The organism is Pseudomonas sp. EU05-FHT14B02, assembly GCF_058791055.1.
On record NZ_JBYTDD010000018.1, the window covers coordinates 56,583 to 110,719 of the forward strand.

At 60.4% G+C, this 54,137-nt stretch carries 61 protein-coding genes and 1 pseudogene (1 of these 62 only partly in view); 43 read left to right on the forward strand and 19 right to left on the reverse strand.

The window, feature by feature from the left end; genetic code table 11:
- Window positions 1–56: 56 nt before the first annotated feature.
- Window positions 57–1,103, reverse strand: coding sequence for a class I SAM-dependent methyltransferase (locus AC3WTM_RS17455; protein WP_102672665.1), 1,047 nt, complete (start codon window positions 1,101–1,103; stop codon window positions 57–59).
- Window positions 1,104–1,450: 347 nt separating this feature from the next.
- On the opposite strand from AC3WTM_RS17455, the gene AC3WTM_RS17460 reads away from it, so the two are divergent.
- The 6 genes from AC3WTM_RS17460 to ycaC all read left to right on the forward strand — a co-directional run bounded on the left by AC3WTM_RS17460 (window position 1,451) and on the right by ycaC (window position 6,923).
- On the forward strand, window positions 1,451–2,293 hold the full coding sequence (locus tag AC3WTM_RS17460; protein WP_102672645.1) for an HvfB family MNIO-type RiPP peptide maturase: 843 nt from the start codon (window positions 1,451–1,453) through the stop codon (window positions 2,291–2,293).
- Complete coding sequence (locus AC3WTM_RS17465; RefSeq protein WP_492587625.1) at window positions 2,286–3,041, forward strand: HvfC family RiPP maturation protein; 756 nt, start codon at window positions 2,286–2,288, stop codon at window positions 3,039–3,041. Before AC3WTM_RS17460 ends, AC3WTM_RS17465 begins: the two co-directional genes overlap by 8 nt.
- A 330-nt stretch (window positions 3,042–3,371) precedes the next feature.
- Window positions 3,372–3,788, forward strand: coding sequence for a DoxX family protein (locus AC3WTM_RS17470; RefSeq protein ID WP_102672894.1), 417 nt, complete (start codon window positions 3,372–3,374; stop codon window positions 3,786–3,788).
- Window positions 3,781–4,389 (forward strand): antibiotic biosynthesis monooxygenase, encoded by a 609-nt coding sequence (locus AC3WTM_RS17475; RefSeq protein ID WP_102672893.1) that lies wholly within the window; start codon window positions 3,781–3,783, stop codon window positions 4,387–4,389. Before AC3WTM_RS17470 ends, AC3WTM_RS17475 begins: the two co-directional genes overlap by 8 nt.
- The gene (locus tag AC3WTM_RS17480; RefSeq protein WP_102672892.1) at window positions 4,389–6,227 is read left to right on the forward strand and encodes an amidohydrolase; all 1,839 of its coding nucleotides are present in this window, start codon (window positions 4,389–4,391) and stop codon (window positions 6,225–6,227) included. Before AC3WTM_RS17475 ends, AC3WTM_RS17480 begins: the two co-directional genes overlap by 1 nt.
- A gap of 69 nt (window positions 6,228–6,296) precedes the next feature.
- Entirely contained in the window at window positions 6,297–6,923 is a 627-nt protein-coding gene (ycaC, locus tag AC3WTM_RS17485; RefSeq protein WP_102672891.1) for an isochorismate family cysteine hydrolase YcaC, read from the forward strand.
- A 67-nt stretch (window positions 6,924–6,990) separates the two neighbouring features.
- Here ycaC and AC3WTM_RS17490 read toward each other — a convergent pair whose 3' ends face one another.
- Complete coding sequence (locus AC3WTM_RS17490; RefSeq protein WP_102672890.1) at window positions 6,991–8,418, reverse strand: mechanosensitive ion channel family protein; 1,428 nt, start codon at window positions 8,416–8,418, stop codon at window positions 6,991–6,993.
- Between the two features lie 145 nt (window positions 8,419–8,563).
- Between AC3WTM_RS17490 and AC3WTM_RS17495 the strand changes: the two genes are divergently transcribed.
- Window positions 8,564–9,460 carry a LysR family transcriptional regulator gene (locus AC3WTM_RS17495; protein ID WP_102672889.1) on the forward strand — a complete coding sequence of 299 codons (897 nt, stop codon included), beginning with the start codon at window positions 8,564–8,566 and terminating at the stop codon, window positions 9,458–9,460.
- A 150-nt stretch (window positions 9,461–9,610) separates the two neighbouring features.
- Here the strand turns inward: AC3WTM_RS17495 and AC3WTM_RS17500 are convergent, their stop codons facing one another.
- From AC3WTM_RS17500 to gspG, 3 genes are all read right to left on the reverse strand, one after another.
- Entirely contained in the window at window positions 9,611–10,144 is a 534-nt protein-coding gene (locus AC3WTM_RS17500) for a hypothetical protein (protein ID WP_492587627.1), read from the reverse strand.
- Window positions 10,145–10,316: 172 nt separating this feature from the next.
- Window positions 10,317–11,504, reverse strand: coding sequence for a type II secretion system F family protein (locus tag AC3WTM_RS17505; RefSeq protein ID WP_102672817.1), 1,188 nt, complete (start codon window positions 11,502–11,504; stop codon window positions 10,317–10,319).
- Window positions 11,505–11,518: 14 nt separating this feature from the next.
- Window positions 11,519–11,953 carry a type II secretion system major pseudopilin GspG gene (gene gspG, locus AC3WTM_RS17510; RefSeq protein WP_102672816.1) on the reverse strand — a complete coding sequence of 145 codons (435 nt, stop codon included), beginning with the start codon at window positions 11,951–11,953 and terminating at the stop codon, window positions 11,519–11,521.
- A 207-nt stretch (window positions 11,954–12,160) separates the two neighbouring features.
- Here gspG and AC3WTM_RS17515 point away from each other — a divergent pair, with 207 nt between their 5' ends.
- Window positions 12,161–12,769, forward strand: coding sequence for a transglycosylase SLT domain-containing protein (locus AC3WTM_RS17515; RefSeq protein ID WP_102672815.1), 609 nt, complete (start codon window positions 12,161–12,163; stop codon window positions 12,767–12,769).
- Window positions 12,770–12,860: 91 nt separating this feature from the next.
- Here AC3WTM_RS17515 and AC3WTM_RS17520 read toward each other — a convergent pair whose 3' ends face one another.
- Entirely contained in the window at window positions 12,861–13,244 is a 384-nt protein-coding gene (locus tag AC3WTM_RS17520) for a hypothetical protein (protein ID WP_158247463.1), read from the reverse strand.
- Here AC3WTM_RS17520 and AC3WTM_RS17525 point away from each other — a divergent pair.
- The 14 genes from AC3WTM_RS17525 to AC3WTM_RS17590 all read left to right on the forward strand — a co-directional run bounded on the left by AC3WTM_RS17525 (window position 13,243) and on the right by AC3WTM_RS17590 (window position 25,317).
- Complete coding sequence (locus AC3WTM_RS17525) at window positions 13,243–13,899, forward strand: SCO family protein (RefSeq protein WP_102672814.1); 657 nt, start codon at window positions 13,243–13,245, stop codon at window positions 13,897–13,899. The genes AC3WTM_RS17520 and AC3WTM_RS17525 overlap by 2 nt on opposite strands.
- Entirely contained in the window at window positions 13,896–14,267 is a 372-nt protein-coding gene (locus AC3WTM_RS17530; RefSeq protein ID WP_371918619.1) for a thioredoxin domain-containing protein, read from the forward strand. The genes AC3WTM_RS17525 and AC3WTM_RS17530 overlap by 4 nt, the downstream gene beginning before the upstream one ends.
- Window positions 14,264–15,814, forward strand: coding sequence for a cytochrome c/ABC transporter substrate-binding protein (locus tag AC3WTM_RS17535; protein WP_102672813.1), 1,551 nt, complete (start codon window positions 14,264–14,266; stop codon window positions 15,812–15,814). Before AC3WTM_RS17530 ends, AC3WTM_RS17535 begins: the two co-directional genes overlap by 4 nt.
- A 362-nt stretch (window positions 15,815–16,176) precedes the next feature.
- Entirely contained in the window at window positions 16,177–16,710 is a 534-nt protein-coding gene (locus tag AC3WTM_RS17540; RefSeq protein WP_102672812.1) for a response regulator, read from the forward strand.
- An 83-nt stretch (window positions 16,711–16,793) separates the two neighbouring features.
- Entirely contained in the window at window positions 16,794–18,500 is a 1,707-nt protein-coding gene (locus AC3WTM_RS17545) for a GspE/PulE family protein (protein WP_102672811.1), read from the forward strand.
- Window positions 18,481–19,284 carry a hypothetical protein gene (locus tag AC3WTM_RS17550; RefSeq protein WP_102672810.1) on the forward strand — a complete coding sequence of 268 codons (804 nt, stop codon included), beginning with the start codon at window positions 18,481–18,483 and terminating at the stop codon, window positions 19,282–19,284. The genes AC3WTM_RS17545 and AC3WTM_RS17550 overlap by 20 nt, the downstream gene beginning before the upstream one ends.
- A gap of 1 nt (window position 19,285) precedes the next feature.
- Window positions 19,286–19,831 carry a PilN domain-containing protein gene (locus AC3WTM_RS17555; RefSeq protein WP_102672809.1) on the forward strand — a complete coding sequence of 182 codons (546 nt, stop codon included), beginning with the start codon at window positions 19,286–19,288 and terminating at the stop codon, window positions 19,829–19,831.
- Window positions 19,818–20,366, forward strand: coding sequence for a GspMb/PilO family protein (locus tag AC3WTM_RS17560; protein ID WP_102672808.1), 549 nt, complete (start codon window positions 19,818–19,820; stop codon window positions 20,364–20,366). Before AC3WTM_RS17555 ends, AC3WTM_RS17560 begins: the two co-directional genes overlap by 14 nt.
- Entirely contained in the window at window positions 20,366–20,884 is a 519-nt protein-coding gene (locus AC3WTM_RS17565) for a hypothetical protein (RefSeq protein WP_102672807.1), read from the forward strand. The genes AC3WTM_RS17560 and AC3WTM_RS17565 overlap by 1 nt, the downstream gene beginning before the upstream one ends.
- Window positions 20,881–22,707 carry a secretin GspD/PilQ domain-containing protein gene (locus AC3WTM_RS17570; protein ID WP_102672806.1) on the forward strand — a complete coding sequence of 609 codons (1,827 nt, stop codon included), beginning with the start codon at window positions 20,881–20,883 and terminating at the stop codon, window positions 22,705–22,707. The genes AC3WTM_RS17565 and AC3WTM_RS17570 overlap by 4 nt, the downstream gene beginning before the upstream one ends.
- A gap of 2 nt (window positions 22,708–22,709) precedes the next feature.
- Complete coding sequence (locus AC3WTM_RS17575; RefSeq protein ID WP_102672805.1) at window positions 22,710–23,183, forward strand: type II secretion system protein; 474 nt, start codon at window positions 22,710–22,712, stop codon at window positions 23,181–23,183.
- 4 nt (window positions 23,184–23,187) lie between these two features.
- Window positions 23,188–23,562 carry a type II secretion system protein gene (locus AC3WTM_RS17580; RefSeq protein WP_102672804.1) on the forward strand — a complete coding sequence of 125 codons (375 nt, stop codon included), beginning with the start codon at window positions 23,188–23,190 and terminating at the stop codon, window positions 23,560–23,562.
- Window positions 23,537–24,076: a type II secretory pathway, pseudopilin PulG gene (locus tag AC3WTM_RS17585; RefSeq protein WP_102672803.1), complete on the forward strand. Its 540-nt coding sequence runs from the start codon at window positions 23,537–23,539 to the stop codon at window positions 24,074–24,076. Before AC3WTM_RS17580 ends, AC3WTM_RS17585 begins: the two co-directional genes overlap by 26 nt.
- 917 nt (window positions 24,077–24,993) lie before the next feature.
- A complete protein-coding gene (locus tag AC3WTM_RS17590) occupies window positions 24,994–25,317 on the forward strand; it encodes a DUF6124 family protein (protein WP_102672802.1) in 324 nt (107 codons plus the stop codon).
- 65 nt (window positions 25,318–25,382) lie between these two features.
- On the opposite strand, the gene AC3WTM_RS17595 is transcribed toward AC3WTM_RS17590, so the two are convergent.
- Window positions 25,383–25,823, reverse strand: a complete 441-nt coding sequence (locus tag AC3WTM_RS17595) for an NUDIX hydrolase (protein ID WP_102672569.1) — start codon at window positions 25,821–25,823, stop codon at window positions 25,383–25,385.
- Window positions 25,824–25,911: 88 nt separating this feature from the next.
- The gene (gene ppnN / locus AC3WTM_RS17600) at window positions 25,912–27,285 is read right to left on the reverse strand and encodes a nucleotide 5'-monophosphate nucleosidase PpnN (RefSeq protein ID WP_102672568.1); all 1,374 of its coding nucleotides are present in this window, start codon (window positions 27,283–27,285) and stop codon (window positions 25,912–25,914) included.
- A 233-nt stretch (window positions 27,286–27,518) separates the two neighbouring features.
- Here ppnN and AC3WTM_RS17605 point away from each other — a divergent pair, with 233 nt between their 5' ends.
- Together AC3WTM_RS17605 and AC3WTM_RS17610 are read left to right on the forward strand one after the other, a co-directional pair.
- Window positions 27,519–28,046, forward strand: a complete 528-nt coding sequence (locus AC3WTM_RS17605; RefSeq protein WP_102672567.1) for a DUF3087 family protein — start codon at window positions 27,519–27,521, stop codon at window positions 28,044–28,046.
- A gap of 82 nt (window positions 28,047–28,128) precedes the next feature.
- On the forward strand, window positions 28,129–29,673 hold the full coding sequence (locus AC3WTM_RS17610; protein WP_102672566.1) for a sensor domain-containing diguanylate cyclase: 1,545 nt from the start codon (window positions 28,129–28,131) through the stop codon (window positions 29,671–29,673).
- Window positions 29,674–29,713: 40 nt separating this feature from the next.
- Here the strand turns inward: AC3WTM_RS17610 and AC3WTM_RS17615 are convergent.
- The 5 genes and pseudogenes from AC3WTM_RS17615 to AC3WTM_RS17635 form a co-directional block, all read right to left on the reverse strand.
- Window positions 29,714–30,363: pseudogene (locus AC3WTM_RS17615) on the reverse strand (LysR family transcriptional regulator).
- 109 nt (window positions 30,364–30,472) lie between these two features.
- Window positions 30,473–32,137: a condensation domain-containing protein gene (locus AC3WTM_RS17620; protein ID WP_102672565.1), complete on the reverse strand. Its 1,665-nt coding sequence runs from the start codon at window positions 32,135–32,137 to the stop codon at window positions 30,473–30,475.
- Window positions 32,138–32,328: 191 nt separating this feature from the next.
- Window positions 32,329–32,694: a DUF2784 domain-containing protein gene (locus AC3WTM_RS17625; protein ID WP_102672564.1), complete on the reverse strand. Its 366-nt coding sequence runs from the start codon at window positions 32,692–32,694 to the stop codon at window positions 32,329–32,331.
- A 60-nt stretch (window positions 32,695–32,754) separates the two neighbouring features.
- Window positions 32,755–33,630, reverse strand: coding sequence for a 4-hydroxy-tetrahydrodipicolinate synthase (gene dapA / locus AC3WTM_RS17630; RefSeq protein WP_102672563.1), 876 nt, complete (start codon window positions 33,628–33,630; stop codon window positions 32,755–32,757).
- Between the two features lie 285 nt (window positions 33,631–33,915).
- Window positions 33,916–34,851 (reverse strand): sensor domain-containing diguanylate cyclase, encoded by a 936-nt coding sequence (locus AC3WTM_RS17635; protein WP_090457832.1) that lies wholly within the window; start codon window positions 34,849–34,851, stop codon window positions 33,916–33,918.
- A gap of 166 nt (window positions 34,852–35,017) precedes the next feature.
- On the opposite strand from AC3WTM_RS17635, the gene AC3WTM_RS17640 reads away from it, so the two are divergent.
- The 3 genes from AC3WTM_RS17640 (at window position 35,018) to AC3WTM_RS17650 (ending at window position 36,238) form a co-directional block, all read left to right on the forward strand.
- Entirely contained in the window at window positions 35,018–35,716 is a 699-nt protein-coding gene (locus tag AC3WTM_RS17640; RefSeq protein WP_056723529.1) for an AzlC family ABC transporter permease, read from the forward strand.
- Window positions 35,716–36,027 (forward strand): AzlD domain-containing protein, encoded by a 312-nt coding sequence (locus AC3WTM_RS17645; RefSeq protein WP_167362889.1) that lies wholly within the window; start codon window positions 35,716–35,718, stop codon window positions 36,025–36,027. Before AC3WTM_RS17640 ends, AC3WTM_RS17645 begins: the two co-directional genes overlap by 1 nt.
- 64 nt (window positions 36,028–36,091) lie before the next feature.
- A complete protein-coding gene (locus AC3WTM_RS17650) occupies window positions 36,092–36,238 on the forward strand; it encodes a hypothetical protein (protein WP_167362858.1) in 147 nt (48 codons plus the stop codon).
- 159 nt (window positions 36,239–36,397) lie between these two features.
- Here the strand turns inward: AC3WTM_RS17650 and AC3WTM_RS17655 are convergent, their stop codons facing one another.
- Window positions 36,398–37,078 carry an SOS response-associated peptidase family protein gene (locus tag AC3WTM_RS17655; protein WP_090454732.1) on the reverse strand — a complete coding sequence of 227 codons (681 nt, stop codon included), beginning with the start codon at window positions 37,076–37,078 and terminating at the stop codon, window positions 36,398–36,400.
- Between the two features lie 207 nt (window positions 37,079–37,285).
- Between AC3WTM_RS17655 and AC3WTM_RS17660 the strand changes: the two genes are divergently transcribed.
- Window positions 37,286–38,185: a polysaccharide deacetylase family protein gene (locus AC3WTM_RS17660; protein ID WP_102672562.1), complete on the forward strand. Its 900-nt coding sequence runs from the start codon at window positions 37,286–37,288 to the stop codon at window positions 38,183–38,185.
- 84 nt (window positions 38,186–38,269) lie between these two features.
- Here the strand turns inward: AC3WTM_RS17660 and AC3WTM_RS17665 are convergent, their stop codons facing one another.
- Window positions 38,270–39,154: a LysR family transcriptional regulator gene (locus AC3WTM_RS17665; protein ID WP_102672561.1), complete on the reverse strand. Its 885-nt coding sequence runs from the start codon at window positions 39,152–39,154 to the stop codon at window positions 38,270–38,272.
- Between the two features lie 124 nt (window positions 39,155–39,278).
- Between AC3WTM_RS17665 and AC3WTM_RS17670 the strand changes: the two genes are divergently transcribed.
- The 9 genes from AC3WTM_RS17670 to AC3WTM_RS17710 all read left to right on the forward strand — a co-directional run bounded on the left by AC3WTM_RS17670 (window position 39,279) and on the right by AC3WTM_RS17710 (window position 47,687).
- Window positions 39,279–40,418, forward strand: a complete 1,140-nt coding sequence (locus tag AC3WTM_RS17670) for a muconate cycloisomerase family protein (protein WP_173677976.1) — start codon at window positions 39,279–39,281, stop codon at window positions 40,416–40,418.
- 10 nt (window positions 40,419–40,428) lie between these two features.
- Window positions 40,429–40,719 carry a muconolactone Delta-isomerase gene (catC, locus tag AC3WTM_RS17675; RefSeq protein ID WP_008053771.1) on the forward strand — a complete coding sequence of 97 codons (291 nt, stop codon included), beginning with the start codon at window positions 40,429–40,431 and terminating at the stop codon, window positions 40,717–40,719.
- A gap of 53 nt (window positions 40,720–40,772) precedes the next feature.
- Window positions 40,773–41,702, forward strand: a complete 930-nt coding sequence (catA, locus tag AC3WTM_RS17680; RefSeq protein ID WP_102672559.1) for a catechol 1,2-dioxygenase — start codon at window positions 40,773–40,775, stop codon at window positions 41,700–41,702.
- Between the two features lie 211 nt (window positions 41,703–41,913).
- On the forward strand, window positions 41,914–42,873 hold the full coding sequence (locus AC3WTM_RS17685; RefSeq protein WP_057715470.1) for an AraC family transcriptional regulator: 960 nt from the start codon (window positions 41,914–41,916) through the stop codon (window positions 42,871–42,873).
- Between the two features lie 268 nt (window positions 42,874–43,141).
- Window positions 43,142–44,506 (forward strand): benzoate 1,2-dioxygenase large subunit, encoded by a 1,365-nt coding sequence (gene benA, locus AC3WTM_RS17690; protein ID WP_057715469.1) that lies wholly within the window; start codon window positions 43,142–43,144, stop codon window positions 44,504–44,506.
- On the forward strand, window positions 44,503–44,991 hold the full coding sequence (gene benB, locus AC3WTM_RS17695) for a benzoate 1,2-dioxygenase small subunit (RefSeq protein ID WP_102672557.1): 489 nt from the start codon (window positions 44,503–44,505) through the stop codon (window positions 44,989–44,991). The genes benA and benB overlap by 4 nt, the downstream gene beginning before the upstream one ends.
- Before the next feature lie 10 nt (window positions 44,992–45,001).
- Complete coding sequence (gene benC, locus AC3WTM_RS17700; protein WP_102672556.1) at window positions 45,002–46,015, forward strand: benzoate 1,2-dioxygenase electron transfer component BenC; 1,014 nt, start codon at window positions 45,002–45,004, stop codon at window positions 46,013–46,015.
- 157 nt (window positions 46,016–46,172) lie between these two features.
- Window positions 46,173–46,946 (forward strand): 1,6-dihydroxycyclohexa-2,4-diene-1-carboxylate dehydrogenase, encoded by a 774-nt coding sequence (locus AC3WTM_RS17705; RefSeq protein WP_090454739.1) that lies wholly within the window; start codon window positions 46,173–46,175, stop codon window positions 46,944–46,946.
- Between the two features lie 42 nt (window positions 46,947–46,988).
- Window positions 46,989–47,687: an alpha/beta hydrolase gene (locus tag AC3WTM_RS17710; RefSeq protein ID WP_102672555.1), complete on the forward strand. Its 699-nt coding sequence runs from the start codon at window positions 46,989–46,991 to the stop codon at window positions 47,685–47,687.
- Window positions 47,688–47,690: 3 nt separating this feature from the next.
- Here AC3WTM_RS17710 and AC3WTM_RS17715 read toward each other — a convergent pair whose 3' ends face one another.
- Window positions 47,691–48,053, reverse strand: coding sequence for an NUDIX hydrolase (locus AC3WTM_RS17715; RefSeq protein ID WP_102672554.1), 363 nt, complete (start codon window positions 48,051–48,053; stop codon window positions 47,691–47,693).
- A gap of 217 nt (window positions 48,054–48,270) precedes the next feature.
- Here AC3WTM_RS17715 and AC3WTM_RS17720 point away from each other — a divergent pair, with 217 nt between their 5' ends.
- Entirely contained in the window at window positions 48,271–48,459 is a 189-nt protein-coding gene (locus tag AC3WTM_RS17720; protein ID WP_102672553.1) for a DUF2188 domain-containing protein, read from the forward strand.
- 125 nt (window positions 48,460–48,584) lie between these two features.
- Here AC3WTM_RS17720 and osmE read toward each other — a convergent pair whose 3' ends face one another.
- A complete protein-coding gene (gene osmE, locus AC3WTM_RS17725; protein ID WP_102672552.1) occupies window positions 48,585–48,935 on the reverse strand; it encodes an osmotically-inducible lipoprotein OsmE in 351 nt (116 codons plus the stop codon).
- A 13-nt stretch (window positions 48,936–48,948) separates the two neighbouring features.
- Window positions 48,949–49,188, reverse strand: a complete 240-nt coding sequence (locus tag AC3WTM_RS17730) for a hypothetical protein (RefSeq protein ID WP_008053783.1) — start codon at window positions 49,186–49,188, stop codon at window positions 48,949–48,951.
- 380 nt (window positions 49,189–49,568) lie between these two features.
- Between AC3WTM_RS17730 and AC3WTM_RS17735 the strand changes: the two genes are divergently transcribed.
- On the forward strand, window positions 49,569–49,904 hold the full coding sequence (locus AC3WTM_RS17735) for a hypothetical protein (RefSeq protein WP_102672551.1): 336 nt from the start codon (window positions 49,569–49,571) through the stop codon (window positions 49,902–49,904).
- A 94-nt stretch (window positions 49,905–49,998) separates the two neighbouring features.
- Here the strand turns inward: AC3WTM_RS17735 and AC3WTM_RS17740 are convergent, their stop codons facing one another.
- Window positions 49,999–50,559, reverse strand: coding sequence for an RrF2 family transcriptional regulator (locus AC3WTM_RS17740; RefSeq protein ID WP_102672550.1), 561 nt, complete (start codon window positions 50,557–50,559; stop codon window positions 49,999–50,001).
- Between the two features lie 313 nt (window positions 50,560–50,872).
- Between AC3WTM_RS17740 and AC3WTM_RS17745 the strand changes: the two genes are divergently transcribed.
- The 4 genes from AC3WTM_RS17745 to AC3WTM_RS17760 form a co-directional block, all read left to right on the forward strand.
- On the forward strand, window positions 50,873–52,075 hold the full coding sequence (locus AC3WTM_RS17745) for an NAD(P)/FAD-dependent oxidoreductase (RefSeq protein ID WP_102672549.1): 1,203 nt from the start codon (window positions 50,873–50,875) through the stop codon (window positions 52,073–52,075).
- Between the two features lie 138 nt (window positions 52,076–52,213).
- Window positions 52,214–53,503, forward strand: coding sequence for an NAD(P)/FAD-dependent oxidoreductase (locus AC3WTM_RS17750; RefSeq protein ID WP_102672548.1), 1,290 nt, complete (start codon window positions 52,214–52,216; stop codon window positions 53,501–53,503).
- A gap of 25 nt (window positions 53,504–53,528) precedes the next feature.
- Window positions 53,529–54,083, forward strand: a complete 555-nt coding sequence (locus AC3WTM_RS17755) for a helix-turn-helix domain-containing protein (RefSeq protein WP_008000492.1) — start codon at window positions 53,529–53,531, stop codon at window positions 54,081–54,083.
- 20 nt (window positions 54,084–54,103) lie between these two features.
- Window positions 54,104–54,137, forward strand: the 5' portion of a protein-coding gene (locus AC3WTM_RS17760) for a glutamine synthetase family protein (protein WP_090454751.1). Its footprint extends 1,313 nt past the window's final position; 34 of the gene's 1,347 nt are visible here — the first part of the coding sequence; the start codon lies at window positions 54,104–54,106; the stop codon falls past the right edge of the window.

Below are 54,137 nucleotides of genomic sequence, written 5' to 3' on the forward strand. Positions count from 1 at the left end.
CGTTTATCGCGAGCAATCGAGCGTCGACCGGCTGCTCCTACAGACGGCGGCAGGGATTATTTGCGCGCCTCCAGGATCAGGTTGAACGGTGTTTCCGTGGCCCGGCGGAAACGGGTGAAACCGGCCTCGCTGAACACCTTGCGCAAACGCGCTTCACCGGCCTGGGCGCCGAGTCCGAGACCGACTTCCTGGGACAGCGAATTGGGCGTGCAGATGAAGGTCGACGCCGCGTAGAACAGGCGTCCGATCGGGTTGACGTTGTCGTCGAGCAAGTCGTTGGCGTAGGGCTCGACCAGCAGCACCGTACCGTCGTCCTTCAACGACTCATAGGCATGCTTGGCCGCGCCGACCGGGTCGCCCATGTCATGCAGGCAATCGAAGTAGCAGATCAGGTCGTAGTCGCTGCCGGGGTAGCTTTTGGCCGTGCCCTGAAAGAACCTGGCCCGGCTGGATACACCCCCTTCTTCGGCCCGTTGGGTGGCAACGGTAATGGATGGCGCGTGGTAGTCGAAACCGACGAAGCGCGAATCCGGAAACGCCTGGGCCATGATCACCGTCGAGGCGCCATGGCCGCAGCCGATGTCCGCCACTTTGGCCCCGGCTTCCAGTTTGGCCACCACGCCATCGAGGGCCGGCAACCATTCGGCGACCAGATGGGCTTTGTAGCCGGGGCGGAAGAAGCGTTCGGTCCCGCTGAACATGCACGGATGGTGATCGCCCCAGGGCAGGGCGCCGTTGCCGCGCATGGCGTTGAGCAGTTTGTCCTTGTCATGGAAAAACGACGCAACCACGCTGATCCCGCCCGCCACATAAACCGGTGAGTCTTCTTTTGCCAAAGCCATGGCTTGCTCTTCGGGCAGGCGGAACTGGCCGTCCTGGTGTTCCATGTAACCTGAGGCGGCGTGGGCACTAAGCCATTCACGCAGCAGGCGGGTGTTGCAGCCGGTTTTCTCGGCAAGGGTTTCGGGGGTTATGGGCTGACTGTCGGCCATCGCCCGGTATAGGCCGAGTTCTTCGCCGAGGATGACGTTGGCGAGCATCGCCGCGCCGCCCATGTCATTAACCAGTTTGCCCATGAAATCGTTGAGTCTGGCCTCGTCCATCATGTGTGCTCCTTCAGCGGGATCACGTTCCAGAGGCATTGACTGGCGAGGGGGCGCCGCTGGGCGGTGGTCGTGGGAATGTGCAGGGCACCAAGCGGACCCTGTGTGCAGTAAGTTTAGTTCGGGCCTTGTACCGCGCGGTCTGGCGCGACGAAAACAACGTTTTTTCTGCCGGTACACGACCCTGTGGGAGCGGGCTTGTATCCCACTGTATCCAGACCCCTTTTCGACACAGTGACCTCTAGTTCCGGCCCCAGCCGAACACAGTCCCGATACACCCTTTCGATTAACTCTGTCTCATGGCGGGCACCGGCTCGCGTCCTTGAACATCTTGTGAGATCGACACCATGCAGACCTCCATTCCCCCCGTAGCCAAGGCCAGCGCAGGGCTTGGCCTGCGTCGCGGTTTACTCAAAGACCTCCAGGCCGCACCAGCAGGCGATTTCGACTTTCTGGAAATCGCACCGGAAAACTGGATCGGCATCGGCGGTGCCCACGGCGCGGCATTGCGCGCCCTGGCGGAACGCTATCCATTGTCCTGTCACGGCTTGTCCCTGTCCCTGGGCGGGCCGTCGGCGCTGGACGTTAGTTTTTTGCAGGAAATCCGAGGTTTTCTCGATCACTACAACGTGCCGCTCTACAGCGAGCATTTGAGCTATTGCAGCGATGACGGTCACCTGTACGACCTGTTGCCGTTGCCTTTTACCGAAGAGGCGGTGCACCACGTCGCCGCGCGTATCCGTCAGGCCCAGGACATTCTCGGGCGACGCCTGGCGGTGGAAAACGTCTCTTACTATGCCGCGCCTCAACAGGACATGGACGAGGTGACTTTTACCAATGCAGTGCTGCGCGAGGCCGATTGCGACCTGTTGCTGGACGTCAACAACGTGTACGTCAATTCGATCAACCACGGCTTCGATCCGCAGGCGTTCCTGGCTGGCATCGATTCGGGGCGGGTGGTGGCGATGCACATTGCCGGGCATTTCGATGAGTCTGACACCTTGAAGATCGACACCCATGGCGCTTCGGTCAAACCGGCGGTGTGGTCGTTGCTGGCCCAGGCTTATGCCCGGTTCGGTGCGCAACCGACCTTGCTGGAGCGGGATTTCAACTTTCCCGTCTTCGCTGAACTGGTGGCGGAACTGCAGACCATTCGCCGTCTGCAACAGGAGGGCGTGAACCGTGGGTAAGTCGAGTCTTTTGCATCAACAAACCACCATGGGCCTGTACCTGCGCGACCCTGAACGCAACGGGCCACCCACCGAAATGGACCCGGTGCGGGCCCTGGTTTATCGCGATCTGGTGTTCGCCAACCTGTCTTCGCTGCTCAGTGGCACCTTTCCGGTGTTGGTGAAGATTCTGGGTGACGAGCACTGGCGTTCGCTGGTGCGGATCTTTCTGCGGGACTACCGCGCCCGCACGCCGAAATTCGGTGAGATCGCCCAGGAGTTTGTCGAGTTTCTTGCGGCCGGGCCTCAGGCGCTGAGTGAGGGGCCGTGGCCGCCGTTCATGGTTGAGCTGGCGCATTACGAGTGGGTGGAAATGGCGCTGCAACAGTCTGACGCCGAGCTTCTGGTGGGTGGTGATGCCGCGTTGCTGCTGGATCGGCCCTTGCGGGTTTCGCCGCTGGCCTGGCCGTTGGCGTATGCCTGGCCGGTGCAAAGGGTGGGGCCGGATTACCAGCCTGAAGTGGCGCCTTCTCAGCCGACCTTGTTGCTGGTGCGTCGCGCCGAGGATTGGAGTGTGAGGTTTTCTGAATTGAGTCCGTTGGCGTGGCGGTTGTTGCTGCGAATTGGCGAGTTTCCCGAGTTGACCGGGCGTGAGCAGTTGCAAGGACTGGCGATCGAGGCGGGGGCGGTGGGGGCTTCGGAGTTTCTGGAGGGTGGGGTGGTGTTGTTGCGGCAGATGCATAGGGAGGGAGTTGTTGGTGTTGGTTGATATTCTTTGAACTTGGCGGCCTTTGGGCCGACCAGGTTCTTGGTTGATATGAGTACATATCCGTTACTGCGGTAACGGCGGCTGGCGGTTTCGCCATTATGTATGGACTCGGCCCCACACTGAGGCATTCATCCGGGGGGCATCGCCTCCGGTCGGCTTCGCTTCGACCTACATGCTGCTCGCTCCCACAGGGTTCCATGTCGTTTGGTCGATCTCGGTCTTCCCGCAAACAGAGCACGTACATTCAATTTTTCCTTCCTCCACCCCGGCACTATCGAATCCTGTCCCGGCGCATCGACGCCGGTGGTTTTTCATTTGTGCGGGTAGGCCATGGACACTTCGCGAAGTGATGATCGGGCGCAAGACTGGGGGCTGCTGTTCCTGCGGGTCAGCGGCGGGTTGTTCCTGTTGTGGGTACATGGCTTGCCCAAGCTGCTTCACTACAGTGCCGAGCTGCAAAGCATCGAAGACCCTTTCCACCTGGGCACGAATCTGACGCTGATGCTGGCGATTTTCGCCGAGGTCGTGTGCCCGCTGCTGATCGCCGCCGGGTTGCTGGCGCGTCTGGCGTGTTTGCCTATTCTGTTTGTGCTGTGGGTGTCGATGTTGATCGTGCATCCGCAGTGGACACTCTTCGAAGGCCAGTTCGGCTGGCTGTTATTGATTGTGTTTACCAGCATTTTCATCGCCGGGCCGGGACGCCTGGCACTCAATATCCGTTTCGCCGGAGCCTTGCGTTATGTCTGAATCCAATCGCCGTGAGCCGGCAAGTCCGGGGCCTGATGAGGTGGTGACTCTGATCGTCAAGCATCGGGTCAAGGCCGGTTTCGAAGTGCCTTATGCCGCCTGGCTGCGCAACATCGTCAAGGTGGCCGCACAGAACGTTGGGCACTTGGGCGTGGATGTGGTGCGTGGCAAGAATGCCGGCCTCGACACCTACACCTGCGTGCTGCGCTTTTGTTCGACCGAGGCGATGCAGCGCTGGCTCGATTCACCGCAACGCCAGGAACTGGTCGATGAAGCCGTGCCGATGCTGGCCGATGGCGACCAGACCGAAGTCAATCCGGTCAACGAGTTCTGGTTCTCGCCCCAAGCCGAGGCCAGTACGCCACCGCCGCGCTGGAAGCAGGCCGTGGTGACGTTGCTGGTGATCCTGCCGCACACCTTGCTGGTGCCGCTGCTATGGGGGCCGTTGTTGAGGCTCAACGCCTTGCTCTCCAATTACGTGGTGGCCACGTTTCTGATCACCCTGACCATCGTGCTGTCGGTGGTTTACATCTTCATGCCCATGGCGACGCGTCTGTTCGCGCCCTGGCTGTCTCCCGCCACATTGCACGAGGAACCGTGATGAGCGCCGATCTGATTCTGTTCAATGGTCAATTCCATACCGTTGACCGCGAAAAACCGCTCGCCAGCGCCGTGGCGATCAGCGACGGGCGTTTTGTCGTGGTCGGCAACGATGCCGAAGCCATGGCCCTGCGGGGCTCGAACACCCAGGTGATCGACCTCAAGGGGCGTTGCGTGATCCCCGGGCTCAACGACTCACACTTGCACTTGATCCGTGGCGGCTTGAACTACAACCTGGAACTGCGTTGGGAGGGTGTGCCGTCGCTGGCCGATGCCTTACGCATGCTCAAGGAGCAGGCCGACCGCACGCCGACCCCGCAGTGGGTGCGGGTGGTTGGTGGCTGGAACGAATTCCAGTTCGCTGAAAAGCGTATGCCGACTCTGGCGGAGCTCAATCAGGCGGCGCCAGACACGCCGGTTTTCGTGCTGCACCTGTACGACCGTGCCTTGCTCAACCGCGCCGCGTTACGCGTCGCCGGGTACACCCGCGACACGCCGAACCCGCCGGGTGGCGAGATCGTGCGTGACGCCAATGGCGAACCGACCGGCATGCTGGTGGCGCGGCCCAACGCGATGATTCTGTACTCGACCCTGGCCAAGGGGCCGAAGCTGCCGCTGGAGTATCAGGTCAACTCGACCCGTCAGTTCATGCGCGAACTCAATCGCCTGGGCCTGACCAGTGCCATTGATGCCGGCGGCGGTTTCCAGAATTACCCGGACGATTACCAAGTGATCGAGCAGTTGGCGAAGGACGAGCAACTGACGGTGCGCATCGCCTACAACCTGTTCACCCAAAAGCCCAAGGAAGAGTTGACCGACTTCAAGAACTGGACCGGCAGCGTGAAGCTGCACCAGGGCGACGATTTCCTGCGGCACAACGGCGCCGGGGAAATGCTGGTGTTCTCGGCGGCGGACTTCGAAGACTTCCTCGAACCGCGCCCGGACCTGCCGCAAACCATGGAAGCCGAACTGGAGCCAGTGGTGCGCCATCTGGTCGAGCAACGCTGGCCGTTCCGTTTGCACGCCACCTACAACGAATCCATCAGCCGCATGCTCGATGTGTTCGAGAAGGTGAATCGCGACATTCCGTTCAACGGCTTGCCATGGTTTTTCGACCACGCCGAAACCATCACCCCGCAGAACATCGAGCGGGTGCGGGCGCTGGGCGGCGGCATCGCGATTCAGGATCGCATGGCGTTCCAGGGTGAATATTTCGTCGAGCGTTACGGCGCGAAAGCGGCCGAAGCCACGCCACCGATCAAACGCATGCTGGCCGAAGGCGTACCGGTGGGTGCCGGTACCGACGCTACCCGGGTGTCGAGCTACAACCCGTGGACCTCGTTGTACTGGATGGTCAGCGGTCGCACCGTCGGAGGTATGGAATTGCACGCCGAAGGCCTTTCACGCCTGACGGCGCTGGAACTGTTCACCCACGGCAGCGCCTGGTTCTCGTCGGAGCAAGGCAAGAAGGGCCAGATCAAGGTCGGGCAACTGGCTGACGTCGCGGCCCTCAGTGCGGATTTTTTCAGCGTCGATGAAGAGGCGATCAAGTGGATCGAGTCGGTGTTGACCGTGGTCGGCGGCAAGGTGGTGTACGGCGCCGGTGACTTCGAGAAGCTCGGGCCGGCCAGCGTGCCGGTGTTGCCGGACTGGTCGCCGGTGGTGAAGGTGCCGGGCCACTGGCGCCCGACTTCACCGATGCAGGCCCTGGTTCACCATTGCAGCGGCCCGTGCGCGGTACATTCCCACAGCCATGAACGGGCGCGGCTGTCGAACGCGCCGGTCAGCGATTTCGCCGGTTTCTGGGGGGCTTTTGGCTGCTCGTGTTTTGCCTTCTGACTCTTTTTAAAAAGCACCGGCCTGTTGGGCCGGCGCTGACTGCAACAACCATCTACCAAGGAGTTTCCAATGAGCAACGTTCCGTATAAACGCCTGAACAAAGACGATGCTGTGGTATTGCTGGTCGACCACCAGACCGGTCTGATCTCGCTGGTACAGGATTTCTCGCCCAACGAGTTCAAGAACAACGTGCTGGCGCTGGGCGACATCGCCAAGTTCTTCAAACTGCCGACCATCCTCACCACCAGTTTCGACAGCGGTCCGAACGGTCCGATCGTGCCGGAGCTCAAGGCGCAGTTCCCGGACGCGCCATTCATTGCACGGCCGGGCCAGATCAACGCCTGGGACAACGAAGACTTCGTCAAGGCGATCAAGGCCACCGGTCGCAAGCAACTGATCATTGCCGGTGTGGTGACCGACGTGTGCGTGGCGTTCCCGACACTGTCAGCCATTGCCGAAGGCTTTGAGGTGTTTGTGGTGACCGACGCTTCGGGCACCTTCAACACCACCGTGCAACAAGCGGCCTGGGCGCGCATGTCGGCCGCCGGTGCACAACTGCTGAACTGGTTCTCGGTGGCCTGCGAGCTGCAAGGCGACTGGCGCAACGACATGGAAGGCCTGGCCAACCTGCTGTCCGAACGCCTGCCGAACTATCGCAACCTGATCAACAGCTACACCAAGTTTACTGCCCAATAACACCTGAACGACCTGACCTGTAGGAGCGAGCAAGCTCGCTCCTACAAGGTTTTGTGTGAACCGTTGATCAACGATTTTGCAACCACCCCAAAAACCCACCTTTCCTGACCGTTACCGGTTTGGCCATCAACGCCATTCGGCTGTTCTGCTGGCGCACCGCCTGCAGCTTGTTCAACGCCCTGTCGACTTCCCGTCGTTGCGCCATGCAGTTGCGGGTCAGTGATTTGTCCAGGCGGTAGATGATGCTTGAGGTCATGGCGGTGAACCGTGCCTGTGACGGCGTGTCGGCGAGGATGCTTTGTTCGCCCATGACTTCACTCGGCCCCATGCGCCCGGCTTCGATCTGCGTGCTGCCGTTGGGGACGGTGGCGCTGACCACGCCGGTGGCGATGACGAACAGGCTGTCCGGTACTTCATCCAGATCCAGCACCACCTCACCGGCCGCGTATTGCTGCGCCACCATGTTCTGGGCCAGGTGATCCCGTTCCTCGGCGCTCAGGGAGCGGAATACTTTCACTTCATCGAGCAAAGCCCGTGCGCGGGTCGACGGTTCGATCACGCCATCGGGTTGCCGGGAAATGCCTGCCGCTTCGAGATGCCGATGGGCCAGGTCGAACAGTTGATTGCGCACTTCACCCTTTTTGCCCAGTTCGGCGATGAAGCCGCTGGCCACGTATTCGGACATGGTTTCGCCTGCCTCCTTGAGCACGGCTTTCGGCGCCGGATCAAGCAGCAGACTGCTACTGCCCTGAAGGGTGCGGTCCAGGGCATCGAGGACCCGGCGCGGGCGGATGTGGTTGGGCACCTGAATGCTGATCGACACGCCGTGCATATTGAACGGGCGGCTGAGATTGACGATCTTTGCCTTGGCCGCCACCGAGTTCGGCACCACAGCGGTGCTGCCTGCGCTGGTCAGCAGGTGGGTGGCGCGCCAGTCGATGTCCAGCACCTTGCCTTCAATACCGTCGATGGAAACCCGGTCATCGACCTGATACGGCTTGGTGGTATTGAGCACGATGCCGGAGAACACGTCGCTCAAGGTGCTCTGCAATGCCAGACCCACCACGATTGCGACGACGCCGGATGTCGCCAGCAAACCTTTTACCGGCAACTCCAGCACGTAGCCGGCGGCGGCCACCACGGCAATCAGGAACACCAGTGCACCGATGACATCCTGCAACAGCCGGCCGCTATGGCCGATGCGCCGCATCAAGGCCAGGCCGATCACTTCGGTCAGCACCCGCGCGGCGTACAGCCACCAGAGAATCCCCAGTGCCGTGGCCCCCAGTTGTGCCACGCGATCATCGGCAAACAACGGCGCCTGCAATGGGCTGACGCCAGCGTTGATGAGCACTGCGCTGAACAGCACAAACAGCGCCAGGCGCACACCGACCCGGCTGACGCGATGCTTGAATGGCGCGAGGTGCCAGAGCAGGGCGTCGATGACCAGCAGCAGGGTGCTCAGTGAGAGCAGGTGACCGAGGAGAAAGGACATGGGGAAACTCCATTTAAATGCTTGCGGCAAACAGATTGCAGATCCTTCGGGGAAGGTGATTTCAGTGCGGTGAACGAAGATTAATGGTGTGTCAGGAAGGGAAAAAGCGGCTATAACGTGTTTGACTGTCAACCGGGAAGTGACAATGAACCCCTTTGAAGATATGCGTATTTTTTGCCAGGTGATGGACTCCGGCAGCTTCACGGCTGCCGCCGATCAACTGGGGCTGTCCAAGCAGTTTGTCAGCCGCCGCTTGATGCAACTCGAAGAGCGCCTGGGCGTGCGCTTGCTCAATCGTTCGACCCGGCGCCTGGATGTCACGCCGCTGGGGCAGAGCTATTACGAGTCAGCCTTGCGCCTGCTCAGCGAAGTCGAACAAGTGGAGCAGGGCATCGCCGGCCAGACCACCGAGCCACGGGGGACCATTCGTGTGAGTGCGCCGCTGTCGTTCGCGCTGGCGCATCTGGGCTGCCTGTTGCCGGTGTTTTTGCAGCGCTATCGCGACGTGACGGTGGAGATGGATTTGAGCGATCGTCCCGTGGATTTGCTCGGTGAGGGCTACGACCTGGCGCTGCGCATCGGCACACTGGAAGACTCGACACTGATCGCCCGACGCATTGCCTCCATTGAGCGGGTGTACTGCGCAAGCCCGGCGTACCTGACCGAACGCGGCACACCGCTCAAGCCTGAAGATTTGCACGGTCACGACTGCCTGCCGTACGGCCATGGTCGACAGGTGCAATGGCGGTTTGCAGGGCAGGGCAAGCCCTTGAGCGTCAATGTCAGCGGGCGGATGCGGGTCAACAACGGTGAATTGCTCAAGGACGCGGCGATTGCCGGGCTGGGGGTCACGTATTTGCCGACGTTCATTGTCGACACGGCGTTGAAGGATGGACGGCTGGTGGAAGTGCTGGAGGATTTTCGGCCGGAGCCGCTGACGTTGTCGGCGGTCTATCCGCAACACCGGCAGAGTTCGCGGCCGGTACAGGCGCTGGTTGAGTTCTTGCGCGAACGGCTGGATCGGGTTGAAGGTGGCTTGTAGAAATGCGCAGTGTCCGACTCAAACAAACCTGTGGGAGCGAGCTTGCTCGCGATGGCGTCGTGTCATCCAACATTGAAGTCGTCTGACACTCCGCCATCGCGAGCAAGCTCGCTCCCACAGGGTTTTGTGTTGTGTGGGAATCAGTGGGAATCAGCTCCTTTTGTCATCACCGGGCTCGGCATGGACACCGCGGTCATCCCCAGGCTCGCCATTGGCATGGACACCACGGTCATCGCCGGGCTCGCCATTGGCATGAACGCCATGGTCGTCCCCGGGTTCATCATGGGTGCCGCTGCGTCCTGAGGACGAGACCGATCCGGAGTGGCTCGAACCGCTGTTGGCACTGCCATGGCCACTGTTGCTGCCATGGTCGCCACTGTGGCCGCTGCCGCTGTTGCCACCACTGCCGCTTCCACCGTGACTGCCACTGCCGCCACCACCACCGCTACCGCCGCTACCGCCGCCGTGACTGCCACCGCCACCACCGCTACCGCTACCGCCGCCGTGACTGCCGCCGCCACCACCACTGCCGCCACCACCACTGCCACCACCACCACCGCCACCACTGCCCCCATCCTTGGCTTGAGCACTGGAAACTCCAGACAGACTGTCCGGAATCAATACGGTAGACGCCGACAGAACCGCGCCAATAGCTACTGCCAGTAAAAGCTTATTGATGAGCATGTCGTTCTCCGTCCTTTAATTCAGATTGGAACCTTCATGAACAGTGCAATGTGCTGATTTTTCCCCATGGGAACTTGATGAACAGTTCAGCGCACCGATTTATTCGGTGGGAACATTGAAAAAGATTGCAGCGTTCAGCTGGACCCGCGTCCAAAGGGTCAGTTTCAAAGAGTCAGTGAATGCTCGAGGCCAGCTCGAAAATCGGGATGTACATCAGGATTACGATCACCCCGATCAACAGACCGATGAAGGTCATGAGCAAGGGTTCGAACAGCCGCACGAACCATTCGATCCAGCGGCTGATTTCTTCGTCGTAGAAGTCGGCGCTGCGCTCCATCATCTGCCCGAGGTTGCCGGACTGTTCGCCGGCTCGCAGCAGGCGCAGGGACACGGGGGTCACCAGGTGATTGAGTTCCAGCGCGACAGAGAGCGATTGCCCCTCGCGCACCCGGTCGCAGGCCTGGTCCAGGCGCGTGCGGGAGGCGACGCTGAGCAGGCCCCGGACCATGCCCATGGCGGTGACCAAGGGAATGCCGCCTTGCAGCAGAATCCCCAGTGAACGATAGAAGCGCGCCAGTTCATACATGAAGATGCGCTGGTGCACCGCAGGGAGTTTTTCGATCAGGCGGTCCAGCCCCCGACGAAAGGCCGGCTGGCGCTGGAGCAGGGTGAGGGCGACGATGATGGCCAACAAGCCACCGAAGAATTCACCTTGGTGGGTGTGCAGGAACATGCCGCTGCTCATCAGGACCTGCGACATCCAGGGCAGGTTCGACCCCAGTCCTTCAAACACCAGGCTGAAGCGCGGCACGACATACCCCATCAAAAACAAAACCACGCCACCGCCCACCACCAGCAACAGCAAGGGGTAGATCGACGCGCTGATGATCTTCTGGCGAACCTCGTCCATGCGTTGGCGATAGCTGACATAACGGCCCAGGGCATCGCCCACGGCGCCGGTCTTTTCACTGGACTGCACCAGCGCCACGTACAACGGTGGGAAAACCGCCGACAGCTGGCTCAGGGCCTGGGAAAACGATTTGCCCTCGTAAAGCAGGCGGACCAACTCGTTCAAGGTCTTGCGGGCCTGTGATGCGTTTTCCTTTTCCGCCAGGCTTTCCAGGGCATCGATCAACGGCAGGCCGGCGTTGAGCAAAGTGGTCAGTTCCTGGCTGAACAACACCAGGTTGAACGTCTCGCGCTTGTGCAGGCGCAATGCGCGCCAATGGCGCTCGGCGTGCAGGCTGACCACCCGCAGGCCCTGGTCTTCGGCGAGGCGCCTGGCTTCGCTATGCCCCGGTGCCTCGACGGTCATCGAGACCACACCGGCCTTGCCGACGGCCTTGAGATGAAAGCGCATGGTCGCCATTCCCGTCAGTTCCAGTTGGTGACTTCGGCGTTCTCGCCTTCGCCACCGGGCTGCCCGTCCTTGCCCATGGACAACAGGTCGTACTCGCTGTTTTCACCAGGATAGCGATAGGCGTAGTTGCGGCCCCAGGGGTCTTGCGGGAGTTTTTTCTGCAGGTACGGGCCGGTCCAGCGCGGTTCGTCGGCGGGGGCGGTGACCAGCGCCTGCAAACCCTGTTCGGTGGACGGGTAATGGCCAACCTCCAGACGGTAAAGGTCCAGTGCCTTGCTCAAGCCTTCTATCTGCGCCTTGGCCACTTTCACTTCGGAGCGGCCCAGTTGGGCGAAATACTTCGGCGCCACGATGCCGGCCAACAGCCCTAGAACCACCAGCACCACCAACAGTTCGAGCAAGGTGAACCCGCCTTGGGTTCGCCGGGCATAACACAGTCGCTGATTCATGATGACCTCATAACAGTCGGCAGCAGAGTTGCCATGTAGTTGCTACGTAACTGCATGCAATTGCCATGCTCACGATTGCTGACCCTTGCGCGACCCCTTTGCTACGGGCCTTCTCGCTTACGGCACAGTGCTTGCGTATGGCTGGTGCACGACTGGCCATTGGGGCAATACCCCCAATTTTCGGGGCCGGAAAGGGGAGGTATAACAATGAAGACACTCACCGCCGGATTGCTGGGTTTCCTTGTGTTGGCCAGCGCCGCACAGGCCGATGTGTTTGTTTCCGTGGACGCCAACGGCAGCTACGTCCTGTCCAATGTCCACCGCCCCGGACGCCACTATGAACGGGTGATTCGCGAGCCCGATGCGCCGGTGGTCAGCCTCGATCAGCAACCGCAGATGATCGCCGCGCAACCCTATGCCGAGCTGGTGGCGGCGGCGGCCACGGCCAACGAACTGCCAGCGGCGCTGCTGCACGCAGTGATCAAGACCGAATCGAGCTACAACGCCCGCGCCACCTCACCCAAGGGCGCTCGCGGGCTGATGCAATTGATGCCCGCCACCGCCCGCGAAATGGGGGTGACCAATGTCTACGACCCCAAGGCCAACATCCAGGGTGGCGCCCGCTATCTCAAGCGCCTGATGACGATGTTCGACAACGATATCCGGCTCGCCGTGGCGGCCTATAACGCCGGCCCGCAGGCGGTGCTCAGCCGGGGCAACGTGGTCCCTCCGTTCGCCGAAACCCAGCGTTATGTGCCCAGTGTGCTGAACCAGTATCGGCGTTTGCAGGGGTTGCCCGCGGATGCGCCGCTGTGATCGAACACCCCGGGGAAATTCCCCAATAGTGGGGAATAGTGGCCCCGGCGAAAAAGTGGGGGGATTGGGTGGGGAATATCCCCCCTACCTATCAAGTGGTGATCATAACAATCTGATTAATAACGCATTTTTTTGTGGCATGCGGATTGCTCCGGTCGATTTGTCGAGAAGTGTTTCCCCGATAACCCGCAGCGAGGCCCGAGTTCATGATCGGCATATCCCACGCTTGGTCCTTGATTGATTTACTTACCCCCCCTGTGAGAGCGAGCTTGCTCACGATGACTGCTTTCCAGTCGCCAACGATGTCGACTGTCAGTCCGCTATCGCGAGCAAGCTCGCTCCCACAACGGGGCGGATAAGACAGGTGCAGATCGGTAAAGAGGAATGTTGCTGAAGACAGGATCAGCCCATGTCCGGCGTCGTGCCGGGATTTCGGGTCAGTCCCGGTGATACCCACTAACGAGGAAACTGACATGGAACGATTCGCGCATTGCGGCCTGTTGACGTTCTGCCTGTTGGCCTTGGGTATCGACCAGGCGCTGGTTCACTCGGCGGAGGAGCACACCGGGCACGACATGGCGGCCAGCACCGCCAGCCCGGAGAACGCCCGGATCAGATTTGCCGACGTGACCCTGCTGGACCAGAACGGCAAGGTCGTCAACCTGGAAAAAGACCTGGTCAGCAACAAAATCGTGGTCATGGGTTTCATTTACACTCGTTGCACCACGGTCTGCCCGGTGATGTCCTCGATCATGGGCAGGGTGCAGAAACAGTTGGGCGCGCGGGTCGGCACCGAGGTGCAATTGGTGTCCATCAGCATCGACCCGCAGCGTGATGACCCCCAACGCCTGAACGACTACGCCCGCACCTTCCAGAAAGGGCCGGGCTGGAGCTGGCTGACCGGTTCGCCGCAGGCGGTCGATGCCACCCTCAAGGGCCTGGGTGTCTACAGCGGTGACTTCGAGAACCACTCGCCACTGATTCTGGTGGGGGACGGCAACAACCGCTACTGGACCCGCTACTACGGTCTCACCGAGCCGGCGGAGCTGGCCCGTGCCGTCGAGAGGCTCAGAGGCGAACGCAACGCCCACGCCAAGCACACCGCCATCGCCATGGAGCACCAGCCATGAGCGCCTTCGACAGGAAAACCTGCTTCCCCGACACACCCTTGCAGGACCAGAACGGCAGCACCTTTATCTCCCTTACCAGTGATCCGCTGCGCAACACTCCAGCGGTACTCAAGGCTTGCACCTTGAAACAGGGCATCGATGGGCCCCACTGGTTTTTTTTTACCGAAGACAAGGTGCAAATGGACCTTGTATGGGGTCGCATCGACCAGATCGTGCCGACCCCCTTGCAGCACTCCACACGGTTGATCGTCGGTGACGCGGCAAACAAGCGCTGGAGCAAAATCCGTCCCGCCGCCCCGGCCGCCGCCATTGCCCAGCGCTTGCAGTTGCTGAAATGCCCATGGCCGGTCGCTGAGCCACGGCCATGAATACTGCCCTCGTCCTTGGCCTGCTGCTCTTCGGCAGCATCGCGCTCTCCGCCCAGGCGCTGCCGCTGAGCCTCAGTGAAAGTGCCGGTAAACGGTTGTACCACGAAGGCGTTTCGGCCAGCGGTGAACCGGTCATGGTCCGGGTCGGCGCAGCGGGTGTGCTGCTGCCGGCCACTCACTTGCCGTGCGCCAATTGTCATGGCGAGGATGGCCTCGGGCGCCCGAAAGGCGAGGTGCGGCCACCGGACTTGCGCTGGTCGCGACTGGCCAGCAGCCTAGGCCAGCAGCACATCAACGGCCGCAGTTATCCGGCCTACAGCGAAATCACCCTGGCGCGGGCGGTGCAGGAGGGGCGCGACCCAGGCAACAATCGGCTCGATCCGACGATGCCACGGTTCGTGTTGTCGATGAACGATCAACACAACCTCACGGCGTACCTCAAGCACCTGGCCGAAGACCGCGTTCCGGGACTGGCTCCCGACAGTCTGCATCTGGGTACGTTGTTGCCGGGTTCCGGCCCCTTGGGTGAGGAGGGCATCACGGTGGCAGCGGTGCTCAATGGCTGCGTGGCGCGCATCAACGAGGCGGGAGGAATTCATGGCCGGCAGTTGCGCCTGACCATCCTCGACCCCGGCACCGACCGCGCCAGTGCCGAAAAGGCGCTGGACCGGTTGATCGATGAAGAGCAGGTGTTTGCCCTGATCGCACCGATGGCGCCGGCATTGGACCTGAACTTCGCCGTGCGTCTGGAACGGGCCGGCATTCCGCTGATCGGGCCGCTGTCCTTGCAGGGCACGCTCCACACCAGCCCGCAGATATTCGAGCCGCTGCCGGGCCTTCGCGAGCAATTGATCGCCCTGGCCAACTACGCCAGTACGAGCCTGCGGGTGCTTCAGGGGCCAACACTGATCGCCTATCCGGACGAACCCGGCCAACGGCTGGCGGCGCAGGAACTCAGCAAATACTTGCAGGGGCACGCCTGGCAAAAGGTGAGCCTGCAAGTCTATGACCCGGCCGGGGATGATTTTCCCTTGGGGTCGCGCTCGGTGTTTTACCTGGGCAGCAGCAGCGGTTTCAGTCGTCTGGCCGAGCGCTTGCAAACGGCGGGGCAGGTGCCTTACCTGTTCGCCGCCTCGAACCAGGTGGCGGGCAATCTGATGCAGGTGCCCAGCGGATTTTCCCGACGGGTGTTCCTGGCCTATCCGTTCGTGCCTAGCGACTGGACCCAGGCCGGGCGTCTGGCTTTGACCCAGTTGCGCGAACACCAGGGCCTCGGTGGCCAGCATGCGGTGCTGCAAGTGGGCGCGTTCAGTTCGATGATGCTGCTCAACGAAGGCATGAAGCAGGCCGGGCGCAATGCCAGTCGCGAGAAACTGGTCAGGGCCCTGGAAGGCTTGCGTGACTTCGATACCGGGCTGACACCGCTGATCAGCTTTGGTCCGGGCCGGCGCCTGGGCTTGAGTGGTGCCCATATCGTCACGGTGGATCTGCCGGGCCAGCGTTTCTATCTGGTCGCGCCCTATAAACCCATTGCTGCCACGCCCTGACCGGAGGCCGATCATGAAACTCGATACCGCCCGGTGCAGACGCTTCCACTGGCGAAACCGCAGGGCTACGATTAACCGGGATGAGGGGGCGGCGCCATTGCGCTCGCGCAATCGAATCGAACGGATTGACGATCAATAGGGGGTTTCCCCAACAGTGGGGGGAAAAATCCAGTGCCGATCACGTCGCTTTCCCCGTTTTTGGGGGATGGAATTGCGCTACGAAAAGGCATTGTTTTTTAAATTCAAGGACATGAAGTCCTCAAATTACCGGTGCCCAGCCTGGCATGAAGTGTGCGTTAGTCCTGACAGGACGCGCACTCCGTCAGGTTCAAATCCGGACCTGCGGTTTCAAGGAGTCCACCTTGTTGAATAAAGTACTGGTTGTTGATGACGAACAGTTGCTGGCGGAGAACCTCCAGGGTTACCTGCAGGCGCAAGCACTGGAAGTCCGGATTGCCCACGACGGTGCGAAAGGAATCGCTGAAGCCGATGATTTCGCGCCCGATGTGATGGTGTTCGATTACCGCTTGCCCGATATGGAAGGCTTTCAGGTGCTCGATGCCGTCCGCCAGAACAGGAAGTGTCATTTCGTGCTGATCACAGGGCATCCAACCGCAGAGGTTTGCGAGCGGGCCCGGCAACTGGGCGTCAGCCATATCCTGTTCAAACCGTTTCCATTGGCGGAATTGGCTCGTGCCGTGCTTGATCTTCTGGGCAGGCAACGCGAACCCAAAGTGGGGGTGAGCACTTCCGAAGGCTTTGTCGAACGACGCCAGAGCAGGACCGAGAGTTTCCCGCTGCAGTTGTACGACGGTAGCTGGGTGCTGGCAGATCGCCGAAAAAGTACATCGGCCTCCAAGGCGCCAGACGACGAACAGTTGCTCACCGGGGAGTAGTGGCGCGACAAGACGTTCCGGCCTCCGCCGAATGGCTCGCCGCGCCGACAGGGCCCAAAGCCCCGGGCGTTGGAGAGCAAGCCATGGACCGTCTATCCTTTGCCGTAGAACCGGCGCAACCGGAATGTTCACCGACTCGTTTTACCAGTGAGCAACTGGCCCAGGCCCGAGCCTTGGCCAGCAGTTCCGGCGAGCGGATGCTGGACGCCTTGGGGCGGCTGTGCGCACTGGCTCCGATGCCTTTCATTCAATGCCTCGGCGTAACCCTGCACTACCCGGTGCTCGACACCGACAGCCTGTTCAATTCCACGCCGGTGTTCGACCGTGTGACCCTGGCCCAATGCCTCAAGCGCGAATTCACCCTGTTGCGTCACAACGATGCGGTCATCGGTGTGTTCGCCGACCCATTCGACAGTGCGCGCCTGGCCTGGATCGATGAGTGCCTGCAAGGCGCGCCGCTGTACCTGGTGCATGCCGATGACCTGAAGGCCTATCTGGCACGTCACGAAGAAAGCTTCCATGCGGTGGAGTCGCTCAACGCCCAAAGCGACGCCGGCGCCGAAATCGATAACCTGCAAAGCTTGTCCCTGACCAGCATCAGCGAAGATTCCAGCGTCGTGGTCAAACTGGTCAACTCGACCCTGTACGACGCGCTGAAAATGCACGCCAGCGACATCCACCTCGGCACCACCGGCAGCGGCTTGGTGATCAAGTACCGGATCGACGGCGTGCTCAATAACATCAGCAAAATCCAGGGCAGCGAGTTCGCCGAGCAGGTGATTTCCCGGGTCAAGGTAATGGCCGAACTGGATATCGGCGAAAAACGCGTGCCCCAGGATGGTCGCTTCAAGATCGGCATCAGCGGCCGGCAGATCGACTTCCGGGTGTCGATCATGCCGAGCATATTCGGCGAAGACGCGGTGCTGCGGGTACTCGACAAACAGGACTTGGCGGACAAGGCCTGTGGCGTGCAGTTGCAGGCCCTGGGCTTTGAAGAGGAAACCTTGCGCCAGTTACGCCGGCTGGCCGCCGAACCCTACGGAATGGTGCTGGTGACCGGGCCGACCGGTAGCGGCAAGACCACCACCCTGTACGCGATGATCACCGAGATCAACCACGGTGTGGACAAGATCATCACTATTGAGGACCCGGTGGAGTATCAATTGCCGGGGGTGCTGCAGATCCCCGTCAACGAGAAGAAAGGCCTGACCTTCGCCCGGGGCCTGCGCTCGATCCTGCGCCATGACCCGGACAAGATCATGGTCGGTGAAATCCGCGACCCGGACACCGCACAGATTGCCGTGCAATCGGCGCTTACCGGTCACCTTGTGTTCACCACCATTCACGCCAACAACGTGTTCGACGTCATCGGCCGTTTCACCCAGATGGAAATCGATCCCTACAGCCTGGTCTCGGCACTCAATGCCGTACTGGCCCAGCGTTTGATCCGCCTGGTCTGCACCAGTTGCAGCAGCCCCTACAGCCCGACGCAAGAAGAGCTGGAGGTCTCGGGGCTTGATCCGCAAAAGGTCGCTCACTACCAGTTCGTCCACGGCAAGGGCTGCGGGCATTGCCGGGGCACCGGTTATCGCGGGCGTAGCGCAATTGCCGAGTTGCTGCACCTGGACGACGAGTTGCGGCAAATGATCGTCGAGCGCCAACCCATTTCGAAAATCAAGGCGCACGCCTGCAAACGTGGCTTGCGCCTGTTGCGCGAGTCGGCGCTGGAGATGGTGGAACAAGGCCGGACGACTCTCGAGGAGATCAATCGTGTCACTTTTATCTCGTGAGCATTTTGTCGCCGTGCTCGGTGCAAGCGGTGTTGGCCTGGGGCAGCGGCAAGGCGCTGCAACCCGCTGGCTGGGCAGCGTTGGCTACATTGATGAAGGCTTCCAGGCTTGGACGGTGGCCCTCGATACCCTCGACTGTTTGTTGGCCGAACACACTGTTGCCAGGGCGGAACTGACGGTGGTGATCTCCGGGCACTTCAGCCGTTATTGCCTGGTGCCCTGGAGTGAGCAGATCAGCAGCCCGGCCGAATTACTCGGCTTCGCCCAACTGTGTTTCGAAGACCTCTACGGTGCCCCGACACAACCCTGGAGCCTGGTGCTCTCGGCCGAACCCGCCGGTTACGACCGTATCGCCACCGCGCTGCCACAGGACTTGCTCGAGCGCCTGCGCGCCCTGGTCAGGGCTCGCGGTTTGCGCTTGCGTTCGGTACAGCCGTACCTGATGACGGCGTTCAACCATTTCGATAAAAGCTTTGAGGCCGGGGATTTCCTGTTCGTGGTCGCCGAACCGGTGCGCAGCGTGTTGCTGCTGGCCAGGGAAGGGCGCTGGACCTCGGTGCGATCGGTGGGCAGCAGCGACAGCGATGCGGCGTTGACCGCGTTGATCGGTCGTGAACACCAGTTGCAGGCTTCCAGCAGCGAACGGCCGTTGAATGTCTACCTGCATGCACCGGCGCGCATCGATTCGCCTCCTGACGTGCCTGGTGTGCATCTGCGCACCCTCGAAGAAGACCGGACAGCCGTACGCGATTGTCTGTACCTCATGTCTCGGGCGGTGGCCTGACATGCGCCCCCTGATGCTCGACTTTCAGCCGCGCCGCCGTGCAGGCCCCTTGGGCTGGAGCCTGCTGGCAGGTGGCGTGGTGCTGACACTAACTTGCCTGCTGGTGCAACAGCACCTGAGCCACGAGGCCGAACAACAGCAAGGTCATCTGCAAATCACACAGCGAGTGCTCACCGGCGATACCGGCAGCAAGCTCAGTCTGACCCCGGCGCAAATTCGCGAGCAGGCGCATAACCTGGCGGAAATGCGCAAGGTCTCCCAGCAGTTGCGCCGCCCTTGGGAACGCCTGTTCGCCACCCTCGAAGCCATGCCGCGGGACAACATTGCCCTGCTGACCCTGACCCCGGACGCCCGCAAGGGCCAGGTGCGGATCAGCGCCGAGGCGTTGGACCTGGACGCCATGCTCGATTTTCACCGCCGTCTCGAAGCCAGCGACGAGCTGTCCGACGTATCGCTGCTGAGCCACGAAATTGTCGCCAACGTGCCGGAACACCCGGTGCAGTTCAACCTGTTGGCTACCTGGGAGATCGGCGATGCAAATCCATAAATTGATCATCCACGAATACCTGCAAGGCCTGGGCGTTCCGGGGCTGGCAGGGATGGCCATGCTGGTGCTGGCGCTGAGCTATGGCCTGGTGGGGTTGCTGCCGGACTGGGAGTCGCTGCAAAGCCTCAGCCAGCAGACTCGCGAAGCCACCGAGTACCTGGCCAAGGTCGAAGACGGCAGCGTGGCCGCGCCAGTGGTGCCGCAGCGCCAGCTCGACGATTTTCGCAGCAAGTTGCCGTCCCAGCCCCAGGCCACCGTGGCCATCGACAAGATCTACGCCTTGGCCGCCCAGGAACGCATCACCTTGTCCCGGGGTGAATACTCCCTGGGCGTGGACCCCAAGACCCACCTGGCCCGTTATCAGATTTTGCTGCCGGTACGTGGCAGCTACCCGCAACTGAGGCGTTTCCTGCACGCCTTGCTCGGCCAGTTGCCGGCGGTGGTGCTCGAGGATGTGGAGCTACAACGCAAGAATATCGCCGATACCGACCTGACCGGGCGGATCCGCATGACCCTTTACCTGTCGAGGTCATGATGAATACCAAACGAGTGTCGGGTTGGGTGGCGTTTTTCGGTGTAGCGGCAGCGCTCGCCTGGCTCCCCGAATACTTCAATCAGGCCGACGACAGCGACCTTGCGGTGGCCACCGCGGCTACGCCAGCCAAGGGCAAGACCCCTGGCGCATCAACGGCTGCATCGAGCGCCGCTGCGCTGGCGCCGATCAAGGACCTGAGCCCGGCAGGCGACCTGTTCGCCGCCCGCAGCTGGATAGCGGCGCCGGCCCTTGGCACCGTCACTGAACAACCGGTAGTCGTTACTCCTGTGGTGCAAGTCCCCACTGCACCACCGTTGCCCTTCCAGTTTGTCGGCAGGCTGGATGACCGTTCCGATCTGCAGGTGTTTTTGCAGAGCGGCGAAAAAATATACGTCGTGCGCAAAGGGGATGTCATCGACGAAACCTGGCGGATCGAGCGGATTTCCGATAAGGAACTGAGCCTGGTCTACCTGCCTCTGCATTTGGCGCAGACCTTGTCTGTGGGGAGTACGGAATGAACAAATCCCGTTTGCTGATGAGCCTTTGTCTCTGCGCGGGGCTGGCCGCATGCAGTTCGGCGCAGGTGGCCAGGGATGAAGCTTCCGCCCTGATCGAATCGGGTCAGTATGAAGCCGGTCTGGCGCGCATCGAAGAAGGATTGCGGGAAAACCCTCGCGATACCGAATTGCACATGGCTCTCAACAGCGGACGGGCCCGCGCCGTGACGGCACTTCTGACCCAGGCCGACATGGACCGCACCCAGCGTAATTTCGCCGGGGCCCGCATGACTTACAGCCGGGTCTTGAACATCGAACCGAACAACCGCCGTGCCCAGGATTCCCTGCGCCAGCTCGACTACCTGCGCAGCATGGATGAGAAACTCGAACTGGCCCGTGGCGACCTGCGTCGCGGTGACATCTATGGTGCCGACCGCCAGGTCAGACAGATTCTCGAGCTGGACCCGAAGAACGAAGGCGCCCTGGAACTGCAAGGCAGCATCCGCCTGGTGCAGAGCCGCAATGTGGTGCAGTACCCACAACTGCGCACGCGCCTTGACCGGCCGGTGACCCTGGAGTTTCGCGATGCCAACCTCAAGACCATTTTCGAAGTGCTGTCCCAGGTCGCCGGCCTCAACTTCATCTTCGACAAGGACCTGCGCCCGGACATGAAGGCCACGATCTTCGTACGTGACGTGCGTATCGAAGACGCCGTGGATCTGCTGCTGCAACAGAACCAGCTGCATCAGAAAGTGGTCAATGAAAATACCGTGCTGATCTACCCGGACTCGCCGCAGAAAATCAAGGATTACCAGGAGCTGGTGATGCGCACCTTCTACCTGACCAGCATCGATGCCAACACAGCGTTGAACATGATCAAGACCATGCTCAAGACCCGCGACGTGTTCGTCGATGAGCGCCTCAACACCCTGACCATGCGTGATACCGGTGACGCTGTGCGTATGGCGGAAAAACTCCTGCAATCGCAGGATCAGTCCAACCCGGAAGTGGTGCTGGAAGTGGAAGTGATGGAAGTCGCCCGCCAACGCATTCTCGACCTTGGCCTGCAATGGCCCAACACCTTCGGCGTGGTCAACAGCGATGGATCGGCGGTGACCCTTCTCGATCAGCTCAAGGGCATCAACTCCGGCCGCATCACGATCTCGCCATCGCCCCAGGCCAAGATCAATGCCCAGGACAAGGACATCAATACCCTGGCCAGCCCCGTGATTCGGGTCAGCAACCGCGAACAGGCGCGCATCCACATCGGTCAGCGCGTGCCGATCATCAGCGCCACCTCGGTGCCTTCGACCCAGGGCCCGGTGATCACCGAAAGCGTGACCTACCTCGACGTCGGTCTGAAGCTCGAAGTGCAGCCCATCGTGCACCTGAACAACGAAGTGGCGATCAAGATCGCGCTGGAAGTCAGTAACGCCACGCCGCTGACACCGACCGCTCAGGGCACCATTCCGGTCCAGGTCGATACCCGCAACGCCCAGACCACCTTGCGTCTGCATGACGGCGAAACCCAGATCCTCGCCGGTCTGGTGCGCGACGACCACGGCGCCACCGGCAACAAGATTCCCGGCCTTGGCGACATTCCCGGCCTGGGTCGCCTGTTTGGCAGCAACAGGGACGATGTCATCAAATCCGAACTGGTGCTGTCGATCACCCCGCGGATCGTGCGCAATCTGCCGTACCAGAGTCCGTCGGACATGGAGTTCCCGACCGGTACCGAAACCAGCATGCACATCCAGGCACCGGACCGTTCGATGAGCACCACGGTTCAGGTCAACCCCATGACCGCCCCGATCGCCACCACCGTTACCGTCGGGAAGCCTTGATCATGAACGCCTCGCAACGCGGTTTTAGCCTGGTCGAAGTCGTGGTGACGCTCGCCCTGGTCGGCCTGCTGGCCGGCATGGCCGCACCGCTGACCGAGACCGTGGTGCGTCGGGGCAAAGAGCAGGACCTGCGAACCGCGCTGTACCAGATCCGCGATGCCATCGACGCTTACAAACAAGCCGTCGACGCGGGCTACATCGAGAAGTCGCTCGACAGCAGCGGCTACCCGCCGAACCTGCAAGTACTGGTCGAGGGTGTGCGTGACACGCGCAGCGCAAAGGGCGCCAAGTTCTACTTCCTGCGGCGCATCCCCCGTGACCCGCTGGCAGCCGTCAAGCGTGACGACGAGGGCGGCTGGGGCCTGCGTTCCTATGACAGTTCGGCTGAGAACCCGCGCGAGGGCCAGGACGTCTTTGACGTTTACTCCAAAGCCCGCGGCAAGGGCCTCAATGGCATCGCCTACCGAGAGTGGTGAGCATATGCGTCGGCAAAAGGGCTTTACCCTGATTGAACTGATGGTGGTCATGGCAATCATCGCGACCCTGATGACGATCGCCTTGCCACGCTACTTCAGCAGCCTGGAAGCTTCCAAAGAGACCACTTTGCATCAGAGCCTGTCGTCCATGCGTGAGGCACTGGATCATTACTATGGAGACACCGGGCGTTATCCTGACTCCATCGAACAGCTGGTCGAACTGCGCTACCTGCGCAACCAGCCGCTGGACCCGATTGCCGAGCGCAAGGACACCTGGGTCATAGTCGCGCCACCGGATGGCGTGGCGGGCGGGGTGGCCGATATCAAGAGTGGGGCCAGCGGGAGGGCGCGTGATGGCACCCTGTATTCCGAGTGGTAAACCTTCCAACCAGGACGGGTTCACCTACCTGGGTGTGCTGTTTCTGGTCGTCGTGCTAGGCATGGGCCTGGCCAGTGCCGGCGAGTTGTGGGCCACCGCTTCGCGCCGCGATCGCGAAAACCAGTTGCTCTGGGTCGGTACGCAATATGCCCAGGCGCTGCGTAGCTATTACCGCAGCTCGCCCGGTATGGCCCAGTATCCGAAAGAACTCAAGGACCTGTTGCAGGATGAGCGTTTCCCGTCGGCCAGGCACCATCTGCGGCAGTTGTACCCGGAGCCGATGACGGGTGGTGAATGGGAGCTGATGCGCGATTTGGACGGGCGGATCAGCGGTGTGTACTGCCCGTCCGAGCAGAAGCCGCTCAAGCAAGAGAATTTTCCCAGCCAGTGGGCGGACTTCAAAGGCATGGCCAGCTACAAGGATTGGCAGTTCGTGGCCGAGAAAGTCTCCTTCGAAGGTACCGACGGGCTGCCGAAAGCACAGTCCACTGAACCTCAGGCATTGCAGCCTTAAACCTTCAGTCAACACATTTCCGCCAAATGTACCCGTTCCAATTGTGGGAGCGGGCTTGCTCGCGAAGGCGGCCTGACAGCCGACCTGTCTTTTGTTGACCGTGTACATATCCATTGCTGCGGTAACGGCGGCTGGCGGTTTCGCCCTTACGGCGAGTCCCTTTTGTCAAACGCCCGGAGTGCCGGCCCAGCCAAAAGGAACCAAAAAGTCTCGCCCCTTACGTACGGCCCCTCGCTGAGGCTCGGGGTTCCTTCGCTCCGGCATTCATCCGGGGGCATCGCCCTCCGGTTGGCTTCGCTGGCACCTACATGCGATGTGTTCGACTGCGTCGAACGGCGCTGCGCGCCAATCCCCGGATAAACACCTCCACTCAGCCTGCCGAGGGGGCGGGTGGATCAAGATCAAAAGCTGCAGGCGAGCTAACGCTCGGCCTGATGAGTGGTGAAGAGCGTGGGGGTACGGGGCCCTGCTTTTGCTCTGCTCTTCTGTGGGAGCGAGCTTGCTCGCGATGGCGGTCTTACAACCAACGATAATCCTTTGGCTCACACCACAGGAATTTGTGGATGTCAGAGGCGGCTGTAGGATCAGGAGTGAGGCTACACCGCCTTGCGTCGTTGCCTACATCTACGCCAGAATCCGCCGGCTTGTGGGCCTTGGACCCTGATTCTATCGTTGCCGGGTCGCTGCAAATTCAGCGATCGGGTTTCGCAGCCCAGGTTAATCAAGGCGCTCAGCGCCACCGTTTCCTTGCAGTTGGCGCTTTTGTTCGCCCACTGTTTTGCGTTATGGCGGCTGTGCGCGGGAGACTTTCGGGTCTGCCGGGTTCCTTGATTCCCGGTCTGCGAACCCGCGTATGGCCGCCACCTTCTTCGCTTCGCAGCGAATTGTGGCGGCTCCATCAATCAAGGAGCTTCGTCATGGTCAAACCCACGCCAAATCCCCCCGAATCAAAAGCCGATACCAGTCAGCGTGCATCAACTCTCCACCTGAAACCTGCCATCCTCAAAAGCATCGCCCCCCACAATCCCAGCACGATGTTCGTCATGGCCCCGAACATCGACACCGAAACCCTGTTGGCCCACGCCTGTGAATCGCTGGCTTCAGCAAGCGTGATGGCGACTGATTTCGCCACGTTTCTGGATGGCCCGCAACGCAGCATGCTGTTGGGTATCCAGCAGGTGATCATGCTGGCGGACCTGGCGGTCAACCGCGCTCTGGATAACGTTGCCCCATTGGACTAAACACACAACCTTTGTGGCGAGGGGGCAAGCCCCCTCGCCACAAAGGTTGTGTTCGCTTGCACGCTTCAGGCGTTTTCCAGCATCGTGATCAACTGCTCCGGCCACACCGTTTCTCGGGTCTCTTGCAGCTCTGCCACCGACCACCATTTATGGTCAGCTATTACCCGGACTTCGTTAGCCGTCCATCCCTCCCGGGACAGGTGTTCACTGTCGGTATGAACCACGAAATAGCGCTCAACGGACAACACCGTTTCGCCGCTTGGCAGCATCATTGGAAAACTGCGTTCTGCAACGCTCGGACCCACCGTGTCGATGAGTAAACCCGTCTCTTCAAACAGTTCACGAACCGCCGCAACCTCAAAGGATTCACCCTGCTCAAGCCCCCCGCCGGGTGTTGCCCAGTGGCTTTGGCCAGCGAGGGCATCGTTTTTGTGTTGGAAGTGAAACAGCAGAACCTGTTGCGAGGGATTGATCACCAGCAGTCTGGCGGAATTACGTTGGCGCATTTTTTCTTTCCATAGAGTGCCGCGAACCGCAGCTTTCATTGCGGTTCGCGACGGTAAAGCTCATGTCGGCGTAACTACGCCGAAAGGGTTATGCCACCACCCGATAACACGGCACATACGCCGCGCCGCCCGGCAGTTTCATCCGGTGCTGGGCGACGAAGGCTTTGAGCAACAGGTCCAGCGGTTGCATGATCGCCGCGTCGCCACGGATCTGGTACGGCCCGTGTTCTTCGATCAGGCGGATGCCCTTGTCCTTGACGTTGCCGGCGACGATGCCGGAGAACGCGCGGCGCAGGTTCGCTGCCAGTTCGTGGGACGGCAGATCGAGGCTCAGTTTCAGGTTGGCCATGTTTTCGTGGGTCGGGTCGAACGGGCGCTGGAAGCCTTCGTCGATTTTCAGCAGCCAGTTGAAGTGGAACGCGTCGTTGCGCTCGCGGCGGAACTGCTTGACCTCCTTGAGGCCCTGGGTCATCTGCCGCGCCACTTCGGCCGGGTCATTGATGATGATCTGGTAGTGCTGCTTGGCGGTTTCGCCCAGGGTCGCACCGACGAATGCGTCCAGTTGTTCCAGGTACGGCGCGGCGTGTTTCGGCCCGGTGAGGATGACCGGGAAGGGCAGGCCTTCATTGCCCGGGTGCATCAGGATGCCCAGCAGGTACAGGAACTCTTCGGCCGTACCGGCACCGCCCGGGAAGATGATGATGCCGTGGCCGACGCGGACGAAGGCTTCCAGGCGTTTTTCGATGTCCGGCAGGATCACCAGTTCGTTGACGATCGGGTTCGGCGCCTCGGCGGCGATGATTCCGGGTTCGGTCAGGCCCAGGTAGCGGCCGCCGTGGATGCGTTGCTTGGCGTGGGCGATGGTGGCGCCTTTCATCGGGCCTTTCATCACGCCGGGGCCGCAACCGGTGCAGATGTCCAGGCTGCGCAGGCCCAGTTCGTGGCCGACTTTCTTGGTGTATTTGTATTCTTCGGTGTTGATCGAGTGCCCGCCCCAGCACACCACGATCTTCGGCTCGACGCCAGGGCGCAGGGTGCGGGCGTTGCGCAGCAGGTGGAAGACGTAATCGCTGATGCCCTGGGAGCTGCTCAGGTCGATGCGTTGGCTGTCGAGTTCGTTTTCGGTGTAGACGATGTCACGCAGGGCGCTGAACAGCATTTCCCGGGTGCTGGCGATCATCTCACCGTCGACGAAGGCGTCGGCCGGGGCGTTCAGCAGTTCCAGGCGCACGCCACGGTCCTGCTGGTGAATGCGGATTTCAAAATCCTTGTAGGCTTCAAGGATGGTCTTGGCGTTGTCGACATGGGCGCCGGTGTTGAGGATGGCCAGGGCGCACTGGCGGAAGAGGGTGTAGGTGCTGCCGGAACCGGCTTCGCTCAATTGCTGGACTTCCCGTTGCGAGAGTGTTTCCAGGCTGCCTTTAGGACTGACGGAGGCGTTGATAACTTGGCGTTGGGTCATTCAATGATCCTTAAAACGATGTCATTCACACAACAACAACGAATGGCATCCGAATAATGTGTATTCATGAAAGAAGATGGCACGAACTGCGCTGTCTCGCCATGTCCCTGCTTGACGATGAAAAGATGAAAAGGAGCCCCAGCATAGCTAAATCCCGCGCAGAGGCGATAATGGCCCGCAGTCTTTTTACCTCAGACCCCTTTTTACCATTGAAGCTCAGGAAACCCGACGCAATGTTCGAAATCCAGCCGATGAACGCCCAGACCTACCGGCAACAGACCCGGCGCAGCACGGTCATCATTGCCCTGATCTTTCTGGCGCTGGCGATGGTGCTGTCCACGGCGGCGGTGGCTCTGTTCGGCACGCCGGGAGGCGACAATCTGCGCTTCAATGCCGGTGGCGTGTTCGTTGCGGTGCTGGCGATGGCAGCGTTGATGCGCAAGGTGTTCTGGCGCCAGGAATGGATGGCGCCGGCGGTCTACAGTTGGCAACTCAAGCGCAGCCTGATGAGCGTTACCAATGTCATGCATCATGTAACGACGGCCGTGGAAAAGGGCGATCCGGTTGCGATGAAGCTGTTGCGTTTCTACCATTTGGGGTTGAACCAGATGCATCAACTCGATGGCAACTCCAGCGACCACGGCCAGTTACTCCGCGAAATGGATCAGCACAAGGAACGAATGCAAGTGCTGGGCATCGACACTGAACAGACGCGGCTGGATCCGGCGTGGCTGGAGGCGGTAAAGCAGGCGTCGCGCTAACATCATTGCGAGCCTGTATCAGGCATAGTGCAAAAGAGGCGATCAGGAAGTATCGCCCTGTCACAGACAATCAGGGAGCACCATGGGACATCCATCGATCAACGATCATATTGAAATGCTCCGGCCAGCCGTGCCCCGGCTCAAGGTCCGCTCGGCGGTGATCCTGCTGCTCGCAGTGTGCCTGTCGATGGTGGCTATCGTGATCTGGGAAGCCTGGAGCTCGCGCCAGTACTACCTGCATGACAAGGAAGTGACGATGTCCAACCTTGCGCAGACCCTGGCATCGCAAGCGCAGGCAACGATCAAGCAGGCCGACACACTGTTGTTCACCCTGGTCGATCGGCTGGAGCACGAGGGTGTGGATCAATCCCGGCTGCCGGCATTGCTCAATGCCCAGCGCAGTGAGTTGAGTCAGCTCCATGGCGTGTTCGTTTTCGACGAAAAAGGGCAATGGATCGCCAATTCCAACGGCGCCGGCCAAACCGGCGTCAACAATTCCGACCGCGAATACTTCACCTTCCATCGCGATAACCCCAGTCGTGGGCCGCACATCGGGCCGTCGATCAAGAGCCGTTCGAGCGGTGAATGGATCATGACGGTTTCGCGCCGGGTCAATCATCCCGACGGCAGCTTTGCCGGGGTGGCGGTGGCGACGATTTACCTCAGCCATTTCCTGCAGCTCTACGACAGCATCGACATGGGCAGTAACGGCGTGATCAACCTGATTGCCGACAATGCCAGCATTGTCATTCGCAGACCCTTCAAGGAGGCGGACATCGGCACCAGCCTCGCCAAGAGCCCGTTGTTCACCCAGTTGTTGCCCAAGGGCGACGCGGGTACGGCGACGATCAGGTCGATCATCGACGGTGTCGAGCGGGTGATAGGGTATCGCCGGGTCGAGGGTTATCCGCTGATCGTTTTTACCGCGTTGAACAAGGATGAAGTGCTCGGCAGCTGGCGCAAGGAGACGCTGCTCAGCACCGGCATCGTCACGCTGTTGCTGGGTTTTCTCGGGGTACTGGGGTTTCGGCTTATCAAGCTGATGAAACAGCAGAACCTGGTGCAGGTCGAGTTGCTGGACACCCAGGACAAGCTCCTGGAGGTCAATCGCAACCTCGAAGGCCTGGCCCTCAAGGACGCGCTGACGGGGCTGGCCAACCGCCGTCAGCTCGATGCTTTCATCGATGCCGAAATGGGCCGTGCCCGACGCAGCCAGTCCGAATTGGCGCTGTTGATGATTGATGTCGACCATTTCAAACCGTTCAACGACCGCTACGGCCACCTGGCCGGTGACGAGTGTTTGCGCAAGGTCAGTGCGATCATCACGGACAGCATCAAGCGTCCCGGTGACCTGGCCGCCCGCTATGGTGGCGAAGAGTTTGCCGTGGTGCTGCCCGGCAGCGACTATGTGGGGGCATTTCTGGTGGCGGAGAAAATCCGCCGTGCGGTACTGCAGGCCGACATTGCCCACAGTGACAGCCCGGAAGGCACCGTGACTGTCAGTGTCGGCGTCTGTGCCAGCAATGCCGCGTCCCCGGTCCGCCCCGAAGACCTGATTGGTGCGGCAGACAAGGCGCTGTACGTGGCCAAGGCCAGTGGGCGAAACATGAGCGTGATCGCCAACTGAACGTCGGGCGTCAGACAAACCGGTCCGTTCCCTGGACCAGTCAGGTAGCCAGGTACGATTTCTTCAGCTGCTCCAGCCACCAGCCCAGGGCGCGACCGTCATGGTCGCCACGCCAACCGGCGTACAGGATGTTCGGCTCTCGCGGGTCGGCCATCGGCTTTTCAACCAGCGTGCCGTTTTCAGCAGCGAGCCAACCCGGTTCCTTAGCAGCCAGCCCACCCCCAGTGCATTGCACTGGGCGAGGATTTTTGCGCGCATTGTCCGCGCGGTCTTCGCGCAGGGCCTCCCATTCTCCTTTGAGCACTTCCTGGGTTATGCGCAGCGGTACGCCGGATTGTTCAGTGCGTCGAGTTCGTCGATCACCGGAATCAAGGTCTCGAACTCCAGCAGTTCGTCGGTGACGATCCACAAGCGGCTCTCCCAGCCATAGGCGACTTGCTGGACCCGTTGGGTCGGGCGCGAGACGTCCTGCATCAGCCGCGCCGCTTCGTTGACCAGCCGCTCGCCTGCCGGGGTCAGTTGCAAACGGTAGCGGCGGCGGTCGAACAGCAATGCATCGAAGCGTTCCTCCAGTTGCCACGCCGCATAGGACACGGTCGACGGCGCTTTGCCCAGGTGTGCCGCCGCCCGCGACAGGTTGCCGGTTTCGCGGATGGCCTCGAGCAGCGCCGGGTCTTCTGTCGACAGCATGTGCAAAATTCTTGAGGGGCCATACGGTATCTACAGAAGAATATGCGTTCCCTGTGTTCCGTATGCGGCAATAAAGATCGCGATCATCCCCACAAGGGCCACTACGCGATTATTGCTGCAACCCGGTTGCCTGGTTACCGGAGCCTTCCTGGTTGAAGTTGGTGCTGTCGCCGACAAGTACGCCGGATGGGATGGCAAGTAACTCATTCAATACCTGCTTGAAGCTGACCAACAGGGCTTGTACACAATCTTCAGAAATGGCGTCACGGTAGTAGGAAAGACTACCGACCAATCCGCTTTCGGTACGTAGTGTGTTAAGCGAAACATCGGTCTTGATCCCGCTGGATGGAACACCGATACCGTGGAGCTGTGATGTGCCTAATTGGCGCTGCCGCGAGGGATAGTTATGGTGGTTATACCAATAGGGAAATCGGGAGCCGTAAGCGACAGCGCGGGGCGAGCAGTGCGCCTCAAAAATATGCGGCGGCAGCATGGCGTGGCCATAGGCATCCAACACGCAATGGTTGACCTGCTCCAGCAGCAACAGAGAAGGAGACCATTCACAAAGCCGGGGGCGAATCACCATGGGGTGAACAAAATACCCCACTACCGGCTCCAGGGCCGCGTCGGTCCGGTTAGCCACCGGAGAACGTACGTAGAGGTCGGTCGTGCCTGTGTTTCTGGCGAGAGAAACCAGGAACGCAGTGAGGATAACGGTATAAAGGCTGAAGCCCGTTCGGCTGCACAATTGCGCGATTGCGGGGTATTGCACATCCAGATTAAGCGGTAGAACGGCACTGCGATAGGTGAATTGCCGGGGTCGCTCAATAGCGCCGAGCAATGGAAAGGGGTCGGGCAGTTGTTTCAGTGTCTCTTGCCAAAAAGCACTATGTTTATCCAACAGGTTTTCAGCCAAACGTTGATGTTGGGCATCGGTATAATCTGCGTATTGCAGGCAGTATTTGGCTTTGTCAGGCACGCCGGTGGCGAGTAATGACTGATAGTGCGCGCAAAGCTGGTCCATCAGTACCGCACCTGACCAGCCATCGAATGCAATGTGATGGGCAGTGATGATCAGCACGTCGTCTGTCCCTTGGCATTCAAGGTAGGTTACCCGGATTAACGGTGGATGTTTCAGGTCAAAAGCGGTCACTGTTTCTTCAGCGATCAGATCTGTCACGGTTCGGCTGATATCGCTTTCAAGCGCCAGGTTTATCAGGTGAAAAGGCAACGGGAACTCATCCAGGGCGTGTTGTGAACGACGCCACTGATCGTGAGCGTTGAATTCGAAACTGCAACGTAACGCCGGTTGCTGTTCAAGTACGGCGCCGAAGGCTTCGCGAACCCTGGCCACTGAACATTCGCCGCGAATGTAAAACGCCATCACCACATTTTCCAGATAGGCTGGGGTCTCGTTGGGCTTTTCAAGGATCTCGCGTTGAGCCAGTCCGGGCGTATCTTCACCTTCTCGCTTGCGCCAGACGTGGGCGTCCAGCAATAGGCTGTTTTCACTACCCTGGCGTGCGCTGCCGTTGAGCAGCCTCGTCTGCTGAGCCAGTGTCGGATGGTCGAAAATATCTTTGGGGGTCAGGTCAACATTGAACAGGTTGGCAATTTTGCCAAGCAGCATCATGACCGACAGGGAAGTCGCACCGCATTCAAAAAAATGGCTGTCGGCCGAGATGGCCTGGTGGTTGAGGATTTCTTTCCAGATAGCTTGTAATCGATCGAATGTCGAAGCGTCGCCAGTGACTGACGGTGTGGTGCGACTCATGATGCCCCCTTTGCAGTTTAAATTTTCCGTTATAGGGGGGGTACTGTTGACGATTGTAGATGGATTGTTAAGTCGGATTTTTCCTGCGTTTTCAGCTCCTTTTCCATTTATCGAGTGAGTCGGTTCCTACAAATTAATCACCCGATTCAACTCTTTGCTCTGGAAAGGGAGCGGCCGCAGACTGCGATCCTTCAGAGGCACTTCCATTTCCTGAACACTCGAAGATAAACCAGCACATTGAGTGCCAGTACCACAGCGGCCAGCCACAGTTGAATAGCCGGCGTCAGCCCCGCCGGGTAAATCACCGGCCAAATGTAATGCTCGATGAACCCACCGCCATAGCCGGTTTGCCCGGCGTCATGGCGCATGCGGTTTTCCCAGTCGGTCAGCGGGCAGGGCAGGTGGAAGAACTCCACCGCCATACCCCACAGCGCGGCCGGCGGGTGCCACCAGATCAGGTGGCGCCATTTGAGCACCAGCAACCCGCCGAACAACACAAACACGATGAACAGCAAGTGAAACAGCATCAGCCCGTCGGCGGCGATTCGGTACAGCATGTCGGTGCCCCTGAAGGCTGAACGAATCGCTCCATGTTACTCGGGCCGCAGGCCGGTGCTCTATCGATTGTCGCGGCCCAATGCGCTGAGCACACCCTTCAAACGCTCGGTCATCGGTTCACTGCTGCGTTGCATGGGCGCGCGCAGTTCATCACCGATCAAGCCTTGCAGGGCCAGCGCGGTTTTCACCGGGGCCGGGTTGGGCTCCAGGAACAGGCTGCTGATCAGTGGCAGCAAACGGAAAAACGTGGCGCGGCCCTCGGCCAATTGGTTGGCGCGGATCTGTCGGTGTAATTGTACGAACAGTTCGGGATGGACATGCGCCGACGCGGCAATCGCACCTTTGGCGCCCAGGCACAGGGCATTGAAGATCTGGTTGTCTTCGCCGCACAGCACGTCGACAAGGCCGCTGTTGAGCAAGGCGAGGGTGTTGGAAAAATTACCGCCGCAATCCTTGATGGCGACGATCCGCTCGTGGGCGACGATGTTGAGCAGGGTCGCCTGTTCGAAGGCCACGCCGGTACGGTATGGGATGTCGTAGAGAATCAGCGGTACGCTGGAGGCATCGGCGACCGTGCGGAAAAACGCTTCGAGGCCGGCCTGGGAAGGGCGGATGTAATACGGTGCCGGCACCAGCAGGCCAGCCACCGGGCGCTTGAGGATCTCGCTCTGGAACTGCAACAACTCGGTCAGGTTGTTACCGGCCAGGCCCATGACCACCTGTTGCGCCGGCACCAGTTCCAGCACCGCATCGAGCACCGCCAGTTGCTCATGCTTGCCCATCGCGGCCGGTTCGCCGGTGGTGCCGCAAACGATGAGTCCGTCGACACCTTTTTCCAGCAGATGGCTGACCAGCCGGCGCAAGCCGACAAAATCGATGGCGCCGTTGTGGAACGGTGTGACCAGTGGAACCCAGATACCTTGAAACGCTGACATGCACTTTCTCCTGATGGTTGACCGATTTCGTCACCGTCAGGGGCATGGAAGGAGAGTAAGCAAGGGGAGGGTGGTCCGTCGCGCTCAATGTCCTGTCAGCTCATCTGACGGGACAGCGCGCCCCGGTCACATGAGCGACTGTTTCTTCGATTTGAGGGCGTGCGCAACGCAACCTTGCGCCTTGGCAATCAAGCCAATGACGGAAGAGTCGAGATTGAAGGTTGCGGACATACTTGCTTACACCCTGAGTGAGGCGCTCAGTTTTAAAAGCCGGCGCGCCGTTTGTCAATCACGAAAATCGGCGTACTCGGCGCGCATTCGGCCATTGTGCTTGGCCTTGTACAGCAGATGATCGACCTGTTCGACGAATTCCAGGGCCGTCGCGTGCATCGACGCCAGGGTGGTGCCGACGCCGAGGCTGATACTCAGCAGCTTCGACACGTTCGAGAATTCATGGGGGATCTGCTGCTGACGAATCAGGTGCAGGCACTTGTGGGCCACCAGACGCGCTGACTCGGCATCGGTTTCCGGCAGCAGCCAGACAAACTCTTCACCGCCGATCCGCGCAATGAAATCCCGTGGCCGGTTCGCCGCAAGGGACAAGGTTTGCGCAACGCGGCGCAGGCATTCGTCGCCCTTGATGTGGCCGTAATGGTCGTTGTACTGCTTGAAGTAGTCGATATCCAGCACGATCACCGACAACGGCAAGCCGGTGCGCTGGGCATTGTTCCACTCGCGCTCCAGCACGGTGTCGAACATGCGCCGGTTGGCGATGCCGGTCAGGCCGTCCTGGAAGGAATACTCTTCAAGCTGCTTTTGCAGGCGGATCAGGTGCTCTTCGGTTTTCTTGCGCTCGCTGATATCGAACATGAAACCTACCAGCGCCTCGACTTCGCCGTCCTTGCGCACCACATGCACCACATCGCGGATCCACACGTACTCACCGCTTTCGGTGAGTGCGCGATAGTCGGCCTCGTGATCGATACCGGCGCGCGATTGCGAGACGCAGAAGTCCATCACGTAGTCGCGGTCATCCGGATGCATGCGCTCGACCCAGTCATTGACCGACGCCCAGCTGTGCTGTTTCCAGCCCAGCAATTCTTCGATCTGTGGCCCGATGTAGCTGAACGTCATGGTTTTCCAGTCGATGCGCCAGGGAATCGCCCGGGTCGACTCAAGCAGGGTTTTATAAACGTCGCTGTCGGTTTCCACTGAACTCATGAAGGGCCTGCCTCGATGAAAATGCAGGCCATCATGTTGCTACCACTTTGCCGAATCAAGCGGGCAGCCGATGAATGGCACGCTGCGTATCAGTGAGCAAGATTGTTCAAGCCTTCGGCAGCGACTGCTGGCACAGTCTGGGGTCTATCCCTGTCTGTAGAACGTTATGTCCAATTCAATCATGCCGCGCAGTGCCTTTTTGCGCGGCGCAGCGGCGATCATGCCGTTGTCCCTGGCCACCGCGCCCTGGGGCTTGCTGGCCGGTTCCATGGCCATCGAAGCCAACCTCACGCCCCTGCAAGGCCAGGGTCTGTCGAGCATTGTGTTTGCCGGTGCCGCGCAACTGGTGGCCATCGGCATGCTCAAGGGCGGTGCCGGGATTTTTTCGATCTTGCTGACCACACTGCTGCTGACCTCCCAGCATTTGCTCTACGGGATGAGCATGCGTTCGGTGATTTCGCCATTGCCGGGGCGTTGGCGCGCGGGCCTGGGGTTTTTGCTCACCGATGAGTTGTTCGCACTGACCAGCCAGCACGACAAACAGCAGTTCAACCGTTGGTACGCCCTGGGCGTGGGCCTGACGTTCTACATCGCCTGGAACCTGTTCACCCTGGCGGGCATTGTGCTCGGCAGCAGCATTCCCGGCCTTGAACACCTGGGCCTGGATTTCTCCATCGCTGCGACCTTCATTGCCCTGATCACCCCGGTGGTGCGCAATGTGCCGACCGTGGTGTGCGTGGCGGTGTCGCTGTTCTGCTCGGTGCTGTTCAGCTACTGGCAATGGGGCTCGGCGCTGGTGCTGTCGGGGTTGGCGGGCATGACCGCCGGGTTTGTCTGCAATAAATTCTACGGTGGACGCATATGATGGTCTGGGCGGTGATTATCGGAATGGGCGTGTTGGTGTTCCTCAACCGCTATGTTTTTCTGGAACCGCGACTGCCGCTACGCTTGAGCAGCAATGCCCGGCAGTTCCTCGGGTTTGCCGTACCGGGCATGTTGACCGCCATCTGCGGGCCGATTGTGTTCATGCCGGAAAAACAGCTGAATCTGCACTGGGACAATCCCTATCTGATCAGCTCGCTGGTGGCGGTCGGGCTGGTGCTCTACACGCGCAATACGTTGCTCAGCATGCTGTTGAGCATGGGCTTCTTCTTTTTGCTGCGCTGGTGGCTCTGAGCGGGGCAGGGGAACTGATCTAAGCTTAAGTTGATGACCGATCCCTTCAGGAAGAGAGGTGAACATGGCCAATGAACCCAAGCAACCGGACCCGGAAGAAGATGAGGACGAACCCACGGAAGAAGAGATTGAGCAGCAGAAACGTTCGGTACCGGACTGGAAGCATCCTGACGACGGCAAGGAGCTGTCAGAGCCTGACCGCAAGTTCTGAGCAGCACGGGAATACAACGAAGCCCCGCCATTGAGCGTAATGCTGCTGTAGGAGCGAGCTTGCTCGCGATGGTCGTTAACGATTACGCGTGTTTACTGGCTAAACGCGGCGCTCTTGAGTCCATCGCGAGCAAGCTCGCTCCTACAGCTGTTGATCAGTTCATGGGACTTCCTTGATCAGCGTGGCGCCCTGGTTCCTGACATTGCCAACGGCCCTGTCGACCTTGTACCACTCGAATACATCGCTGGCCTCGCCCTGGGATAACGCCATTTCCTCGGCTCGCTCCTTGGGCGTGGCCGGGTCCAGCCATTCCCGCGCCAGTTCGGGCGAGAACACCACCGGTCGGCGGTCATGCACGTCAAGCATGCCGCCCGCGCTGTCGGCCGTCAGAATGACGAATCCGTCGTGCTCCCTGTGGGGCGCTCCACCGATGGGGTACTGGCCGATGGCCGCGCAGAAAACCGGGGCGCGATCCCGTCGTCGAATCAGCCACGGTTGTTTGTTGGCCTCGCCGGTGTCGACCCATTCGAACCAGTTATCAATCGGGCAGATCGCGCGATGGGGCCAGATCGCCCGAAAGTACGGGCCGTGGGCGACTTTCTCGACCCGGGCATTGACCGGCTCCACGCGATCCGTCGCCCAGTGCGGTCGCCAACCCCAACGCACGGCGTCGGCGTGCAGCCGCTCGTTCTCCAGGTGCAGCAGGGCCAGTTGCGTGGTGGGGGCGGCGTTATAGTGCCCCAGGGGTTCGTTGCCGACGCGATTGATCAGCGCGTCGGGGATGCTCAGCACCGCTACGAAGTCGTGGATTCCACGGTATTGCGACAGTCGTCCGCACATGGCCTGACACTCCGGTTAAGACGCTCCTCCCGAAGCTTTGAGTTTAGTTGCTCGTGGCGAAACGGGCCTGGCAAGCACCGGAACCAAACCCTGTGTACCCTATCCAACCTCGGCCCGTCGTCTCGATGCGGGCCAACAACGGATGAGCGGGCGAAGGATCCTTGCCCATTGAAGTATCGACCGTGATGGTCTGGCCCAAGGCAAAAGATGAAACGATTGTTCAAGTGTTTAACGGTGTGCGCCCTGGCAGTGGGTTTGTTCGGCTGTATCGCCGCACCCATCGAAATGACTCCGCGGACCGAGCAGCGTTTGCAGGCGCAACCCCCCATCCGGTTTCTGCTGACCTTCGATGACGGCCCCAGTGCATCGAGCTGGTGGAATCCGACCGTCACTGTATTGGAGAGCCTGGCGCAAAACCCGCTGCAATCGGACATCAAGGCCGTGTTCTTCGTGCAAACCCGCGCTCCGCGAGCCGGTGGCAGCGAATTGGGCCGGGACATCATGCGTCGTGAACATGCCGAAGGTCATATCCTGGGCTTTCACACGGCAACACCCCGGCACACCAATCATCGTTCCCTTGACCCACCCGTGTTGGAGCAGGCCCTCATCGATGGAAGCGCCGACATCGCTGCGATTACCGGCGCTGCGCCAACCCTGTTGCGCCCGCCATTCTGGAACTACGACAAACGCACCTTCGCCGCTTATCAGCGGCATGGCCTGCATGTACTGCTCACCGACTTGAGCGCCAATGACGGCAAGATCTGGGGCTTCAACGCCAGCCCCCGGCGCCGGTCGCACATGCTGCGCTCGATGTCCGAAGTTCGCGAGCGCATTGCCCGCGGCGAGTTGCCGGTGGTCGATGGCGTGATTCCGGTGGTGGTGACCTTCCACGACCTCAACCGCTATACCGCCCGGCATACCCGCGAATACCTGCAGATTCTGCTCGACAGCGCCCGGGAGACCGGGGTGAAAACCGCCGACAAGCCGTTTTACGACGATCAGGCTGCGTTACAGCGGGCGGCCATGGCGCGCACCGTGCGTGACGGTTCGCAGCCAGTCGAATTGCCGGGGTTCTGGAACTGGATTTGGGGTGGGAACACCCGTTAGAAAACCTGAAGATAGGGCCGCTATGCAGCCCAACGGGGCGGTGCGGCTTTCTGACAAGCTCCCTCAGCACAGGTATTCATTGCCTCAAGTCGCTGGCAGCAGCTCATCAATCATCCGCAAACAATGGTTCAACCCCGGCGATACATCGCCCACTCGTCGGCTGAGAATGATCGGCGAGGTGGCATTGTCTTCCAGCAGCGGGGTGAAGCCGATGTCGTCGCGGTGCAGCAACTGCACCGAGGCCGGTACCAGTGTGACGCCGATTCCTGCCCCCACCAACCCGATCGCCGTTTGCAGTTCGTTGGTCCATTGCGCGACGTGGATGCTCACGCCGTAGGACTCGAACAGGGCAATCACATGGTCGGCGTAACTCGGCCTTGGATTGCCGGGGTACAGCACAAAGGGTTCCTTGGCCAGTTCCCGCAAGCTGATGGGCCCTGCGAGCAACGGATGCCCGGCGGGCAGGGCGGCGACAAGGCGGTCTTCGGTGAGCACGGTCTGGACGATGGCCGGGTCGTCGATACGGATTCGACCGAAACCGATGTCGATGCGCCCGGCCTTCAACGCCTGCACCTGTTGCAGGGTGGTCATTTCAGAAAGCCCCAGCTCCAGCTCCAGCGGCTCGCCACTGCGTAACCGGCGGATCAGTTCCGGCAGCACGCCATACAGTGTCGACGGCGCAAAGCCGATACCCAGCCAGGTTTTTTCACCCAACCCGATGCGCCGGGTGTTGTCGCAGACCTTGTTCAGTTGTTCGAGCAGGGCGGTGGAGTGCTCGTGGAAGAACCGCCCGGCGTCGGTCAACTTCAGCGGTCGGCCGCGCTCCAGCAGCATCACCCCCAATTCGTCCTCCAGTTGCTGGATCTGCCGGCTCAACGGCGGTTGGGCAATGTGCAGGCGCTCGGCGGCGCGAGTGAAGTTGAGGGTTTGAGCCAGCACCTGAAAGTAACGCAGGTGACGCAGTTCCATGGGGCCTCCGGATTTTCAATTGAATACCTTAAAGGTATCAAGCCAGACCAATTCTATATTGGCCGCCCGGAAAAAGCCGTATGAGAATCCGACTCAGAACTTCAAGAACCTGACGGGTATCGAAATGCTAGCAACCGCCATTGAGTCGATCGAGACGATCATCGTCGATCTGCCGACCATCCGCCCGCACAAGCTGGCGATGCACACCATGCAGAACCAGACCCTGGTGATCATTCGCGTGCGTTGCGCCGACGGCATCGAAGGCATCGGCGAATCCACCACCATCGGTGGCCTGGCCTACGGCAATGAAAGCCCGGACAGCATCAAGACCAATATCGATACGCACTTCGCGCCACTGTTGATCGGCCAGGACTGCAACAACGTCAACGCGGCCATGTTGCGCCTGGAGCGCAGCATTCGCGGCAACACTTTCGCCAAATCCGGTATTGAAACCGCACTGCTCGATGCTCTGGGCAAACGCCTCGGCCTGCCGGTCAGCGAATTGCTCGGCGGTCGTGTTCGCGATGCGCTGCCCGTGGCCTGGACCCTGGCCAGCGGCGACACCGAGAAGGACATTGCCGAAGCGGAAAAAATGCTCGACCTGCGTCGCCACCGCATCTTCAAACTGAAGATCGGCGCCGGGGAGGTCAACCGTGACCTGGCCCACGTCATCGCTATCAAGAAGGCCCTGGGCGACCGCGCCAGCGTGCGGGTCGACGTCAATCAGGCCTGGGACGAAGCGGTGGCGCTGCGGGCCTGCCGGATCCTCGGCACCAACGGCATCGACCTGATCGAACAGCCGATCTCGCGTAACAACCGCGCCGGCATGGCTCGCCTCAACGCGATGAGCCCGGCGCCGATCATGGCCGACGAATCCATCGAATGCGTGGAAGATGCGTTCAACCTGGCCCGCGAAGGCGCAGCTTCGGTGTTCGCCCTGAAAATTGCCAAGAATGGTGGCCCACGTGCCGTATTGCGCACCGCCTCGATCGCTGAAGCGGCCGGTATTGCCCTGTACGGCGGCACCATGCTTGAAGGTGGCCTGGGCACCATGGCCTCGGCCCATGCCTTCGTCACCCTGAACAAGCTGGCGTGGGACACCGAACTGTTCGGCCCGTTGCTGCTGACCGAAGACATTCTCAGCGAACCGCTGGTGTATCGCGATTTTGAACTGCACGTGCCGAAAACGCCGGGCCTGGGCCTGAGCCTGGATGAAGAGCGCCTGGCGTTCTTCCGCCGCGACAAGACCATTCATCAAGCCTGAGGAGAGCATTATGCTGTTCCACGTAAAAATGACCGTGAATCTGCCGGTCGACATGAATCCCGAAGCGGCAGCCAAACTCAAGGCCGACGAGAAAGCCCTGGCCCAGCGCCTGCAAGAGCAGGGCAAGTGGCGCCACCTGTGGCGCATCGCCGGGCACTACGCCAACTACAGCGTGTTCGATGTCGACAGCGTTCAAGAATTGCATGACCTGCTGATGCAATTACCGCTGTTCCCGTACATGGCAATCGAAATCGACGCGATGTGCCGGCATCCTTCTTCCATCCGTGACGATGACCGCTGAGCCCAGCCTGTTCAGCGCTACGCTAATAATTACAAGATGAGGAACCATACAAAATGAACGTCAAGATTTCCCACACTGCCGAAGTCCAGAAATTTCTCGAAGAGGCCAGCGGCCTGCTCAACGACGCCGGCAACCCACGGACCAAAGCGCTGGTGTACCGCATCCTGCGTGATTCGGTGAACATCATCGAAGACTTGGCCGTGACCCCGGAAGAGTTCTGGAAAGCCGTCAACTACCTCAACGTGCTGGGCGCTCGCCAGGAAGCCGGGCTGGTGGTGGCCGGTCTCGGTCTGGAGCACTACCTCGACCTGCTGATGGACGCCGAAGACGAGCAGGCCGGCAAATCCGGTGGCACGCCGCGCACCATCGAAGGCCCGCTGTACGTGGCGGGTGCGCCGCTGTCGGTTGGCGAAGCGCGTCTGGACGACGGCGTCGATCCGGGTGTGACCCTGTTCATGCAAGGCCGCGTGTTCAACACCGCTGGCGAACCTCTGGCCGGCGCCGTGGTGGATGTCTGGCACGCCAATACCGGTGGCACCTACTCGTACTTCGACACCACGCAATCGGAATTCAACCTGCGTCGACGTATCGTGACCGACGCTGAAGGCCGCTATCGTTTCCGCAGTATCGTGCCGTCGGGCTATGGCTGCCCACCGGACGGTCCGACCCAGCAACTGCTCGATCAACTGGGTCGTCATGGCCAGCGTCCGGCGCACGTGCACTTCTTCATTTCCGCGCCGGATCATCGCCACCTGACCACCCAGATCAACCTTGACGGCGATCAATACCTGCACGACGATTTCGCCTACGCCACCCGTGACGAACTGATCGCCAAAATCACCTTTAGCGACGATCAGCAGCGCGCGGCGGCCCATGGTGTGAGCGGTCGCTTTGCTGAAATCGACTTCGATTTCACCCTGCAGTCGTCGGCCCAGCCTGAAGAACAGCAGCGCCACGAGCGGGTTCGCGCACTGGAAGACTGATAGCACGACCCTGTGGGATCACCACTCTGTGGGAGCGAGCTTGCTCGCGATAGCGGTTTTACATTCAACATCCCTGTTGACTGGCACTCCGTCATCGCGAGCAAGCTCGCTCCCACAAGGGTTTCGGCTAACTGTCTGGAAAATCTCAAGGGACTGATGCAGTGTTCTAGAATGGCCCGACGCGACCAATAACAACAACGAGAGTGATCCGATGATGCAAGCTCAACTGTTGAGTCAGCGCAGCAGAGTATTCGACCATGCCGACCCCTATGCGGTGTCGGGCTACGTCAATCAGCACGTCGGTAATCACTGCATTCTCATGCCCCGTGCCGGCAGCCCGCTGGCCAGCCTTGACCATCGCAAGTTCGCCAGCCTCGACCTGTGCCGCATCAGCTACGGTGCCAGTGTGCGGGTGACGTCCGGTGCGCTGGACAGCATCTATCACCTGCAAGTGCTGCTGCGCGGCAATTGCCTGTGGCGTGGCCACGGCCAGGAGCATTACTTCGCTCCCGGCGAATTGCTGCTGATCAATCCTGACGATCCGGTGGACCTGACGTACTCCGCCGATTGCGAAAAATTCATCCTCAAAGTCCCGACCCGCTTGTTTGAATCGGTCTGCGATGAGCAGCGCTGGCGCTATCCGGGGCAGGGCGTGCGGTTTCTGGAAAACCGTTATCAGCTCGATGAACTGGAAGGCTTCGTCAACCTGTTGGCGATGATCTGCCAGGAGGCCGAATCCACCGAGCAGATCCCCAGGGTTCAGGAGCATTACACGCAGATCATCGTCAGCAAGATGCTCAGCTTGATGAAAACCAACGTCAGCCGCCTCGAACTGGGCTCGCAGACGGCCACGTTCGAGGCGATTGCCGACTACATCGCCAATAACCTCAAACAGGACATCGACAGCGAAGAGCTGGCGCGCCAGGCTCACATGAGCCTGCGTTCGTTGTACGGATTGTTCGAGCGAAATGCCGGCCTCACGCCGAAAAATTATCTACGCCAGAAACGCCTGGAACGCATCAACGCTTGCCTGAGCGATCCAACCTGCAACGTGCGCAACGTCACCGAAGTGGCGATGGATTACGGCTTCCTGCACCTGGGCCGGTTCTCCGACAGCTACCGCAAGCAGTTCGGCGAATTGCCGTCCGATACCCTCAAGCGTCGGCATTGAGGCGCTGAAAATGGCGGCCTTGTAGTCGACCAGTCGCTCGCGGATGTACCCGATCTACTGTAGGAGCGAGCCTGCTCGCGATGGATGTCAACGATGACGCGTGGAACCTGACACCCCGCAGTGCTCTCAGGTTTTTCGCGAGCAAGCTCGCTCCTACAAAAAACACATTGCACAAAACGGATAAACGTCTGCACTGCGCGGATATTCCAGCCTGACCCCCCGTCCTAGCATGACCCCTGCCTGAACAATAACAATGGAGGCGGCGGCCATGACCCTGCGACCCGAATATTTGCATTCCCTGCTTGAAGACGATCCCGAGCAAGGCCTCTATCGCTGCAAGCGCGAGATGTTCACCGACCCCCGGTTGTTCGATCTGGAGATGGAACACATCTTCGAAGGCAACTGGCTGTATCTGGCCCACGAAAGCCAGATTCCCAACATCAACGATTTCTACACCACGACCATGGGGCGCCAGTCGATCTTCATCGCGCGCAACAAGGACGGTGTGCTCAATGCCTTTATCAACGCCTGCAGCCATCGCGGCGCGACCCTGTGCCGGCACAAATCCGGCAACAAGAGCTCCTACACCTGCCCGTTCCACGGCTGGACCTTCAACAACTCCGGCAAGCTGCTCAAGGTCAAAGACCCGGCCAACGCCGGCTACCCGTCGAGCTTCAACTGCGAAGGTTCCCACGACCTGACCAAGGTTGCGCGGTTCGAGTCCTATCGCGGCTTCCTGTTCGGCAGCCTGAAAGCTGATGTACTGCCACTGGTCGAACACCTGGGCGAGTCGGCGAAGATTATCGACATGATCGTCGACCAGTCCGCCGATGGCCTGGAGGTGCTGCGTGGCTCCTCCAGCTACATCTACGAAGGCAACTGGAAACTCACCGCCGAGAACGGCGCCGATGGCTACCACGTCAGCTCCGTGCACTGGAACTACGCGGCCACCCAGAACCAGCGCAAGCAGCGCGAAGCCGGCGACACCAACCCTACCATGAGCGCCGGCAGCTGGGCCAAGCAGGGCGGTGGTTTCTATTCCTTCGACAAGGGCCACATGCTGCTCTGGACCCGTTGGGCCAACCCCGAGGACCGTCCACTGTACGAGCGCCGCGATGAGCTGGCGCAAGACTTCGGCAAGGCCCGCGCCGACTGGATGATCGAGAACTCGCGCAACCTGTGCCTGTACCCGAACGTGTACCTGATGGACCAGTTCAGCTCGCAGATCCGCATTGCCCGGCCGATCTCGGTCAACCGCACGGAAATCACCATCTACTGCATCGCCCCCAAAGGCGAGAGCGACCACGCCCGCTCCAGCCGGATTCGCCAGTACGAGGATTTCTTCAACGTCAGCGGCATGGCCACGCCCGACGATCTGGAAGAGTTCCGCTCCTGTCAGACCAGCTACCAGGGCAGCGTCACCACCTGGAACGACATGTCCCGTGGCGCCGAGCACTGGATTGAAGGTGCTGACGAGGCTGCAAAAGAAATCGACCTGCATCCGCTGCTCAGCGGCGTGCGCACCGAGGACGAAGGCCTGTTCGTGCTGCAACACAAGTACTGGCAGCAGACCATGCTCAAGGCATTGGCTGCCGAACAGTCGAAGCTGATCGCCGTGGAGGACGTGCAATGACCATTTCTTACGATGCCGTGCGCGACTTTCTCTACCGCGAAGCGCGCTACCTCGATGATCGTCAGTGGGACGAGTGGCTGGAGCTGTACGCCCCCGACGCGACATTCTGGATGCCGTCCTGGGACGATAACGACGAATTGACCGAAGACCCGCAGCGGGAAATCTCGCTGATCTGGTACGGCAACCGCACGGGCCTTGAAGACCGCGTCTTCCGCATCAAGACCGAGCGCTCCAGCGCCAGCGTGCCGGACACCCGCACCTCCCACAACATCAGCAACATCGAGCTGCTCGAACAGGCCGACGGACTGTGCAAGGTGCGCTTCAACTGGCACACCCTGAGTTTTCGCTACAAGACGGTCGACAGCTATTTCGGCAGCAGTTTCTACACCCTCGACGTGCGCGGTGAAAACCCGCTGATCCTGGCCAAGAAAGTGATTCTGAAGAACGATTACGTTCGCCAGGTCATCGATGTCTACCACTTGTGAGACTGCCGTCATGACCCATTCCATTGCGTTCAATTTTGAAGACGGCGTCACCCGGTTCATCGACGCCAACGTCGGCGAAACCGTGGCTGATGCCGCGTACCGCCAGGGCATCAACATCCCGCTGGACTGCCGCGACGGTGCTTGCGGCACCTGCAAGTGTTTTGCCGAAGCCGGCAGCTACGATCTGGGCGAGGAGTACATCGAAGACGCCCTCAGCCCCGAAGAGGCCGCGCAGGGCTTTGTCCTGACCTGCCAGATGCGCGCCAAGAGCGATTGCGTGGTGCGGGTGCCGACGTCATCGGAAGTTTGCCGCACCCGCCAGGCCAGCTACGACGCGACCATCAGCGCGGTGCGCCAGTTGTCCGACAGCACCATCGCGTTGTCGATCAAGGGCGAGTCCTTGAGCAAGCTGGCGTTCCTGCCAGGCCAGTATGTGAACCTGGGGATTCCCGGCAGCGAGCAGACCCGCGCCTATTCGTTCAGCTCGTTGCAGCGCGACGGTGAGGTCAGTTTCCTGATCCGCAACGTGCCGGGTGGCCTGATGAGCAGCTTCCTCACCGGCATGGCCAAGGCCGGTGATTGCATGAGCCTGGCCGGTCCTTTGGGCAGCTTCTACCTGCGCGACGTCCGTCGGCCGTTGTTGCTGCTCGCTGGTGGTACCGGGCTGGCGCCGTTCACCGCGATGCTGGAGAAGATCGCCGAGCAGGGCAGCGATCACCCGCTGCATCTGATCTACGGCGTGACCCACGATTTCGACCTGGTGGAACTCGACCGCCTCGAAGCCTTTGCCGCGCGCATCCCCAACTTCACCTTCAGCGCCTGCGTCGCCAGCCCCGAGAGCCAACACCCGCTCAAGGGCTACGTGACCCAGCACATCGAGCCCAGGCATTTGAACGATGGCGACGTCGACGTCTACCTGTGCGGCCCGCCGCCGATGGTCGAGGCCGTCAGCCGGTACATTGGCGAGCAAGGCATCAAGCCGGCGAATTTCTACTACGAAAAATTTGCTGCCAGCGCGGCTTGAGTCGCAGGCGATTTCCCTTGCTTGGTAAAGACCCCCTGTGGGAGCGAGCTTGCTCGCGATAGCGGTCTGGCAGTCACCAGATATGTCGACTGGAAGGACCTCTTCGCGAGCAAGCTCGCTCCCACAGTTGAACGGCAACCTTCTTCATGAGGTACACATGAACAGATTTCACGAAAAAGTCGCGCTGATCACCGGCGCAGCCCAAGGTATCGGGCGGCGGGTGGCCGAGCGTATGGCCGCCGAAGGGGCGAAGCTGATCCTGGTGGATCGCTCCGACCTGGTGTTCGAAGTCCAGCAACAGTTGGCGCCAACCACTCAGGTACTGGCCCTGACCGCCGACCTTGAGCAATACGAGGAATGCAGTCGGGTGATGCAAACCGCCGTCGAGCGCTTCAGTCGCCTCGATGTGCTGGTCAATAACGTCGGCGGGACGATCTGGGCCAAGCCGTTCGAGCACTATGAAGCGTCACAGATCGAGGCTGAGGTTCGCCGTTCGCTGTTCCCGACCTTGTGGTGTTGCCATGCCGCGCTGCCGTTCATGTTGCAGCAGGGCAGCGGTGCGATCGTCAACGTTTCCTCCATCGCCACCCGCAGCCTCAACCGCGTGCCCTACGGTGCGGCAAAGGGCGGGGTCAATGCCTTGACCGCTTGTCTGGCGTTCGAAACCGCCGGTCGCGGCGTGCGAGTCAATGCCACGGCGCCTGGTGGCACCGAAGCGCCGCCGCGACGCATACCCCGCAATGGTGCCGAGCAGAGTGAGCAGGAAAAACTCTGGTACCAGCAGATCGTCGACCAGACCCTCGACAGCAGTCTGATGAAACGCTACGGCACCCTGGATGAGCAGGCGGGGGCTATTCTGTTTCTGGCCAGCGACGACGCGTCCTATATCACCGGTATGGTCATGCCCGTGGGCGGCGGCGATCAGGGCTGAGGCGAACGACAGACAACCCCATCGGCAAACGGAGTCATGGTGATGAGTGATAAACCCACGATCGTGCTGGTCCATGGTTTTTGGGGCGGCGCTGCCCACTGGAACAAGGTCATCGTTAAATTGGTCAGCCGGGGTGACACACGCATTCGTGCCGTCGAATTGCCGCTGACTTCGCTGGCTGATGATGCCGAGCGTACGCGCATGATGGTCGCACAGGTGCCCGGTCCGGTGCTGCTGGTGGGGCATTCCTATGGCGGCGCGGTGATCACCGAAGCGGGTGATTTGCCGAATGTGGTGGGCCTGGTGTACATCGCCGCATTCGCACCGGACGCCGGTGAAAGCCCCGGTGGCATCACGCAAAGGCATCTGCCAGCGGCGGCGGCCAACCTGGCTCCCGACAGCGACGGATACCTGTGGGTCAAGCCTGAGCTCTACCACGAAAGCTTCTGTCAGGACCTGCCGGCGACCGAAGGGTTGGTCATGGGTATCACCCAGAAAGCGCCGCTGGCGAGTACCTTCGGTGACACTATTGGAACGGTGGCCTGGAAGAAAAAGCCATCGTGGTATCAGATTTCGACCGCAGACCGGATGATCTCGCCACAGAACCAGCAATGGATGGCCGCGCGACTCAACGCCCGGGAGATCCTGACCTTGAATGCCAGCCACGCGTCATTGGCGTCGATGCCCGCCGAAGTGGCGGCCTTGATCGACAGGGCTGCGACGGCGTTGGCCAAAGGCTAGAGCCTACAAGCGGCGCACAAAGGTGCCGACAATACTGCGCATGGCGTCGCTGATGTTCAGGTTGTGTAGCGCATCAAGCGGGTGCCAGATGCAATCGGTGATTTCGTTCAGCGGTCGCAATTGCTCCAGATTCAGCACCGACACCTCGAATACGTGGTGTCGGGTGCCGCCCGATTCCAGTTCCAGCACGTATATCAACTCGTCGACCCGCAGGCCGGTTTCCTCCAGCAGCTCGCGAACGGCGGCATCGGCTGCGCTTTCACCCCGTTCGAGCTTGCCGCCGGGCAGCGTCCAGCGTCCTCCTCGCTTGCGTACCAGCAGTACATGCCGTTCCTGCTCGCAGATGATCGTTGCGCGTACTTTCATTGATTACCTAATGGCCTGTTGAGATGGAGCAGGCATTGAAATGCAGCAGTCGGGCCAGGGTCGATTGAGCACTTTACGAGTAATTCGAGGGGGCAATGCGAGGAAAAGTGCAATCGATTTCGGGAATTTCCATGGCGACGTCTGGTCGGTATTTTGGACAAGGGTGGGTGTAAGGTAGGCAAGTCAACCTGAGATCGCTGCCCGAGAGGAGGTGACTATGAGCGTTCCGATGTTGAACAAGATGCACATGAATGGTTATGACGTACTCAGCGTGAACAACGGCCCCTGGCGGGTATGTACCCAGGGTGACCGGCTTGGCTCGTTTGCCAGTCGGGAGGAAGCGCTGGCATATGCCGCATCGCTGCCCGGCTACAGGGCACGTGCTGCCAGGCCAGCGGGAAAATGAAGCCCCCCTGTAGGAGCGAGCTTGCTCGCGATGGTCGCTAACGATAACGCGTGTTTCCTGGCTAAACCCGGCGCGCTTGAGTCCATCGCGAGCCAGCTCGCTCTCCTGAAAAACCCTTAAGGGCGCTAGTAGCCGCCGCCTCCGCTGGGGCGGGAGGGTTCCCGGGCCTTTTGCTGCGTGTTGCTCCACTCCGCGCAGGTCATGAAGCTCTTGTGGTCGACCATGCCGCGGCCATCGAAACTGACGTTGTACGGCTGCTGATGGTCGGCATGAGTCAGTTTGTAGTCAAAGCACGTACCGGGTTCGACGCTACGATCGCTGACCGCCAGCGGCTGGCCGCCGATTTGTCGGACTTGCTCCTGGGTCATGCCGGTGTCGACTTTCGCGACCAGCGGCTGATCCTTGTAGATCGAGTTGGTGCTGCAGCCTGCCAGCGCGGTCAGTGCTACGACCAGCGTGAATAGAGGTCTGTTCATGGTCGCGCTACCGCTATTGAGCCTTGTTGCGGCTAATGACCTTGGCCTTCACTTCCTCGGCGTAGCCGGACAGTTTTTCTTCATCACCCTGAAATAAAGAACACAGTCTTTGAACGGCTTGCGCGTCGACTTCGCTTCCGAGCAGGCGCAATTGCTGCTCGATGCGCAACAGCTCGACGGCCGACCAGCGTAAATCTGACGCAAGCCCTTGTAGGTCGCGCCGAAGTTCCTGTTCCGATTCGTTAAGCCACATGATGACCTCCTGAACACTGCACACCAAAATTTTAGACCTGTTTACCGCGCCGTATGTTGTGTTCGTCTGAATCTGCAGTTTTCCTTTGGTCGGGAAAACTACAGCGAACGAAAAAATAAGCTGTCCTACTCAAGTGCCGATTGTTACCGCGGGGGCGACGTAAAAAGACCACAACCGATGATTTCAGGGCCATGGCCCAGAAATTGATCGTTGACCTGGAGGCAGCGACCAACCAAGACGTCTGCGAAAGATGGATGGATTATCTGAATTCAAGGAACTAACCGAGGCAAGCGATATCAATGACAGTCGCTGAATCGTTGGGGATAGCTGTAGGGACAACGGCGAGCTACATTTTCTTATTTCAAATTAAAGGAAACAGCATGCGGATGTTGATGGGGGGAGTCGTGTTGGCATTGCTGGGCGGGTGCTCGTTGCCGGCTTCGTTGGTACCGGGTGAGCCGAATGTCAGCAAGTACAGCGAGAAGACGCCAAAAGAGTATGCGGCGTGCGTGTTGCCTGCTTGGCAAAAGGAAGTATCGAATACGACTCAGGTTTCGATATCCAACGGATTCCGCATCACCGCGCCCAGCGTGATCACGGCCGACGAAGTGCTGGATATCGTGAAGTACAAGGAAGGCAGCCGGGTCTCGCTGTATCAGGGGCCACCTTGGGCCAAGTCCGGCGACCTGCGCAAAATCGTGCGCGACTGTTTGTAAGCGCGGGAGACCGAAAATCGGTCAGCGACCGATGTTCGCCTGAATCCAGAAAAAAACCGGATGCCTGGTGCGCATCCGGTTTTTTTTGTGTGGATCAGTCTGAAAGGTTGGTCGACGGGATGATTTGCTCACTGGCCTGGGCGGCACTTTTGCGTTCCCGGCGCTCGTTCATCCAGCTTTCCACTTTGACGACGAACTCTGGCGGGGCCTTGCGCCCGAATTTCCTGGCAATGTCGAGGATGGTTTGTTGCGCGAGGGCCTCTTCCATGCGTTTTTGCGCAACCATCATCGCGCCATTGATCGCGCACAGACCCTCCAGTGCCCACTCAGGCGGGGCACCGTCAAACACGGCGCAACGACCACGGATCTCCCGACAATCGAAAATCGACTTGCGGCCGTCGATGGCATTGACGATATCCAGCAAGGTGATTTCGTCAGCGGGCCGGGCCAGCTTGAAGCCTCCGCGTACGCCTTCGGTGGCGACCACCAGTTTGGCCTTGGCCAGCTTGGTGAAGATTTTCGCCAGATAGTCCTGAGGGACGCCTTGCAGATCGGCAAGGTCGCGCACGCTCGCTTCGCGCGAGTCGTCGCCATTACCCACCAGAAAAAGCAGGCAGTGGATGCCATATTCGACACCCGCGCTGTAAAGAGACATACAAATCTCCGACTGAATTAGTCGCAAATTCTAGCAGCCGACAGCAAGCAAGGCAACGAATCCCTTCTCGTTGGATCTTTTTTCATGACAGCAAAACACTCCTGTAATGCGCTGAATACAGGGGGCTCAGGTCATGGGGCACGTTTTTCGGTGGCAGCTGGCGATAAAAACCTGTTGCAGGACTTAACTAGGATCAATACAGTCGTAGTTATTCGGTCGCAGTGGCAGGCGCTTATCTGGGTACAAGCCCGCGTCGGTCCTTAAACCGCTCAACGATTTTCAACACTTGGTCATTCCCCTCAGGAGTCAAAAAATGAAACAGCACATTCTGGTGATCGGCGCAGGTTTCGGTGGCATGTGGACCGCATTGAGTGCAACGCGCCTGTTCGACATTCACGGCCACAACGATGTTGAAGTGACCGTGCTGGCGCCCCAGGCCGAACTCCGCGTGCGTCCGCGCTTCTACGAACCGAATGCCCATCAACTGGCTGCGCCGATTGGCGATCTGTTTGATGCTGTAGGGGTCAAGTTCATCAAGGGCGCGGCGCAGACCATCAATGTCGAGCAAAAGCAGGTCGGCTATGTCGATGCCACAGGGGCCCGACAAGTCTGCAGCTACGACAAACTCGTTCTGGCTACCGGCAGTCGTCTGGCTTCGTCGAGCACTCCGGGCGTGGCCGAACATGCCTTCGACGTCGATCAGATCGAGCAGGCCGTTCGCCTGGAAAACCACCTCAAGGCGCTGGCCAGCCAGCCCGAAAGCAAGGCGCGCAACACGGTGGTGGTGGCCGGTGGCGGTTTCACCGGGATCGAAACGGCGACTGAAATGCCGACTCGCCTGCGGGCCATCTTCGGCGACCGTGCCGACATCAATGTGATCATCGTGGACCGCGGCGATAAAGTGGGCGGCTCAATGGGTGAGCAAATCGCCGAATCGATCGTCGAGGCCAGTTTGGCGACCGGCGTGCAATGGCACTTGAAAGCTTCGGTTGTGTCGGTCGATGCCGACGGTGTCACCCTGTCCGACGGGGCGCGCATCGATGCAAAAACCGTGGTCTGGACCACCGGCGTTCGCGCCAGCTCCCTGACCGAGCAGATTCCCGCCGAACGTGATCACCTGGGCCGTCTGCATGTCGATGCGCACCTGAAAGTCATTGGCCAGAACGACATTTTCGCTACCGGCGACGTCGCCTATGCGGCCAGTGACGAGATCGGCAACTACGCCTTGATGACCTGTCAGCATGCTATTTCGCTGGGCCGCCATGCCGGCAACAATGTCGCCGCGCAGCTTCTCGGTGTCGACCCGACGCCGTACAGCCAGCCGAAATACGTGACCTGCCTCGACCTGGGGGCCTGGGGCGCGGTGTACACCGAGGGTTGGGATCGTCAGGTCAAGTTGGTCAAGCACGAAGCCAAGGCACTGAAGACTCAGATCAACACCCAGTGGATCTACCCACCGGCGGCTGATCGCGCCTCGGCGCTGGCTTCGGCGGATCCGATGATTCCCGTGGCCTGATTGATTCGAACATCACGTCTGAGTAAAAACATCCCGCTCGGGTTCGCTTGAGCGGGATTTTTTACGCGTTGATTGCTTGTGTGAAATTTACCGTGTATTTTTTCATGAAATTAAAAATACAAAATTTCACGAGGCCGTATGTTTCAGCAATCCACCCGGCATGTCGCCAGTTACTACGCCCATACCTGCGCCGATCGTCTGGTCGATCGAGCCGTACTGGAAGGTGAACAAGACACCGAAGTGCTGATCATCGGGGCCGGGTTCAGTGGATTGCACACGGCTTTGCGTCTGGCGCTGGCCGGCAAGCGCGTGACTTTGCTCGAAGCCAGCCGGGTGGCGTGGGCCGCGTCCGGGCGTAATGGCGGCCAGGCAATTCTCGGCTGGTCGTGCGACATGCCACCGCTGGAAGCGGCGCTGGGTTACGAACGGGCGCGGCGCTTGTGGGACGGCATGCGCTGGGCCGCGCGCGAGCTGCGTGACTTGCCCGGCCGCCATGAGTTCGATTGCGACTACCGCGCCGGCCATCTCTGGACCTCGGTGATGCCGCGTCGGGTAGGTCTGCTGACCGAGTGGCAACACGAGGCGAGCCGCAAATGGGGCCACGACAAACTGCAATTTATCGAGCGCAGCGATTTGCCGCAGTGGGTTGCCAGCGAGCGTTATCAGGCTGGCCTGTTCGATCCCGAGGGCGGGCATTTGAATCCGCTGAAACTGGCCCTGGGCCTTGCGGATGCGATCGAGCGGGCCGGTGGCCGCATCCACGAGCAAAGCAAGGCGTTGAGCTATGGCGAGGAAGGCGACGGGTTTGTGGTAACCACCGAGCGCGGTTGTATTCGCGCCGATGTGCTGGTGCTGGCGTGCAACGCTTACCTCGATCGACTCGACCCGCAACTGGCCAGTTGCGTGTTGCCGGTCGGGACCTATCAGGTCGCGACCGCGCCGCTGACGAAGGAGCTAGCCACCGCGCTGTTGCCGAGCAATGTGTGCGTGACTGACAACCAGTTCGTACTCGATTATTTCCGCCGCACCCCGGATAACCGCCTGCTGTTCGGCGGCGGTTGCACTTACCTGGGCGGCATGCCCAAGGACATCGCTGCCGCGACCCGGCCGTTCCTGGAGCGCGTTTTCCCGCAACTCACCGGCGTCGATCTGGAGTTTGCCTGGGGCGGCCACATCGACCTGACCCTCAAGCGCACACCGGATATCGGACGGCGGGGCGATCTGTACTGGATGCAGGGGTATTCCGGGCATGGCGTGCTGCCGACTCTGGCCGCGGCGCGGGCGGTGTCCGAGGCGGTACTCGGTCAGCCCGACGAGCTGTCCCTGTACCAGGGCCTGAACAACGGCAGTTTTCCCGGCGGCAAATACCTGGCCGCGCCGCTGGAAGCCATCGGCAAGGCCTGGTATCGACTGCGCGACAGCATTTGAAGCGACACTTTCTGGAAGCCTCTAGATGGACATGCAAGAAGAAATCTCGGCGCTGGCGATCCTGATCCAGGACCTGCGCAAACACAAGAAGTACACCCTGAAGGAGCTGGCGGACAAAATCGGCCGCTCCGTGGGTTTTCTGTCCCAGGTCGAGCGCGGCCTGTCGCGCCCGACGGTGGCGGACCTGACCGCCATCAGCGAAACCCTGGGGGTGCCAACCACCTATTTCTACAGCCTGCCCAAACCCATGGCCTTGTCCTGGGTCACTCGCCCGGACGAGCGCCGCACGCTGTATTACGCCGACGGCATCACCGACATCCTCGTTTCGCCGAAAATGCGCGCGTCGTTCTCGATGCTCGAAAGCCAGCTCGAACCCGGTGCCAGCAGCGGTGACCGGCACATGAAGGACAGCTCCGAGCAGGGCGGTTATGTCCTGGAAGGGGAACTGACCCTGTGGCTCGACGACAACGAACCGGTGACTCTGCATCCCGGCGACAGCTTTCAACTGGCCAGCCATGCGCACTGCCGCTACGGCAACCTGTCCGACCAACTGACCCGCGTGCTTTGGGTTTACACCTGATAACAACAAGGAACAAAACGATGGATGCTGTGTGCTCTGAACTGCTGGCCGAGG

Bases quoted from the DNA above. Each gene is read 5' to 3' on its own strand.
- AC3WTM_RS17565 (WP_102672807.1), top strand. From the start codon at position 20,366: ATGAATACCAAACGAGTGTCGGGTTGGGTGGCGTTTTTCGGTGTAGCG.
- ppnN (WP_102672568.1), bottom strand. From the start codon at position 27,285: ATGACCCAACGCCAAGTTATCAACGCCTCCGTCAGTCCTAAAGGCAGC.
- benB (WP_102672557.1), top strand. From the start codon at position 44,503: ATGACCATTTCTTACGATGCCGTGCGCGACTTTCTCTACCGCGAAGCG.
- AC3WTM_RS17610 (WP_102672566.1), top strand. From the start codon at position 28,129: ATGGGACATCCATCGATCAACGATCATATTGAAATGCTCCGGCCAGCC.
- AC3WTM_RS17685 (WP_057715470.1), top strand. From the start codon at position 41,914: ATGATGCAAGCTCAACTGTTGAGTCAGCGCAGCAGAGTATTCGACCAT.
- ycaC (WP_102672891.1), top strand. From the start codon at position 6,297: ATGAGCAACGTTCCGTATAAACGCCTGAACAAAGACGATGCTGTGGTA.
- AC3WTM_RS17755 (WP_008000492.1), top strand. From the start codon at position 53,529: ATGGACATGCAAGAAGAAATCTCGGCGCTGGCGATCCTGATCCAGGAC.
- AC3WTM_RS17720 (WP_102672553.1), top strand. From the start codon at position 48,271: ATGAGCGTTCCGATGTTGAACAAGATGCACATGAATGGTTATGACGTA.
- AC3WTM_RS17750 (WP_102672548.1), top strand. From the start codon at position 52,214: ATGTTTCAGCAATCCACCCGGCATGTCGCCAGTTACTACGCCCATACC.
- AC3WTM_RS17535 (WP_102672813.1), top strand. From the start codon at position 14,264: ATGAATACTGCCCTCGTCCTTGGCCTGCTGCTCTTCGGCAGCATCGCG.
- gspG (WP_102672816.1), bottom strand. From the start codon at position 11,953: ATGAATCAGCGACTGTGTTATGCCCGGCGAACCCAAGGCGGGTTCACC.
- AC3WTM_RS17595 (WP_102672569.1), bottom strand. From the start codon at position 25,823: ATGCGCCAACGTAATTCCGCCAGACTGCTGGTGATCAATCCCTCGCAA.
- AC3WTM_RS17505 (WP_102672817.1), bottom strand. From the start codon at position 11,504: ATGCGCTTTCATCTCAAGGCCGTCGGCAAGGCCGGTGTGGTCTCGATG.
- benC (WP_102672556.1), top strand. From the start codon at position 45,002: ATGACCCATTCCATTGCGTTCAATTTTGAAGACGGCGTCACCCGGTTC.
- AC3WTM_RS17590 (WP_102672802.1), top strand. From the start codon at position 24,994: ATGGTCAAACCCACGCCAAATCCCCCCGAATCAAAAGCCGATACCAGT.
- AC3WTM_RS17570 (WP_102672806.1), top strand. From the start codon at position 20,881: ATGAACAAATCCCGTTTGCTGATGAGCCTTTGTCTCTGCGCGGGGCTG.
- AC3WTM_RS17715 (WP_102672554.1), bottom strand. From the start codon at position 48,053: ATGAAAGTACGCGCAACGATCATCTGCGAGCAGGAACGGCATGTACTG.
- AC3WTM_RS17655 (WP_090454732.1), bottom strand. From the start codon at position 37,078: ATGTGCGGACGACTGTCGCAATACCGTGGAATCCACGACTTCGTAGCG.
- AC3WTM_RS17580 (WP_102672804.1), top strand. From the start codon at position 23,188: ATGCGTCGGCAAAAGGGCTTTACCCTGATTGAACTGATGGTGGTCATG.
- AC3WTM_RS17745 (WP_102672549.1), top strand. From the start codon at position 50,873: ATGAAACAGCACATTCTGGTGATCGGCGCAGGTTTCGGTGGCATGTGG.
- AC3WTM_RS17710 (WP_102672555.1), top strand. From the start codon at position 46,989: ATGAGTGATAAACCCACGATCGTGCTGGTCCATGGTTTTTGGGGCGGC.
- AC3WTM_RS17640 (WP_056723529.1), top strand. From the start codon at position 35,018: ATGTCCAATTCAATCATGCCGCGCAGTGCCTTTTTGCGCGGCGCAGCG.
- AC3WTM_RS17500 (WP_492587627.1), bottom strand. From the start codon at position 10,144: ATGCTCATCAATAAGCTTTTACTGGCAGTAGCTATTGGCGCGGTTCTG.
- AC3WTM_RS17585 (WP_102672803.1), top strand. From the start codon at position 23,537: ATGGCACCCTGTATTCCGAGTGGTAAACCTTCCAACCAGGACGGGTTC.
- AC3WTM_RS17645 (WP_167362889.1), top strand. From the start codon at position 35,716: ATGGTCTGGGCGGTGATTATCGGAATGGGCGTGTTGGTGTTCCTCAAC.
- AC3WTM_RS17735 (WP_102672551.1), top strand. From the start codon at position 49,569: ATGCGGATGTTGATGGGGGGAGTCGTGTTGGCATTGCTGGGCGGGTGC.
- AC3WTM_RS17525 (WP_102672814.1), top strand. From the start codon at position 13,243: ATGGAACGATTCGCGCATTGCGGCCTGTTGACGTTCTGCCTGTTGGCC.
- AC3WTM_RS17670 (WP_173677976.1), top strand. From the start codon at position 39,279: ATGCTAGCAACCGCCATTGAGTCGATCGAGACGATCATCGTCGATCTG.
- AC3WTM_RS17460 (WP_102672645.1), top strand. From the start codon at position 1,451: ATGCAGACCTCCATTCCCCCCGTAGCCAAGGCCAGCGCAGGGCTTGGC.
- AC3WTM_RS17660 (WP_102672562.1), top strand. From the start codon at position 37,286: ATGAAACGATTGTTCAAGTGTTTAACGGTGTGCGCCCTGGCAGTGGGT.
- AC3WTM_RS17650 (WP_167362858.1), top strand. From the start codon at position 36,092: ATGGCCAATGAACCCAAGCAACCGGACCCGGAAGAAGATGAGGACGAA.
- AC3WTM_RS17555 (WP_102672809.1), top strand. From the start codon at position 19,286: ATGCGCCCCCTGATGCTCGACTTTCAGCCGCGCCGCCGTGCAGGCCCC.
- benA (WP_057715469.1), top strand. From the start codon at position 43,142: ATGACCCTGCGACCCGAATATTTGCATTCCCTGCTTGAAGACGATCCC.
- AC3WTM_RS17665 (WP_102672561.1), bottom strand. From the start codon at position 39,154: ATGGAACTGCGTCACCTGCGTTACTTTCAGGTGCTGGCTCAAACCCTC.
- AC3WTM_RS17515 (WP_102672815.1), top strand. From the start codon at position 12,161: ATGAAGACACTCACCGCCGGATTGCTGGGTTTCCTTGTGTTGGCCAGC.
- AC3WTM_RS17490 (WP_102672890.1), bottom strand. From the start codon at position 8,418: ATGTCCTTTCTCCTCGGTCACCTGCTCTCACTGAGCACCCTGCTGCTG.
- AC3WTM_RS17475 (WP_102672893.1), top strand. From the start codon at position 3,781: ATGTCTGAATCCAATCGCCGTGAGCCGGCAAGTCCGGGGCCTGATGAG.
- AC3WTM_RS17740 (WP_102672550.1), bottom strand. From the start codon at position 50,559: ATGTCTCTTTACAGCGCGGGTGTCGAATATGGCATCCACTGCCTGCTT.
- AC3WTM_RS17625 (WP_102672564.1), bottom strand. From the start codon at position 32,694: ATGCTGTACCGAATCGCCGCCGACGGGCTGATGCTGTTTCACTTGCTG.
- AC3WTM_RS17560 (WP_102672808.1), top strand. From the start codon at position 19,818: ATGCAAATCCATAAATTGATCATCCACGAATACCTGCAAGGCCTGGGC.
- dapA (WP_102672563.1), bottom strand. From the start codon at position 33,630: ATGTCAGCGTTTCAAGGTATCTGGGTTCCACTGGTCACACCGTTCCAC.
- AC3WTM_RS17605 (WP_102672567.1), top strand. From the start codon at position 27,519: ATGTTCGAAATCCAGCCGATGAACGCCCAGACCTACCGGCAACAGACC.
- AC3WTM_RS17495 (WP_102672889.1), top strand. From the start codon at position 8,564: ATGAACCCCTTTGAAGATATGCGTATTTTTTGCCAGGTGATGGACTCC.
- AC3WTM_RS17705 (WP_090454739.1), top strand. From the start codon at position 46,173: ATGAACAGATTTCACGAAAAAGTCGCGCTGATCACCGGCGCAGCCCAA.
- AC3WTM_RS17470 (WP_102672894.1), top strand. From the start codon at position 3,372: ATGGACACTTCGCGAAGTGATGATCGGGCGCAAGACTGGGGGCTGCTG.
- AC3WTM_RS17520 (WP_158247463.1), bottom strand. From the start codon at position 13,244: ATGTCAGTTTCCTCGTTAGTGGGTATCACCGGGACTGACCCGAAATCC.
- AC3WTM_RS17455 (WP_102672665.1), bottom strand. From the start codon at position 1,103: ATGGACGAGGCCAGACTCAACGATTTCATGGGCAAACTGGTTAATGAC.
- AC3WTM_RS17575 (WP_102672805.1), top strand. From the start codon at position 22,710: ATGAACGCCTCGCAACGCGGTTTTAGCCTGGTCGAAGTCGTGGTGACG.
- osmE (WP_102672552.1), bottom strand. From the start codon at position 48,935: ATGAACAGACCTCTATTCACGCTGGTCGTAGCACTGACCGCGCTGGCA.
- catA (WP_102672559.1), top strand. From the start codon at position 40,773: ATGAACGTCAAGATTTCCCACACTGCCGAAGTCCAGAAATTTCTCGAA.
- AC3WTM_RS17530 (WP_371918619.1), top strand. From the start codon at position 13,896: ATGAGCGCCTTCGACAGGAAAACCTGCTTCCCCGACACACCCTTGCAG.
- AC3WTM_RS17545 (WP_102672811.1), top strand. From the start codon at position 16,794: ATGGACCGTCTATCCTTTGCCGTAGAACCGGCGCAACCGGAATGTTCA.
- AC3WTM_RS17480 (WP_102672892.1), top strand. From the start codon at position 4,389: ATGAGCGCCGATCTGATTCTGTTCAATGGTCAATTCCATACCGTTGAC.
- catC (WP_008053771.1), top strand. From the start codon at position 40,429: ATGCTGTTCCACGTAAAAATGACCGTGAATCTGCCGGTCGACATGAAT.
- AC3WTM_RS17635 (WP_090457832.1), bottom strand. From the start codon at position 34,851: ATGAGTTCAGTGGAAACCGACAGCGACGTTTATAAAACCCTGCTTGAG.
- AC3WTM_RS17620 (WP_102672565.1), bottom strand. From the start codon at position 32,137: ATGAGTCGCACCACACCGTCAGTCACTGGCGACGCTTCGACATTCGAT.
- AC3WTM_RS17730 (WP_008053783.1), bottom strand. From the start codon at position 49,188: ATGTGGCTTAACGAATCGGAACAGGAACTTCGGCGCGACCTACAAGGG.